This is a genomic window from Stenotrophomonas sp. RS-48 (genome assembly GCF_030053245.1).
GTDB classification, from domain to species: Bacteria; Pseudomonadota; Gammaproteobacteria; order Xanthomonadales; family Xanthomonadaceae; genus Stenotrophomonas; species Stenotrophomonas maltophilia_P.
In genome coordinates this window covers 1-57,671 of the sequence record NZ_JASGBV010000048.1, presented here as the reverse complement: position 1 = coordinate 57,671, position 57,671 = coordinate 1, and the positions used below count along the sequence as shown (strand labels likewise).

At 68.9% G+C, this 57,671-nt stretch carries 47 protein-coding genes (1 of these 47 running past the window's edge); 38 read left to right on the top strand and 9 right to left on the bottom strand.

The window, feature by feature from the left end; translation table 11 throughout:
* The 7 genes in view from QMZ25_RS10155 to QMZ25_RS10125 are tightly spaced (at most 55 nt apart) and all read left to right on the top strand, a layout consistent with a single transcriptional unit that may run on beyond the window.
* Positions 1-475, top strand: the 3' portion of a protein-coding gene (locus QMZ25_RS10155) for a molybdenum cofactor biosynthesis protein MoaE (RefSeq protein ID WP_065183010.1). It extends 20 nt beyond the left edge of the window; 475 of the gene's 495 nt are visible here — the last part of the coding sequence; the start codon falls outside the window, past its left edge; its stop codon occupies positions 473-475.
* Entirely contained in the window at positions 453-1,004 is a 552-nt protein-coding gene (locus QMZ25_RS10150) for a molybdenum cofactor guanylyltransferase (protein ID WP_229765869.1), read from the top strand. The genes QMZ25_RS10155 and QMZ25_RS10150 overlap by 23 nt, the downstream gene beginning before the upstream one ends.
* Positions 1,001-1,366 (top strand): hypothetical protein, encoded by a 366-nt coding sequence (locus tag QMZ25_RS10145; protein WP_053519762.1) that lies wholly within the window; start codon positions 1,001-1,003, stop codon positions 1,364-1,366. Before QMZ25_RS10150 ends, QMZ25_RS10145 begins: the two co-directional genes overlap by 4 nt.
* 55 nt (positions 1,367-1,421) lie before the next feature.
* Entirely contained in the window at positions 1,422-2,198 is a 777-nt protein-coding gene (locus QMZ25_RS10140; protein ID WP_053519761.1) for a helix-turn-helix domain-containing protein, read from the top strand.
* 19 nt (positions 2,199-2,217) lie between these two features.
* Positions 2,218-2,961: a molybdate ABC transporter substrate-binding protein gene (modA, locus tag QMZ25_RS10135; protein WP_065183006.1), complete on the top strand. Its 744-nt coding sequence runs from the start codon at positions 2,218-2,220 to the stop codon at positions 2,959-2,961.
* A gap of 3 nt (positions 2,962-2,964) precedes the next feature.
* Complete coding sequence (gene modB / locus QMZ25_RS10130; protein WP_065176130.1) at positions 2,965-3,648, top strand: molybdate ABC transporter permease subunit; 684 nt, start codon at positions 2,965-2,967, stop codon at positions 3,646-3,648.
* Positions 3,638-4,306, top strand: a complete 669-nt coding sequence (locus tag QMZ25_RS10125; protein ID WP_283219563.1) for an ATP-binding cassette domain-containing protein — start codon at positions 3,638-3,640, stop codon at positions 4,304-4,306. The genes modB and QMZ25_RS10125 overlap by 11 nt, the downstream gene beginning before the upstream one ends.
* 45 nt (positions 4,307-4,351) lie before the next feature.
* Here QMZ25_RS10125 and QMZ25_RS10120 read toward each other — a convergent pair whose 3' ends face one another.
* Together QMZ25_RS10120 and QMZ25_RS10115 are read right to left on the bottom strand one after the other, a co-directional pair.
* Positions 4,352-5,884, bottom strand: a complete 1,533-nt coding sequence (locus QMZ25_RS10120; RefSeq protein WP_283219562.1) for a sulfite reductase flavoprotein subunit alpha — start codon at positions 5,882-5,884, stop codon at positions 4,352-4,354.
* Complete coding sequence (locus tag QMZ25_RS10115; protein ID WP_065176127.1) at positions 5,881-6,309, bottom strand: PAS domain-containing protein; 429 nt, start codon at positions 6,307-6,309, stop codon at positions 5,881-5,883. Before QMZ25_RS10115 ends, QMZ25_RS10120 begins: the two co-directional genes overlap by 4 nt.
* A gap of 432 nt (positions 6,310-6,741) precedes the next feature.
* On the opposite strand from QMZ25_RS10115, the gene glgA reads away from it, so the two are divergent.
* From glgA to glgX, 7 genes are read left to right on the top strand one after another with little or no spacing between them, the layout of a single operon-like run.
* Positions 6,742-8,268, top strand: a complete 1,527-nt coding sequence (gene glgA / locus QMZ25_RS10110; protein ID WP_164152872.1) for a glycogen synthase GlgA — start codon at positions 6,742-6,744, stop codon at positions 8,266-8,268.
* A complete protein-coding gene (locus tag QMZ25_RS10105) occupies positions 8,265-10,499 on the top strand; it encodes a 1,4-alpha-glucan branching enzyme (RefSeq protein WP_279941570.1) in 2,235 nt (744 codons plus the stop codon). The genes glgA and QMZ25_RS10105 overlap by 4 nt, the downstream gene beginning before the upstream one ends.
* On the top strand, positions 10,496-12,214 hold the full coding sequence (gene treZ, locus QMZ25_RS10100) for a malto-oligosyltrehalose trehalohydrolase (protein ID WP_065176125.1): 1,719 nt from the start codon (positions 10,496-10,498) through the stop codon (positions 12,212-12,214). Before QMZ25_RS10105 ends, treZ begins: the two co-directional genes overlap by 4 nt.
* On the top strand, positions 12,211-14,055 hold the full coding sequence (locus tag QMZ25_RS10095) for a 4-alpha-glucanotransferase (RefSeq protein ID WP_283219561.1): 1,845 nt from the start codon (positions 12,211-12,213) through the stop codon (positions 14,053-14,055). Before treZ ends, QMZ25_RS10095 begins: the two co-directional genes overlap by 4 nt.
* Positions 14,052-16,625 carry a malto-oligosyltrehalose synthase gene (treY, locus tag QMZ25_RS10090; RefSeq protein ID WP_283219560.1) on the top strand — a complete coding sequence of 858 codons (2,574 nt, stop codon included), beginning with the start codon at positions 14,052-14,054 and terminating at the stop codon, positions 16,623-16,625. The genes QMZ25_RS10095 and treY overlap by 4 nt, the downstream gene beginning before the upstream one ends.
* Positions 16,594-16,764: a DUF2934 domain-containing protein gene (locus QMZ25_RS10085; protein WP_080375226.1), complete on the top strand. Its 171-nt coding sequence runs from the start codon at positions 16,594-16,596 to the stop codon at positions 16,762-16,764. The genes treY and QMZ25_RS10085 overlap by 32 nt, the downstream gene beginning before the upstream one ends.
* On the top strand, positions 16,751-18,868 hold the full coding sequence (gene glgX / locus QMZ25_RS10080) for a glycogen debranching protein GlgX (RefSeq protein ID WP_065183001.1): 2,118 nt from the start codon (positions 16,751-16,753) through the stop codon (positions 18,866-18,868). Before QMZ25_RS10085 ends, glgX begins: the two co-directional genes overlap by 14 nt.
* A gap of 66 nt (positions 18,869-18,934) precedes the next feature.
* Here glgX and QMZ25_RS10075 read toward each other — a convergent pair whose 3' ends face one another.
* Positions 18,935-19,234 carry an AzlD family protein gene (locus QMZ25_RS10075; protein ID WP_053516356.1) on the bottom strand — a complete coding sequence of 100 codons (300 nt, stop codon included), beginning with the start codon at positions 19,232-19,234 and terminating at the stop codon, positions 18,935-18,937.
* Positions 19,231-19,965: an AzlC family ABC transporter permease gene (locus QMZ25_RS10070; protein WP_283219559.1), complete on the bottom strand. Its 735-nt coding sequence runs from the start codon at positions 19,963-19,965 to the stop codon at positions 19,231-19,233. The genes QMZ25_RS10075 and QMZ25_RS10070 overlap by 4 nt, the downstream gene beginning before the upstream one ends.
* Positions 19,966-20,090: 125 nt before the next feature.
* Here QMZ25_RS10070 and QMZ25_RS10065 point away from each other — a divergent pair, with 125 nt between their 5' ends.
* From QMZ25_RS10065 to QMZ25_RS09995, 15 genes are all read left to right on the top strand, one after another.
* Positions 20,091-20,555: an Lrp/AsnC family transcriptional regulator gene (locus QMZ25_RS10065; protein ID WP_128988259.1), complete on the top strand. Its 465-nt coding sequence runs from the start codon at positions 20,091-20,093 to the stop codon at positions 20,553-20,555.
* Positions 20,556-20,703: 148 nt separating this feature from the next.
* Positions 20,704-21,384, top strand: coding sequence for a TonB-dependent receptor (locus tag QMZ25_RS10060; RefSeq protein ID WP_345782733.1), 681 nt, complete (start codon positions 20,704-20,706; stop codon positions 21,382-21,384).
* 16 nt (positions 21,385-21,400) lie between these two features.
* Positions 21,401-21,931 carry a sigma-70 family RNA polymerase sigma factor gene (locus QMZ25_RS10055; RefSeq protein ID WP_053516348.1) on the top strand — a complete coding sequence of 177 codons (531 nt, stop codon included), beginning with the start codon at positions 21,401-21,403 and terminating at the stop codon, positions 21,929-21,931.
* A gap of 69 nt (positions 21,932-22,000) precedes the next feature.
* Positions 22,001-22,981, top strand: a complete 981-nt coding sequence (locus QMZ25_RS10050; protein WP_345782732.1) for a DUF4880 domain-containing protein — start codon at positions 22,001-22,003, stop codon at positions 22,979-22,981.
* 53 nt (positions 22,982-23,034) lie between these two features.
* Complete coding sequence (locus QMZ25_RS10045; protein ID WP_065182997.1) at positions 23,035-23,583, top strand: hypothetical protein; 549 nt, start codon at positions 23,035-23,037, stop codon at positions 23,581-23,583.
* 119 nt (positions 23,584-23,702) lie between these two features.
* Positions 23,703-24,287, top strand: a complete 585-nt coding sequence (locus QMZ25_RS10040) for a hypothetical protein (RefSeq protein WP_283219556.1) — start codon at positions 23,703-23,705, stop codon at positions 24,285-24,287.
* A 57-nt stretch (positions 24,288-24,344) separates the two neighbouring features.
* Complete coding sequence (gene gspG, locus QMZ25_RS10035) at positions 24,345-24,782, top strand: type II secretion system major pseudopilin GspG (RefSeq protein ID WP_111186858.1); 438 nt, start codon at positions 24,345-24,347, stop codon at positions 24,780-24,782.
* Between the two features lie 54 nt (positions 24,783-24,836).
* Positions 24,837-25,697, top strand: coding sequence for a type II secretion system minor pseudopilin GspK (gene gspK, locus QMZ25_RS10030; protein WP_154582314.1), 861 nt, complete (start codon positions 24,837-24,839; stop codon positions 25,695-25,697).
* Positions 25,694-26,860, top strand: coding sequence for a type II secretion system protein GspL (gene gspL / locus QMZ25_RS10025; protein ID WP_164152856.1), 1,167 nt, complete (start codon positions 25,694-25,696; stop codon positions 26,858-26,860). The genes gspK and gspL overlap by 4 nt, the downstream gene beginning before the upstream one ends.
* Entirely contained in the window at positions 26,857-27,384 is a 528-nt protein-coding gene (gspM, locus tag QMZ25_RS10020) for a type II secretion system protein GspM (protein WP_283219555.1), read from the top strand. The genes gspL and gspM overlap by 4 nt, the downstream gene beginning before the upstream one ends.
* Complete coding sequence (gene gspD / locus QMZ25_RS10015) at positions 27,381-29,756, top strand: type II secretion system secretin GspD (RefSeq protein ID WP_283219554.1); 2,376 nt, start codon at positions 27,381-27,383, stop codon at positions 29,754-29,756. Before gspM ends, gspD begins: the two co-directional genes overlap by 4 nt.
* Positions 29,757-29,758: 2 nt before the next feature.
* A complete protein-coding gene (gene gspE / locus QMZ25_RS10010; RefSeq protein WP_283219585.1) occupies positions 29,759-31,195 on the top strand; it encodes a type II secretion system ATPase GspE in 1,437 nt (478 codons plus the stop codon).
* Between the two features lie 7 nt (positions 31,196-31,202).
* Positions 31,203-32,402 carry a type II secretion system inner membrane protein GspF gene (gene gspF, locus QMZ25_RS10005; protein ID WP_283219553.1) on the top strand — a complete coding sequence of 400 codons (1,200 nt, stop codon included), beginning with the start codon at positions 31,203-31,205 and terminating at the stop codon, positions 32,400-32,402.
* 212 nt (positions 32,403-32,614) lie between these two features.
* Positions 32,615-33,790 carry a substrate-binding domain-containing protein gene (locus QMZ25_RS10000; protein ID WP_053516316.1) on the top strand — a complete coding sequence of 392 codons (1,176 nt, stop codon included), beginning with the start codon at positions 32,615-32,617 and terminating at the stop codon, positions 33,788-33,790.
* 205 nt (positions 33,791-33,995) lie between these two features.
* The gene (locus QMZ25_RS09995; protein WP_283219552.1) at positions 33,996-46,394 is read left to right on the top strand and encodes a filamentous haemagglutinin family protein; all 12,399 of its coding nucleotides are present in this window, start codon (positions 33,996-33,998) and stop codon (positions 46,392-46,394) included.
* 222 nt (positions 46,395-46,616) lie between these two features.
* On the opposite strand, the gene QMZ25_RS09990 is transcribed toward QMZ25_RS09995, so the two are convergent.
* The 3 genes from QMZ25_RS09990 to gspH are packed head-to-tail and all read right to left on the bottom strand — an operon-like array spanning position 46,617 to position 48,033.
* The gene (locus QMZ25_RS09990) at positions 46,617-47,231 is read right to left on the bottom strand and encodes a prepilin-type N-terminal cleavage/methylation domain-containing protein (protein WP_345782731.1); all 615 of its coding nucleotides are present in this window, start codon (positions 47,229-47,231) and stop codon (positions 46,617-46,619) included.
* A complete protein-coding gene (gene gspI, locus QMZ25_RS09985; protein WP_065176109.1) occupies positions 47,228-47,590 on the bottom strand; it encodes a type II secretion system minor pseudopilin GspI in 363 nt (120 codons plus the stop codon). Before gspI ends, QMZ25_RS09990 begins: the two co-directional genes overlap by 4 nt.
* The gene (gene gspH / locus QMZ25_RS09980) at positions 47,587-48,033 is read right to left on the bottom strand and encodes a type II secretion system minor pseudopilin GspH (protein WP_053516372.1); all 447 of its coding nucleotides are present in this window, start codon (positions 48,031-48,033) and stop codon (positions 47,587-47,589) included. The genes gspI and gspH overlap by 4 nt, the downstream gene beginning before the upstream one ends.
* A gap of 115 nt (positions 48,034-48,148) precedes the next feature.
* Here gspH and QMZ25_RS09975 point away from each other — a divergent pair, with 115 nt between their 5' ends.
* Complete coding sequence (locus QMZ25_RS09975; RefSeq protein WP_053516310.1) at positions 48,149-48,607, top strand: general secretion pathway protein; 459 nt, start codon at positions 48,149-48,151, stop codon at positions 48,605-48,607.
* A 7-nt stretch (positions 48,608-48,614) separates the two neighbouring features.
* Here the strand turns inward: QMZ25_RS09975 and QMZ25_RS09970 are convergent, their stop codons facing one another.
* Positions 48,615-48,890, bottom strand: a complete 276-nt coding sequence (locus tag QMZ25_RS09970; RefSeq protein ID WP_229765786.1) for a hypothetical protein — start codon at positions 48,888-48,890, stop codon at positions 48,615-48,617.
* A gap of 261 nt (positions 48,891-49,151) precedes the next feature.
* Here QMZ25_RS09970 and QMZ25_RS09965 point away from each other — a divergent pair, with 261 nt between their 5' ends.
* The 6 genes from QMZ25_RS09965 (at position 49,152) to QMZ25_RS09940 (ending at position 55,942) form a co-directional block, all read left to right on the top strand.
* Positions 49,152-50,774 (top strand): ShlB/FhaC/HecB family hemolysin secretion/activation protein, encoded by a 1,623-nt coding sequence (locus QMZ25_RS09965; RefSeq protein WP_111186880.1) that lies wholly within the window; start codon positions 49,152-49,154, stop codon positions 50,772-50,774.
* Positions 50,775-50,812: 38 nt separating this feature from the next.
* On the top strand, positions 50,813-52,597 hold the full coding sequence (locus QMZ25_RS09960; protein WP_283219550.1) for a MotA/TolQ/ExbB proton channel family protein: 1,785 nt from the start codon (positions 50,813-50,815) through the stop codon (positions 52,595-52,597).
* Between the two features lie 10 nt (positions 52,598-52,607).
* On the top strand, positions 52,608-53,021 hold the full coding sequence (locus QMZ25_RS09955) for a biopolymer transporter ExbD (protein WP_053516303.1): 414 nt from the start codon (positions 52,608-52,610) through the stop codon (positions 53,019-53,021).
* A 39-nt stretch (positions 53,022-53,060) separates the two neighbouring features.
* Positions 53,061-53,726, top strand: coding sequence for a cell envelope integrity protein TolA (locus QMZ25_RS09950; protein WP_283219549.1), 666 nt, complete (start codon positions 53,061-53,063; stop codon positions 53,724-53,726).
* A gap of 42 nt (positions 53,727-53,768) precedes the next feature.
* A complete protein-coding gene (locus QMZ25_RS09945) occupies positions 53,769-55,514 on the top strand; it encodes a putative porin (protein WP_283219548.1) in 1,746 nt (581 codons plus the stop codon).
* A gap of 98 nt (positions 55,515-55,612) precedes the next feature.
* On the top strand, positions 55,613-55,942 hold the full coding sequence (locus QMZ25_RS09940) for a hypothetical protein (protein WP_065182343.1): 330 nt from the start codon (positions 55,613-55,615) through the stop codon (positions 55,940-55,942).
* Here QMZ25_RS09940 and QMZ25_RS09935 read toward each other — a convergent pair.
* Positions 55,939-56,352, bottom strand: a complete 414-nt coding sequence (locus tag QMZ25_RS09935; RefSeq protein ID WP_283219547.1) for an OsmC family protein — start codon at positions 56,350-56,352, stop codon at positions 55,939-55,941. The two genes, QMZ25_RS09940 and QMZ25_RS09935, sit on opposite strands and share 4 nt — an antisense overlap.
* 222 nt (positions 56,353-56,574) lie before the next feature.
* Here QMZ25_RS09935 and QMZ25_RS09930 point away from each other — a divergent pair, with 222 nt between their 5' ends.
* A complete protein-coding gene (locus QMZ25_RS09930) occupies positions 56,575-57,075 on the top strand; it encodes a sigma-70 family RNA polymerase sigma factor (protein WP_053516292.1) in 501 nt (166 codons plus the stop codon).
* A gap of 82 nt (positions 57,076-57,157) precedes the next feature.
* On the top strand, positions 57,158-57,671 hold a 514-nt coding region (locus QMZ25_RS09925), incomplete at its 3' end, for a DUF4880 domain-containing protein (protein ID WP_283219546.1).

Sequence of the window (57,671 nt, the reverse complement as noted above, 5' to 3'; positions counted from 1 at the left end):
GAAGGTGGTGGACCGGGCGCACGGGGCGATCGACCCGGCAGAAGGGATCGCCGCGGTGTCCGACCCGGGTTTCGGCGGTATCGACGTGTTCATCGGCAAGGTACGTGACGTGAACGTCGGTCGGGTGGTCACGGGCATCACCTACGATCTGTTCGAGCCGCTGGTGCTGAACGAAATCCAGCGCCTGGCGGCCGAGGTGGAGGCGGCGTTCGGGCCGCGCCTGAAGCTGTATGTGGCGCATGCCAGGGGGCGGCTGGGCATCGGCGATGTGGCCGTGGTGGTGGCCGCCGGCAGCCCGCACCGGGACGAAGCATTCCGCGCGTGCCGGCAGCTGATCGAGGCAGTGAAGCACCAGTGCCCGATCTGGAAGCAGGAACACTACGAGGATGGCGACAGCGCCTGGAGCGAGGGCTGCAGCCTGTGCCATGCGGACAGCACGCCCGCACATGGCCATGACCACGAGCACGGCCATTGACGGCATCGTGCTGGCTGGAGGCCTGTCCAGCCGCATGGGCCGCGACAAGGCGCTGCTGCCCTGGCGCGGGCGCACCCTGCTTGAGCACATGCGTGACGTGTTGATCGCGGCCGGTGCGCAGCGGGTGTGGGTGAGCGGTGACTATCCGGCCTTCGATGGCATTCCCGACCAGGTCGCGCGCTGCGGCCCGCTGGGCGGGCTTTACAGCGTGTCCCTGGCCATGCCCGATACCGTTGCGTGGGTGGTGCCGGTGGACATGCCCAGCTTGACCGGCGCCCTGCTGCATCGGCTGCACGGGGTGCCTTCCGCCTGCAGCGTGTTCTCCGGCGAGCCATTGCCGATGTGTCTGCAGATCAATGATCATTGCCGGCGGGCCCTGCGGACCTTGATCGAAGATCCACAGGCGCGGCGTTCGCTGCGTGCCCTGCAGGAGCGGCTGGCGGCGACGGCGTTGCCGCTGCCTGAGAATGAGCGTGCCTTGCTGTTCAACTGCAATACCGGGGCCGACTGGGAGTCCATCGCAACATGAAAGTCCAGCTGCAGCGGCAATCCATGCGCCTGCGTGTCGATGAAGAGGAACTGGCAGCACTGCTGGCCGGTGACTCGCTGGAGAACCTGACCCGGTTTGGTGGCACGGGCGGGTGGGGAACCGCGTTGTCGCTGCATGGGGGCGACCAGGCGGTGCTGCTGGACGGTGGCACGGTCTGCCGGCTGGTGCTGCCGCGCGATGCAGTGCAGGGGCTGGCAGCACGACTGCCGTCGCGTGATGGTCTGGAATTTTCCATCGCGCTGGATGATGACAGTTCGTTGCAGCTTCAGTTCGACGTGGATGTGCGCGACAGCATGCGCCAGCGCGGCCATCAGCGGCGGGGGCAGCGTCCGCCGCCGTGAGACCGGCCGCGGCACGCCTGCCGTATGATGAAGGCCTTAATCCAGGCATTCCGTGATGTTCTCCACTCCGTACCCCCAGGTTCGCCAGGGCGCGGCGACGCCGAACCCCGCCGCTGCCGATGACGGCGACGCGCTGCACTTCTGCAGTACCTGTGCATTCTCCGATGCCTGCATGTCGCAGGGGTATGACAAGGCCGCGCTGGGCGAACTGCATGTGCTGGTCGACCATGTCGGCCCGTTCCACGCGGGCGACTACATCTTCCGCGCCGGCGAGCCGTTCGATTCGATCGCGGCGGTGCGTGCCGGCATGGTCAAGACGTTTGTCGATGACAGCCAGGGCAACGAGCAGGTGCTCGGTTTCAGTCTGCCCGGTGAGGTGATCGGCCTGAACGCGATCCACGAGGCACGCTTTCCCTGCAATGCCGTGGCGCTGGATACCGTGTACCTGTGCCGGATCTCATTCCCCAGGCTGAGCCTGCTGGCCACCCGCATGCCGGGCCTGCAGGCGCGGCTGTTCAGCCTGCTCAGTGCGGAGATCGGCAAGGTCGCCCTGCTGGCGGCCAACCATCGCACCGAAGAGCGGATGGCCGCGTTCCTGCTGGACATGTCCGAGCGCTACGCACGCCGCGGGTTCTCCGCCACCCGGTTCAACCTGACGATGGCACGCACCGAGATCGCCAATTACCTGCGGATGGCACCGGAAACCGCCAGCCGCGTGCTGCGCCGGCTGAGCGATGATGGGATCATCGCGGTCAGGCAGCGGGAAATCCTGTTGTTGCAGCCCGAGCGCCTGGCATTGCTGGCATCGGCCGATGAATCCGATCCGAACTGAATCTGGCCGGGAGCCGACGATGACGCGAGCGGGACTGGTAGTGCTGGGGGTGCTGGCGTCGCTGCCGGCGTACGCGGCCGAGCTGACGGTATCGGCGGCGTCGAGCCTGACCGAGAGCTTCCGTGAACTCGGTGCCGCCTATGAGAAGGCCCATCCCGGCGCCCGGGTCGATTTCAACTTCGCCGCCTCCGGCGTGCTGCTGCAGCAGATCAGCCGGGGCGCACCGGTCGATGTGTTTGCTTCGGCGGACGAAGTCACCATGGATCAGGCACAGCGGCAGGGCCTGCTGGCTGCCGGTACCCGCGAGGTGTTCGCGGTGAACGCGCTGTGGGTGGTGGTGCCGCCGCAGACCAGGGGCGGGCCGCGTAGCCTGAAGGATCTCGCGGGTGCCGACGTGCGGCGCCTCGCGCTGGGCAACCCGGACAGCGTGCCGGTCGGCCGCTATGCCAAGGGTGCGCTGGAAGCGGCGGGCCTGTGGCCGTCGGTGCAGGGCAGGATCGTCACCACGCAGAACGTGCGCCAGTCGTTGGATTACGTGGCTCGGGGCGAAGTGGACGCCGGTTTCGTCTACGCCACCGACGCACAGGCCATGGCCGGCCGCGTGCGTCGTGCCTTCGCAGTGCCGGTTTCCGGACGCATCGCCTATCCGCTGGCGGTGACCCGGGCCAGCACGCAGCCAGCCGAAGCCAGGCGCTTCGCCACCTTCGTGCGGTCGGCACAAGGTCAGGCGATCCTGGCCAGGCACGGGTTCGGCAAGCCCTGACGGATGGACCTGGACTGGAGCGCGCTGGGGTTGTCGCTGAAGGTCGCCGGCTGGGCCACGGCGATCAATCTGGTGCTGGGCGTTGGATTGGGGGCGTTGCTGGCGCGTCGGCGCTTCCCCGGCCGCGAACTGCTGGATTCGCTGCTGACCCTGCCGATGGTGCTGCCGCCGACGGTGCTCGGTTATTACCTGCTGGTGCTGATAGGGCGCAACGGCCCCATCGGCGCGTGGTTGCAGTCGTGGTTCGGCATCAACCTGATCTTTACCTGGCAGGCGGCGGTGGTCGCCGCGGCAGTGGCTTCGCTGCCGCTGGTGTTCAAGCCGGCACGCGCGGCGTTCGAGGATGTGGACGGGCAGCTGGAGCAGGCCGCGCGCACGCTCGGCGTGTCGGAGGCGGCGGTGTTCTTCCGCATCACGCTGCCGCTGGCCTGGCGCGGCATTCTCGCCGGCCTCCTGCTGGCGTTTGCCCGGGCGATGGGTGAGTTCGGCGCGACGCTGATGGTGGCCGGCAGCATCCCGGGTCGTACGCAGACGCTGTCGATCGCCATCTACGAGGCGGTGCAGGCAGGGCAGGACGGCAGGGCCAATGCGCTGGTGATCCTGACGTCGGTAGTGTGCATCGTCATCCTGCTGCTGGCGGCACGCCTGGTGGGCGGGCATCGCAGGGAGCTGCGCGATGTGGCTTGACCTGAAGGTGCAGCGCCGGATGCAGGCAGCGGGCCAGGTCTTCGAACTGGACGTCACGCTGCAGTGCACGCAGCGCCAGGTGGTGGTGTTCGGCCCGTCCGGGGCAGGCAAAAGCCTGACGCTCAAGGCCGTGGCCGGACTGCTGCGTCCCGGACAGGGCCATGTAACGCTGCAGGGGCAGGTGCTGTTCGATTCCCACGCGCGGGTCGACCTGCCACCGCAGCGGCGTCGCCTGGGGTACGTGTTCCAGGACTACGCGCTGTTTCCCCACCTGAGCGTGCGCCAGAACGTGGCGTTCGGGCTGCAGCGGAGCTGGTTCAATCCACGCCGTGGCCAGCGCTTCGACGTCGTCGAGCAGTGGCTGCAGGCGTTCCGTATCGACCACGTGGGGGATCTTCTGCCGTCGCAGATCTCCGGCGGCCAGCGTCAGCGTACGGCCCTGGCGCGGGTCATGGTGACCCAACCGCAGGCATTGCTGCTGGACGAGCCGTTCGCCGCACTGGACCACGACCTGCGCCAGCACCTGCGCGAGGAGCTGGCGGTGGTGCTGGACAGTACCGGCATTCCGCTGCTGCTGATCAGCCACGATCCTCAGGATGCCGTCGTCTTCGGCCAGCAGGTCGCGCACATGGCGGACGGCCGGGTCGTCGGCGATTGATGCATGCGCTCGTGCCGGGCCACGGCCGGCCGAATCGATCCAGGGTCAGTACAGCTCGCAGTGAATGCGGCCCTCCCCGCGCAGCAGGTCCCAATGCCCCTGGCCGCCAATGGCATCGATGGCCTCGCGCACCGCGTCTTCCAGGTGGCGCTTGTTGCCGCACAGGTACAGGTGCCCGCCGCGGGACAACACCTGCCTTACTTCGCGGGCGCGCTGCCGCAGCACATGCTGCACATACATCTTTTCGGCTCCGTCACGCGAGAAGGCAGGATGCAGGCCGGCGAGCACGCCGCGCGCATGCCAGTCCTGCAGCTGCTCGCGATACAGGTAATCGTGTTCGCAATGCTTCTCGCCGAACACAAGATGCAGTTCGCGTCCGCAGCCATTGGCCTGCACCTGCTGCACCAGGCCGATCAGCGGCGCGATGCCGGTGCCGGTGCCGATCAGCAGCAGGGGCGCGCTGCCGGTGTCGGCCAGATGGAAGCCGGGATTGGAGCGGCAGTACACGCGGGCGTGGCTGCCCCCCCGCAGCAGGCTGCCGGTGGCGGTACCGGAACGCTCGCGGCCGCGCAGGGTGTAGCGCACTTCGCGTATGCACAGGCTCAGCTGGCCGTTGCCGGGATGCGAGGCGATAGAGTAGGCCCGTGGCAGGCGCGCTGACAGGATGTCGCGCAGCCTGGCCAGCGGCACGCGGTCCGGGCTGGCGTGGTCCTGCAGGATATCCAGCACGTCCAGACCGTGCAGGTAGGCATCCAGCTCGCGCTTCTGGCTGACCTTCAGCAGCGACTTCAACCGCTCGCTGCCGCCCAGCCTGGCCAGCTCGCGCAGCACGCCCCTGCCCAGCAGCCGCAGTTCGCGGTCCTGCAGCATGGCGATGGCCGCATTGTCGCCGTACCAGGTGGCAAGGGCCTGCAGCAGTGCAGGGTCGTGGTCCGGCAGCACGTGCACCGTGTCGCCGGCGCGGTAGGCCATGCCACTGCCGGCAATATCCAGCTGCAGGTGCCACGCGGCCGGATCACTGCTGTTGACGCGGTGGCGCTCGACGATGGGCGCGGCGAAGGCATTGTCGTCACCGTAGGCGGTAACCTGCAGATGCAGGTCCTGGCCGGCGGCGGCATCGCCCTCGAGCACTTGGCGGAGCACCGGCTGCCACTGCTGGAAAAACCGTTCATAGCCGAGGTCGGCGTCGACCCGCCGCAGCAGCGGCTGGGCTTGGCGTTCGCTCAGCGCCGCGTCCAGCGCTCGGGTGAAGCCGCAGAATCGAGGGTAGCCGGTGTCGCCCAGGCCGAACACCGCGTAGCGCAGGCCGGGCAGCGACCCGGTCTGGCACACGCTCTGGAAGAAGCGTTCGCCGTTGGCGGGCGGCTCGCCGTCGCCGAACGAACTGGAGATCGCCAGCAGCACATCGCCCTGGCCCAGGCTGGCAACGTCAATGTCGTTGAACGGCAGCACCTGCGGCGCGAGCGCTTGCAGGCCAGGGTCCGCGCCCAGGCGCTGGGCCAGGGCGCGGGCATTGCCCGATTCGGAGGCGAAACCCACCAGCAGGCGGCGAACCGGTGTGGCAGCGATGGTGTTCACGCGGCCTCGTAGAAGTCGTCGAATTTCTCCTTGCTGAACTCGACCTGCTCGAAGTCCTGCATCAGGTCGTTCACCACGCGGCGGATGCTGATGTACGCGGTGATGTTGCCTTCGGCGTCGAACAGCGGCTGGACGGTGGTGTCGACCACATAGAGCACGCCACCCTTGCCCAGGTTCGGCACGATGCCGGTCCAGATGCCGCCGGCCTTGATCGTGTCCCACATGTCCTTGTAGACGGCCTTGGGCACATCCGGATGGCGCACGATGCTGTGCGGCTGGCCGATCAGTTCTTCACGTGCGAAGCCGGTGAGCGTGCAGAACAGATCATTGGCGTAGGTGATGTTGCCCTGCAGGTCAGTGGTGGAGATCACCATGACCTTCTGCAGGGCGTTCAGGAGCTGGCTGTTGTCGGGGGTGTCGTGCATTGCAGGGTCCTTGTGGCTGCCGGAAACGCCGGCATGTTCGGGTCCTGCATAGAGATACCCCCGCGTGCCGGCGGCCGGTTTGACATTGGTCAAGGGGGAGGCAGGGATCGCCTGCGACGGGATGTCGCATATGGCACCCAGCCGACCGCCACCACCCAGGCCACGGGCAGCGCGCGCACGGCATCCAGGTGGATGTCCCGTCCGGGAGGCATCGATGGGCGTGATGAACGCGGCATGCGTACTCAGCTCATGACGCGTTGTCACAAAGAAATCGCCAGGGCTTCACGGCCGATTGATCGCATGCGGGGCTATTGTCCTTTCTGAGCCTCTCGCTGACGTCCCCCACGTTCTGCGTCGACTTCCCTCTCCGCTTCAGCGCCCGCCCGGGCGCCGTTGGCGTCCGTCTGCCTGAACACTACCGAGATCATCGCCATGGCCCGCGTCGTCCAGTCCGCTTCACCCGTTGCGACGCCTCCCGGTGCACCTGTACCCATCGGGACCCGCCGGGGCCACTCACAGCCGTTGAAGTTGCCGGAACTGGTACAGCGCGTGCTGTTTGTCGCGACCGAAATGGCCGACTTCGTCAAGGCGGGAGGCCTGGGCGATGTGGCCGCGGCCCTGCCACGCGCGGTGCGCGGCGCGTGTGATTCGCGCGTGCTGCTTCCCGGCTACCCGGAGGTGCTGCAGCGCCTGCCGCAGCTGCGGGCGGTGGGGCAGGTCAGCCAAAGAGCCGGCCTGCCTGCGTGCACCATCGGCATGGCGGTGCAGGCCGACGGCCTGCCGATCTACGTGCTGCTCTCGCCTGAGCTGTATGAGCGGGAAGGCTCGCCCTACGTGGATGGGCAGGGACAGGAGTGGAAGGACAACGCGGTTCGCTTCGCCACGCTGTCACACGCGGCTGCGGAGATTGCGGCCGGGCGTGCCGGGCTGGACTGGTCACCGCAGCTGCTGCACCTGAATGACTGGCCGGTGGCCATGGCCGCCGCTTACGTGCGCTGGGACCGGACGGCCGTGCCGACGCTGCTGACGATCCACAACCTGGCTTACCAGGGCCTGTTCCCGTATGCGCTTGCGCCGGTGCTGGGCGTACCGGCCGCGCACCTGGATGAACTGCACTTCCACGGACAGATGTCATTCCTGCAGGGCGGCATCACCAATGCCACGCGGCTGAACACAGTCAGCCTGCGCTATGCACAGCAGATCACCGCCCCGGATGATGGATGCGGACTGCATGACCTGCTGGCCCGGCGTGCCGCCGGCGGTCACCTGAGCGGCATCGTCAACGGCATCGACGCCAGCTGGGATCCGCGACGCGACATCCACCTCAAGGCGCACTTCGGCATCGGCGAATGGACCGGACGCGCGACCAACGCACATGCGGTGCGCAGGGCGTTCGGCCTGGCGCCCTCGACCGGCCCGCTGTTCGCGGTGGTTTCCCGCCTGGTGCACCAGAAGGGGCTGGACATCACCTGTGACGTGGCGCCACAGATCGTCGCAGCCGGGGGGCAGCTGGTCGTCATCGGCGGCGGCGAGCCGCAGGTGGAAGCACAGGTGCAGGCGCTGGCCCGGCGCTACCCGGGCCGGGTGGGCGCATTCATCGGGTTCGAGGAAGCGCTGGCGCGCCAGATGTTCGCCGGCGCCGACTTCCTGCTGATGCCTTCGCGTTTTGAACCCTGCGGGCTCAGCCAGATGTACGCGCAGCGCTTCGGCTGCCTGCCGGTCGCGCATGCGACGGGCGGGCTGGTGGACACCGTCGAAGATGGCGTGACCGGTTTCCTGTTCCACGGTGCCAATGCCGATGGCCTGCGCCGCTGCGTGGAGCGGGCGATGCGCACCTTCCGTCTGCCAGGCCTGCTGCAGGCCATGCGCCGCGCCGCCATGCTGCGGCCGGGCGGCTGGGATGCGGCCGGGCGAGCCTATCTGGCGCTGTACCAGCAGACCTGCCAGGTGGCCGCATGAGCCACGACAGCGCGCATCTGGCCGCCCTCGAGGACGACACTACCGCTGACACAGCACTGGATCACCGCATCGCGCCGGCGCTGGAGGACCTCGTCCATGCCCGCCCGGCAGATGCATTTGCCTGGCTGGGCCCGCACCGCCAGCGCGAGGGTGAACGGCGGTTGCGCGTGCTGGTGCCGCACGCGCAGCGCGTCGAGGTGATCGGAGAAGACGGGCGACGCTGGGATCTGCACCCGGGCCCCTTGCCCGGCCTGTTCGAGGGCGCCGCCGGTGAAGCGGCGGTGCCGCTGCTTGCCCTGCATTTCGAGCAGGGTGTGGAGCAGGTGCACGATGCCTATGCCTTCGGCCCGCTGCTGGACGAGGCGCTGCTGCAACGCTTCCATGCCGGTGATGCCGATGCGGCGCGCCAGCTGGGCGCGGTCCCGATGCAGGTGCAGGGGATCGCCGGCGTGCGCTTCGCGGTGTGGGCGCCCAATGCGCGGCGGGTCGCCGTGGTCGGCGATTTCAACGGATGGGATGGCCGACGCCATCCGATGCGGCTGCGCCATGCGGCTGGCGTGTGGGAACTGTTCCTGCCCGGCGTGCAGGCCGGTGCCCGCTACAAGTTCCGCATTGTCGGGGCTGATGGCCAGGTGATGCCCGACAAGTTCGACCCGATGGCGCGCTGGGCCGAACTGCCACCGGCCACCGCCTCACGCGTGCCTTCGGCGGCGCCGATGCAGTGGCATGACGAGGGTTGGAGGGCGGCCCGGCGCCAGGCGGGCGCCGGCGCGCCGCTGTCCATCTACGAGGTACATGCGGGCTCCTGGCAGCGCGGCGATGATGGCGCACCGCTGGACTGGGATGCGCTGGCCGACCGGCTGATTCCGTACGTGGCCGGACTCGGCTTCACCCACATCGAACTGCTGCCGGTCAGCGAGCATCCCTTCGGCGGTTCCTGGGGCTATCAGCCGCTGGGGATCTACGCACCGACGGCGCGCCATGGGACCCCGCACGCCTTCGCGCGCTTCGTGGATCGCTGTCACCAGGCCGGAGTGGGGGTGATCGTGGACTGGGTGAGCGCACACTTCCCCAACGACGCGCATGGCCTGGCCGGTTTCGACGGAACCGCGTTGTACGAGCATGCCGACCCGCGCGAAGGGGTGCACGCCGACTGGGACACGCTGATCTACAACTATGGCCGCAACGAAGTGGCCGCTTACCTGATCGGTAGTGCCTTGGAGTGGGTGGAGCGGTTCCACATTGACGGACTGCGCGTGGACGCAGTGGCGTCCATGCTGTACCGGGATTACAGCCGTGCTGACGGTGAGTGGATACCCAACGAGCAGGGCGGGCGAGAGAACCTGCAGGCGGTCGCCTTCCTGAGGCGGATGAACCAGACCCTGCGTGAGCGCTTCCCGGACGTGTTGGTGATTGCCGAGGAATCCACCGCGTGGCCGGGGGTGACCGCGCCGGTGGAGGAGGGCGGGCTTGGCTTCACCCACAAATGGAACATGGGCTGGATGCACGACACCCTGCAGTACCTGGGGCGCGATCCTGTCCATCGCCAGCATCACCACAGCGAGATCAGCTTCGGCCTGGTCTACGCCTTCTCAGAACGCTTCGTGCTTCCGCTGTCGCATGACGAGGTGGTGCATGGCAAGGGCGCGCTGCTGGCCAAGATGGCAGGCGAACCGGCGCAGCGGCTGGCCCAGCTTCGTGCGTATTACGGCTTCATGTGGGCGCACCCGGGCAGCAAACTGCTGTTCATGGGCGGCGAGTTCGGCCAGGGACATGAGTGGTCGCACGATGCAGCACTGGACTGGGAACAGGCGACCAGCAGTGAGGGCCGGGGCCTGTCGCGTCTGGTGGGCGACCTCAATGCCGTCCTCCGCTCCGAACCCGCGCTGCATCGTGACGAGCGCGATGAACGCGGTTTCGACTGGAGCGTGGCCGATGACAGCCGCAACAGCGTGTATGCCTTCATCCGCCGGGATCCTGCCGGCAGCGGCCGCACCCTGCTGGTGGTGAGCAACTTCACCCCGGTGCTGCGCGAGGGTTACCGGGTCGGTGTGCCGCAACCGGGGCGCTGGACGGAACGCCTCAACACCGACAGCGCGCATTACAACGGCGGCAATGCGGGCAACCTCGGAGCGGTGCAGACCGAGCCAAGGCCGATGCATGGCCACGCCCAGTCGCTGCGGCTGACCCTGCCGCCGCTGTCCACGCTGTACCTGCAGGTTGATGCATGACCACAGCGTCCCCGCGTCTGGGCGCTTGGCGTGCGGCCGGTGAGGGGGTGGAGTTCCGTGTGTGGGCGCCGGACGCAGACACGATGACGCTGTGCCTGCAGGGTGCGCTGCGGCCGATGCAACGCGAGCCGGACGGTTGCCACTGGCTGCGGACACAGGCATCGCATGGCGACCGGTACCGGTTCCGCCTCCCTTCAGGCCAGGACGTGCCAGATCCGGCCTCGCGCTGGCAGCCGGACGGCATCGATGGCGACAGCGCCGTGGTGCTGGACACCGGCAGGGCGCAGGCCACGTGGCAGGGGCCTGCCTGGCAGGACCTGGTCATCTGTGAAGTGCACATCGAGGCAGGCGGCGGCCTCGCTGCACTGACCGCGCAGCTGCCGATGCTGGCCGCAACGGGCATCACCGCCATCGAGCTGATGCCGGTTGCGCAGTTTCCCGGCCGGCGCAACTGGGGCTACGACGGTGTGTTCCCCTACGCACCGGCCCATGTCTACGGCGGGCCGGCAGCGCTGAAGGCTTTCATCGACGCGGCGCATGATGCCGGACTGTCGGTGCTGCTGGATGTGGTCTACAACCACTTCGGACCGCAGGGCAACCCTCTGCGTGACTACGCGCGGGCGTTCTTCCGTGACGATCGCAGCACCCCCTGGGGTGAGGCGATCGACTTCCGCCAGCCCTGGGTGCGGCGCTTCTTCATCGACAATGCGCTGATGTGGTTGCGCGACTATGGCTTCGATGGGCTGCGCCTGGACGCGGTACACGCCATCGACGATGACCGCTTCCTGCAGCAGCTGGCCGATGAGGTGCGCGCGGAGGTGCCGCACGCGCACCTGGTGCTGGAGAACGAACGCAACCAGGCGCGGTGGCTGCGCGGTGCCTATCAGGGGCAATGGAACGACGACTTCCACAACGCGCTGCACGTGATGCTGACCGGCGAGCAGGAAGGCTATTACGCGGCCTACGCCGGTCGCGCCGACGCGCTGCTGGCCCGCTGCCTGGCAGAAGGATTCGCCTGGCAGGGTGAACCTGATCTGGGCGGCCATCCCCGCGGCGAACCCAGCAGCGACCTGTCGCCCGCGCGCTTCGTTGTATTCGCGCAGAACCACGACCAGGTCGGCAACCGTGCCTTCGGCGAGCGCCTGTCGATGCTGGTGGATCCGGCGCGGCTGCGCGCGGCGCTGGCGCTGACCCTGCTGACGCCGATGATCCCACTGCTGTTCATGGGTGAACCGTGGCAGGCGCGGTCGCCGTTCCTGTTCTTCACCGACTATGCGCCGCCGCTGGACGAGGCGGTGCGCGAGGGGCGTCGCCGCGAGTTTTCCGGCTTCAGTGCCTTCGCCGATGCCGCCTCGCGTGCGCGTATTCCGGACCCGAACGATCCGGCCACCCTGCAGGTCTCGTACACGCCGCCGCCCGGCGATGATCCCTGGTCGCAGCAATGGCTGCGTTGCACAGGCGGGTTTTTGGCCCTGCGCAGACGCTATCTGCAGCCCGGCCTGCTGCAGGCCCGGTCGCTGGGTGCGCGGGTGCTTGGCGAGGGGGCGGTGCAGGCGGGTTGGCAGCTGCCATCGGGCCAATGGTGGATCGCGATCAATGTGGGCCCACGGCCCGTGGCGCATGCGGTGCCGGCCGGCGAGCGCGTTGTGGGTCCCGACGTTGCCGGTGTGCTGCCGGCAGGCGGCAGTGTTGTTGCGTGCTGGGTGGCGGCATGAGGACGGATACATCGGTTCGGGACGCCGCACGCCGGGCAGGTCTCCTGGAGCGCTGGACCGACGTGGCCGGCGTCGAGCGCGAAGTCGCGCCGGACGTGCTTCGCGCGGTGCTGGAAGGGCTGCACTGCGATGGTGCGCCGGTGCGCGCCCGCTTGCTCACCGCCTGCTATGGCCAGGTACTGGTGATGCCGGAGGCGACGGGGGCGGCGTGCTGGGTGGATGAACAGGGGCGCGAGCTGCCAGCACGGCCTGATGCGCAGGGGCGCTGGCGAGTTCCGGATCAACCGGGCTATTGGCAGTGGCGCCAGGGCGGGCGGCAACAGGCGGTCGCGGTGGCGCCGCCGCGAGCCTGGTGGCCACCGCGCATGCTGCGCGGTTGGGGTCTGTCGGCGCAGGTCTACAGTCTGCGCGCCCGTGGCGATGCAGGCATCGGTGACAGCGCCGGCTGCACACGGTGGCGTGAGCTGCTGCATCGGCATGGAGGCGATGCACTGGCATTGAGTCCGCTGCACGCCGGCTTGCCACCCGGCCCGGGCTACAGCCCCTATTCGCCCAGTGACCGGCGCTGGCTCGATCCGCTGCAGGTAGCTCTTCCGCAGGTGCTGCCGGAGGCTGCCGACAGCGTGCTGCGCCAGGACGAGGCACTGGCGATGGCAATTGATGCCGCCACCGCTGCACGCCGCATCGACTGGCCGCACTCGGCGGCATTGAAGTGGCGCTGGCTGCGACAGGTGCGCCACTGGCTGCGGCAGCAGGCACCGGCACAGTGCGAGCAGATCGAGACCTGGTGCGATGCGCAGGGCGAACCGCTGCTGCACTATTGCCAGCACGCCGCCGACGGGATCACCGGGAGCGCCGACGACCATGCATTTGCGCAGTGGCTGGCGCAGCAGGGCTGGGTGCAGGTGCACGCGGCGCTGCGCAGTGATGGCGCGTCGATCGGATTGATTGCCGATCTGGCCGTGGGCTGTGCACCGCAGGGCGTCGAGGCACGCACCGGTGGCGCCGATCTGCTGCAGGGGCTTGAACTGGGTGCGCCGCCGGATGCGTTCAATCCGCTCGGCCAGGCCTGGGGCATCACCAGCTGGTCACCGTTGGCGTTGCACCGCGAGGGCTTTGCACCGTTCATCCGCGTACTGCGCGCCGTGATGGCCGGCCGCGGCGGCCTGCGCATCGACCACATCCTCGGCCTGCAGCGGCTGTGGGTGTTGCCTCACGGCGCTGGCGCCGGGCAGGGCGTGTACCTGCGCTATCCATTCGATGACCTGATCAATCTGCTGGTGCTGGAATCGTGGCGGCATCGCTGCGTGCTGATCGGTGAAGACCTGGGGGTGGTGCCGCCGGGCATCCGCCAGCGGCTGGCAGCCCGGGGCATCCTGGGCATCGAAGTGCTGCCGTTCGCCCGCAACGGCGAGCGCTTCCTGCCGGCGCCGCGGTGGCGCCGCGATGCGGCGGCCATGCCGTCCACCCACGACCTGCCACCACTGGCCGGCTGGCTGCGCGGGCGCGACCTGCGCTGGCGTGCCCGCCTGGGTGAGCTGGAGGACCTGCCGGCAGCACTGCGCGTGCGTGCGCGAGACGTGCAGGCGCTGGCCGCGGTCTGCGGTGGTGACGGCGCGGCCGTGGAGGACGGAGCGCTGTCACTGGTTGCCCATGCAGCGTCGCGGCTGGCGCTGCTGCCATTGGAAGATGTGCTGGGCAGCCGTGCGCAGGTGAACCTGCCAGGCACCGTCAGCGGCCATCCGAACTGGCGACGGCGGTTGCCGCTGGCGTGGGACGGTGCCGCCGCCGATGCGCGCCTGGCGCGCCTGAGCAACACGCGCCGCAGGGCAGGGCGATGACGAGGTTGCGTGCCACCGCGCGCCTGCAGGTGCATGCAGGCTTCGACCTTGAGGCGGCCGCAGCACAGGTGTCGTATTACGCCGCACTGGGCGTCAGTCACCTTTACCTGTCGCCGATCGCGACTGCGGTGCCGGGGTCCACACATGGCTACGATGGCATCGACCCGGCCAGCATCAATCCGCAGCTGGGCGGCGAAGCGGCCTTCCGCCAGCTGGCCACCGCGGCGCGCTCACACGGCCTGGGTCTGATCCTGGACATCGTGCCCAACCATCTGGCGGCATCCCCGCACAGCCACTGGTGGAGCGATGTGCTGATGCACGGGCGTCGAAGCCGCCACGCGGGTTGGTTCGATATCGACTGGGAGGCGCCGGGCTGCGAAGGCCGGCTATGGTTGCCGGTGCTGGACCGGCCAGTGCACGACGCCGTGCGCGACGGCGTACTGCGGGTCGGGGTGGACGATGAGCGGCCAGGGTTGCGCCATCATGGGCTGGTCCTGCCGTTGTCGCCGCGCAGTCATCCCCTGGACGCCGCGCAGTGGCCGGCGTGGGCCGAACGCTGCAACCGCAGCGTCGAACGGTTGCAGGCACTGCTGCAGCGGCAGCACTACCGGCTGGCGTGGTGGCGCACGGCAGGCGATCAGGTGAACTACCGGCGCTTCTTCGATATCAACGAACTGGCCGCGCTGCGGGTGGAGCGCGAGGACGTGTTCGAAGCGGTGCATGCGCTGCCGTTGCGGCTGGTGCGTGAGGGCTGGGTGGATGGCCTGCGCATCGACCATGTGGATGGCCTGTCGTCGCCCGGCACCTATCTGCAGCGCCTGCGCGAAGCGATCAACGCTGCCTGCGCAGCCGGGAGCCGTGATCCGGAGGCGGTGACCCTGCACGTCGAGAAGATACTGGCCGAGGGCGAGCAGCTGCCAGAGGGATGGGCCTGCGACGGGACCACCGGCTATGACTTCATGGACCAGGTCGGCGCGTGGCTGCACGATCCGGCAGCGGCGCCCGCGCTCGCGCGCGCCTGGCAGGCGGCGAGCGGCGACACGCACGACTTTGAACAGATACAGCAGGACGCGCGCGGGATGCTGCTGCGCCAGTCGCTTCACACCGACTTCCAGCGCCTGCTGCGCAGTGCGCAGCAGGTTCTGCAGCCCCGGCTGGCCGAGGCCGACATCGGTACGGCCGCCCTGGCGCGCGCGCTGGCCGCGCTGCTGCGGCACTACCGCACCTATCGCCCGTATTCGCTGCGTGACGCCGGTGAGCGGAAGGCATTGGTCGCCGCTGCTGCCGCCGCGCGAGCCGCGCTGGACGGTGCCGGACGGGCGGCACTGGACCTGCTGCTGCAGGCACTTCCCGGCCAGGCACCGGCTGAAAGCGAGCTGCGCGTGCGCTTCGGGCAGCTGGCCGCGCCGTTGAACGCCAAGTCGGTGGAGGATACCGGCTTCTATCGTTACTTCAGACTGCTCTCACGCAACGAAGTCGGCAGTGATCCGCAGCGGCTGGGCATGCAGGGACGCGAGCTGCTGCAGCATGCAGCGCGGCGCCTGCGACGCCATCCCGAGGCACTGCTTGCGCTGGCGACCCACGATCACAAGCGGGGCAGCGACAGCCGGGCGCGGCTGGCGGTGCTCAGCACGTGCGCGGCGGAGTGGCGGGATGCTGTACGGCGCTGGAGCCGGATGGCCGCCAAGGCCGGCATGCCGCTGCCGTTGCCGGGCGCCGAGGCGTATGCGCTGTGGCAGGCGCTGGTGGCGGCGTGGCCGATGCAGGGCGCCCCCGGTGCCGACTTCGCATCGAGGATGGCGGACTGGCTGACCAAGGCCCTGCGCGAGGGCAAACGGATCAGCAACTGGTCCGATCCCGATGTGGCAGTGGAGGACGCCGCTGCGCAGTGGCTGCACGCGCTGCTGGAGGGAGCACCCTTGCTGCCGGTGCGCGAGGCGCTGGCGACCTTCGTGGCCCGCATCGCGCCGGCGGGCGCCTGCAATGGATTGGCACAGCTGTGCCTGCAGCACTGCCTGCCCGGTGTGCCTGACCTCTATCAAGGCGGCGAAGGCTGGGACCTGAGCCTGGTGGACCCGGACAACCGCCGGGCCGTGGACTATCCGGCGCGGCAGGCATGGCTGCGGGACACGCGCTCCTGGCCCGCGCTGCTGCAGGACTGGCGGGACGGCGGCATCAAGGCATTCCTGCTGCGGCAGCTGCTGGATTGCCGCCGCAGGCACCCGCACCTTTTCCTGTACGGCGAGCTGCAGCCGCTGTCCGCGCCTGCGCGCTCGCCCTGGCTGGCGTTCGTGCGCAGGCACCAGATGCAGGTACTGCTGGTGATCGTGCAGCGCGGCTCGCCCGTCGCCGTGCCCGGGCCCGGCCTGAACGTTGCGCGTGGCGTCGCCACCGGCCCAACGCTGCGCGGGCTTCCGGCAGGACGCATGCGCAACCTCCTGGACGGACGCATCGAACATTTCAATGAAACCGCGGATGCAGCACGGCTTCTGGCTGGCAGCCCGCTGGCGGTATGGATCAACGAGGAGACGGGTAGGGATGGACAGCAGGGAACGACGGCAGCGGATTGAGGCTTTGGCCCACCAGATATGGGAAGCGGAAGGGCGCCCGGACGACCAGCAGCAGCGGCACTGGCACATGGCCGAGCGGCTGGTGGAGGCCGAGATTGCCGCGGCGCGCGGCGAGGAGGGCAGCGATGGCGAGCCGTAAGTGGGCACAGACCTCGCGCGTGCGCGAAGGCCGGCCCTTCCCGCTGGGTGCAACCTGGGACGGGCTGGGCGTGAACTTCGCGCTGTACTCGCGGCATGCCACCCGGGTCGAACTCTGCCTGTTCGACGCGCGCAACCGCGAGGTGGAGCGCATCGCGCTGCCCGAGTACACCAATGAGATCTGGCACGGCTATCTGCCCGATGTAAGGCCCGGGCAGCGCTACGGTTACCGGGTGCACGGTCCGTATGCGCCGGAGGAAGGGCATCGCTTCAATCCCAACAAGCTGCTGCTGGACCCTTACGCCAAGCAGATCGTCGGCGAGCTGAAGTGGGCGCCCCACCTGTTCGGCTACACCCTGGGCCATCGCGATGGCGATCTCAGTTTCGACCGCCGCGACAGCGCCAGCTACATGCCACGCTGCGCCGTGATCGATCCGGCCTTCAGCTGGGGTGTCGAGCGCGCACCCGAAACGGCCTGGGACAGGACCGTGATCTACGAAGCGCACGTGCGCGGGTTGACCATGCAGCATCCTGATGTCCCGCAGGCCGAGCGGGGCACCTTCTCTGCACTGCGGCATGATGCGGTGGTGGATCACCTGAGCCATCTGGGTGTGACCGCCATCGAGCTGCTGCCCGTGCACGCCTACGTGGACGACCAGCAGCTGCTCGAGCGTGGGCTGCGCAACTACTGGGGGTACAACACCATCGGCTTCTTCGCCCCACAGCCGCGTTACCTGTCGACGGGCACCGTGGCCGAGTTCAAGCAGATGGTCGCGCGGCTGCACAATGCCGGCATCGAAGTGATCCTGGACGTGGTCTACAACCACACCGCCGAGGGCAACGAGCTGGGCCCGACGCTGTCGTTCAAGGGCATCGACAATGCCAGCTACTACCGCCTGGCCGATGATCGCCGCTATTACATCAACGATACCGGCACCGGCAACACGTTCGACCTGACCAATGCCGGCGCGCTGCGCATGGTGATGGACTCGCTGCGCTACTGGGTGACCGAGATGCGGGTGGACGGTTTCCGCTTCGACCTGGCGACCATTCTTGGCCGTGAGCGCCATGGCTTCGACGCCTCGGGCAGCTTCCTCGATGCGGTACGCCAGGACCCGGTCCTGAGCCAGGTGAAGCTGATCGCCGAGCCCTGGGACATCGGCCCGGGCGGCTACCAGCTGGGCCAGTTCCCGCCGGGTTGGGCGGAATGGAACGACCGCTTCCGCGATACAGTGCGCGCGCTGTGGCGTGGCGATGGCGGGCAGCTGCCGGAGTTCGCCACCCGTTTCACCGGCTCGGCCGACCTGTTCGAACACCACGGCAGGCGGCCGTCGGCCAGCATCAACCTGGTAACGGCACACGACGGGTTCACCCTGCACGATCTGGTGAGCTACAACGACCGCCACAACGAGGCCAACGGCGAGGACAACCGCGATGGCCATTCGCACAATCTTTCCAGCAACCACGGTGTGGAGGGCGACACCGATGATCCGGCGATCCTCTCGTTGCGTGCACGGCAGATGCGCAACCTGCTGGCCACGCTGCTGCTGTCGCAGGGCACGCCCATGCTGCTGGCCGGCGACGAGTTCGGCCATTCGCAGCGGGGCAACAACAACGCGTACTGCCAGGACAACCCGCTGAGCTGGATCGACTGGGAGCGTGCCTCGCAGCCGGCGGCGCAGGCGCAGGTGGCATTCGTGCGGCGTGCACTATCGCTGCGCCGGCGCTACGGCCTGCTGCGCAGGAACCGGTTCCTGCGCGGTGAATACGATGAAGCGCTGGGCCTGCGCGATATCGACTGGCGGCATCCGGACGGCCGCAGCATGGAGGAGGCGGACTGGCACGACCCCGAACTGCGCGCGCTGCTGATTGTGCTGGACGGTCGAAGCCCCGACAGCGGCCTGCGTGAGCCCGGGCGGCATGTCAGCCTCGCCCTGCTGTTGAATGCCGGAGACCAGCCGCAGCGGTTCCGCGTATCGGATCAGGCGCTGTCGTTCCGGCGCGTACTGCTGCAGACCGACGAGGCGCCGCTGGAGCAGGACGGCACCGGCGACTGGACCCTGCCGCCGCGCAGCCTGTGCCTGCTCGCGGCCAGCAGCGCCTGATTGCAGCGCGCCCGCTCGGCGCGAAGACCGATCGGCAGCGCCGGGTTCCGCCCGGCCTGCCGTGAATCAGCCCAGCAGATGGCGCAGCAACCCGGCCGAGACCACGCCGATCAGCACGGTCGGCAGCATCGACAGCCGGGTGGCGGCCAGCAGGGTGATGGCCAGCGCAGCCAGATCGGCGGGCTTGTCGGCAACGAAATCCGGGGCGATCACCGAGATCAGCACGCAGCCCGGCGCGGCCTCCATGACCGTCACCGCACGCTTGCCGAGGGTGCGGTTGCGCAGGGCCAGGAAGCCGATGATGCGGGTGAGGTAGGTAACGGCTGCCATCAGCACGATGGTGAGCAGCGAGCTCCACTGGATCATGCCGCGTCCTCCGCCAGCAGCCAGGCGGCCACCAGCCCGGCCAGCGCACCGCTGGCGACGTACCAGGCGCCCGGAACCAGCAGATGGGTGCCTGCGGCCACCAGCAGGCTGACCAGCCAGGGCCGCGCTGCGCGCAGGCCCTGCCACATGCCACGCAGCAGTACCAGGAACACCGCGGGGAAGGCCATGTCGAATCCATAGGCATGGATGTCGCCCAGCAGCGGGCCGGCGATCGCCCCCAGCGTCGTGCAGGTCACCCAGACCCCATACAGGCCGGCCGAGGTGCCCAGGTAGTAGGCGAGGCTGAAACCGTGGATGCGCCGCCGCGCGTCGGCGACACCCAGGGCCCAGCTTTCGTCGCACATGAAGAACAACGCCGGCAGCGTACGACGGCGTGGCAGGTGCTGCAGCAGCGGTGCCAGGCTGGCCCCCATCAACAGATGGCGACTGTTGACCAGCGCGGTGATCGCTACGATGAGCGCGATGTGCGGAGGTGACGTCCACAGCTCGATGGCGGCGAACTCCGAGCCGCCGGCGAAGTTGAGCCCGGTCATGAGCGGTACTTCAAGCGCCGACAGGCCCTTCTGCGCAGCCTGTGCACCGAGCACCAGGGCGAAGGGAACGAAGCCGATCATCACCGGCACGGCAGCGCGCAGGCCGCGCAGGAACTCGGCGCGGGGCGTGACGTGGCAGGGGGCGTCAGGCGGAAGGAGGGAGGGTTGGGCGTCCATGTAGCGGAAGCGAGTGAGGGGGGCTTCATCCTAGCGGCGACGGCACGAAATCGGGTTGCGTTGATGCCATTCAATTGAGAATGTTGCGCATCTGATGCGGCAGATGGCCATGAGGGTGAAATCCAATGCAATCTCAACTCGATAACCTTGATCGCCGGATTCTAGAGGCGCTGCAGGTCGATGGTCGTCTGCAGAACCTGGAGCTGGCCAGGCAGGTCGGTCTTTCGCCGTCGGCCTGCCTGCGCCGGGTCCGGCTGCTGGAGGAGGGCGGCTACATCGACCGCTATGTGGCGCTGCTGAACGAGACCAAGGTCGGACGGGGCTTCACCGTATTCGTGCGGGTCTGGCTGCGTGGGCAGGACGAGGACACCACCAACCACTTCATAAACAGCATCAAGTCCCTGCCGGAAGTGCTTGAATGTCATCTGATGGCAGGCGATTGCGATTTTCTGCTGCGGGTGGCCGTGGCCGACCTGGACGCGTATCGCCAGTTCCAGATCCGGCATCTGAACAGGATCGCCGGGGTGCAGAACACCAAGACCGAGATCCCGATGCAGCGGATCAAGCAGACCACCCGGCTGCCGCTTTGAGGCCACGCCGCGCCGGCCCCCGGTGCGGTGGTCATCGCAATGACATCTGCCCCCGGTAGGGTCTGACCCCGCTTGCCGGTCGCGCGCGGGCGACCTCCCGGTCGTGCCGCCTGCCTCCGTCACAGCTGCTGTCGCTGCCGAGGGTCATGTGTTCAACGTCAGGGGGCTGGATGGACGCCACGCGGTCAGAACATGGAGAGTGGCCATCGCTGCGTGGCTGCTGCTGGCCTTCGTCGCCACGGCCGAGGACGACGTCCGTGCCTACGACATCCCGGCGCAGCCGCTGGAACAGGCAGTGGAGCGCTTCAGTGTCAGCAGCGGGTGGTCGGTGATGTACGCCGGCGAACTCGCTGCCGGTCGGCGCAGTTACCCGCTGCACGCCAGCCTGCCGCCGCTGCAGGCGCTGCAGATCCTGCTGCAGGAGACCGGCGTCGAAGCCGAGGTGATCGGCGCGCAGCGCGTGGTGCTTCGGCTGCGCGCGCAACCCGAACGCGCGGCCGGTACCGTCGGCCTGCTGCCGGAATCCGAGCGCAGCCGTCGTTTTGGCGGGCTGCAGCAGCGGCTGCGCGACGCGTTCTGTGACGACCCCCTGCTCGCACCGGGCCGCTACGCGGCGACGCTGCGTTTCCGCATCACCGCCGAGGGCCATGTCGACGATGCCGAACTGCTCGTCGGCAGCGGCGACGCCCGGCGCGATCGGCGCCTGTTGCTGGCCATCGGCAGGCTGGCGCCGTCCATCGACGCCGCCGCGTTGCCGCAGCCGGTGACGCTGCAGATCCAGCCCTCCCGTGCCGACCACGACTGTGGCCGGCGGCAGCCCCTTCCATGATTTCAAGGATTCGAACATGAGCAACGGAACGGCCGGGGCGGTGGACCTGATGGATCACCTGCTGGGGGCTTACGATGAACTCAAGCGCCGGCTGGTGCGCAAGCTGGGCTCGGAAGAGCTGGCAGGCGATGCGCTGCAGGACACCTGGATGCGCCTGAGCGCACGCCGCGACCGGCTGGACCCGGTGCAGAATCCGGCGGCCTATCTGCTGCGCATGGCGATGAACACCGTGATCGATCGGCAGCGCGCCGACCATCGCCTGCTCAGCCTGGAAGAAGTGGACGCGCTGATGGAGATGGCCGATCCGGGCCCCGGTCCAGCTCAGGCTGCGGAGCTTGATCGTGCCCTCGAAGACATGGTCGGCCTGCTGCACCGCATGCCCGAACGCCGCCGCCGGATCCTGCTGGCGATCCGCGTGGACGGCCTGCAGCAGCGGGACGTGGCCGAGCAGCTGGGCGTGTCGCTGCGGCTGGTGCAGCGCGAACTGAAAGCGGCCCAGGACTATCTGGCCGAGCGCAGCGGGCAGGACCGGCAGGTGCGGTTCTGACCGGCGGCGTCCGTCTACACTTTGACGCCGAGCAGAACCCCGCAGCGTGCGGGCATGGCTGGACTGCGCATGGACCCTGATGATCGCCCGCACCGCACGCTCGACGCCGTGGAGCGCCAGGCCCACGCCTGGGTGGTGCGTCTGACGTCGGGCGAGGCCACGGCAGCCGACGGACGCAGGTTCCGCCAATGGTGCGCGACCGATTCGCGTCACCGCGAAGCGTTTGCCCGTGCGCGGCGGCAATGGGAGCAGGTGCGCGTGGCCGGTGAGCAGGTCCCGGCTGCGGCGCGCCAGCCGCAGGCACCGGGCCTGGCACGGCGATGGAGCCGGCGTGCATTCCTGGGGGCGGCCATCGCCGCCCCCGCCAGCCTCGCCGTGGTGGCAGCGATCCGTCCACCGTTGGGGCTGTGGCCGTCGGTGAGTGCGATGGCGGCCGACTTCCATACCGGCACCGGCGAGCGCCTCCAGCTTGCGCTGACGCCGCAGTTGACGCTGGAGCTGGATACGCAGAGCAGTCTGCGGCGCCGGATGGGTGCGGGTGGCGAGGGTTACGAGCTGGTGCAGGGGCAGGCGGCATTCGAGACCGCTGCGGGTTCACGCCTCCCACTGTACGCGGGGCCGGGCTGTGTGATCGCCGATGAGGGCGCAGCCCGGCTGGACGTGCGCAATACCGGGGGACACGTCCGGGTGACGTGCCTGCGCGGCAGCGCCCGCATCGAGCACCCGCAGGGCCGGCTGCGGCTGCAGGCCGGACAGCAGACCCGCTACGACGAACGCCTGAGCGGCGTGGTGGCCGAGGCCGTGGCCGGCGAGGTCAGCGCCTGGACCGAAGGCATGCTGGTGTTCCGCCGCGCGCCGTTGCGCGAGGTGGTGGACGAGATCAATCGCTATCGCCGCGGCAGGGTCCTGCTCGGTGACGGCGCACAGGCGCGTGCGCCGGTCAGCGGTCGCTTCCGCATCGATGACCCGGACGCGGCGCTGGAACAGCTGCGGTTGACGCTGTCGTTGGAGCTGCGTCGCTTCCCGGGCGGTATCGCCGTCCTGGGGTAGAGCCCCCGGCCACGCGCGTCGCGTGGCTGCCGCATGCAAGGAGAAGCCAAGGAATGCGCAACGAGACCATCGGTGTGCTCGACCTGCGACGCAACCTGTCCGCATTGCTGGAGACCACGCAGCGGCGTCCATTGACGGTGCATCGCTATGGATCGCCTTGGGTCTGCGTGGTGTCCGATCCGCAGTGGCAGGAACAGTCCGTGCTGCTGGATTTCGACCCGCAGGGCCATCCGCTGGCTGCCCTGCTGAGGTTGCAGCAGGCGCTGTCGCTGCCGGAGAAGGGCAGCGTATCACCGGCAATGGCGGCCCGCGGTCTGCTGCTGATGGCGATGCATGGCATACAGGGCCTGCCACAGTTGCACGACCAGGTGATCCATCACCGCTTGTGGCACTGGTTCGTGGCCGGTGCGGTGACTGCGATGGACGGATGGCAGTTGCCGGCACTGCGCCAGGCCACGGCCGCGTTGCTGGCCGACGCGGACGCGGCCGGGTTGCTGTCCGCATTTGCCCGACGTCCCGACGTGATGGTGCTGGCACGACAATGCGGCGGCATCGCTCCGCTGCTGGATGCCGATGCCTGCAGGCGCATGACGTCGCTGTGACAGAGGGGCTGAACCGCAACGCACGGCACATCACGCGCAACGCGCTGTCGCTTCATCGACCCTGCTGACGTCTTCTCCAGAGTACGGCGCATCCGCGTCGTGGAGCGCAGGCAGCGTCGATGGCGGAACGTCGCAGGATCAGCATGCTCGAGCTGGATCGCCACCTGAGCCGGTCGCTGGAACAAGCCCGGCACGCGCCGCTGTGCGTACAGCGCTACGGGCATCCGTGGGTCTGGGTGCTTTCCAGCGACGCCTGGGCAGACGCCGCGCGATGGGCGGCGCTGGACGTCGAGGCGCATCCGCTGCTGGCGCTGCGCCGCGCAACCGATGCGCAACTGCCGGCGTGGCCGGAAGCAGCCATCGCGACGCTGCCCCTGGACATGGACGATGTCCGCATGCTGCAGCGTGCCGCTCTGCTGCTGTGGGTGCAGGCACTGGACAGCGCGCAACGGGTACACGATGACCTGCGCCATCACCAGGTGTACCGCCGCTTCGTCGGCTTCGGCCGTGGCAGCGCCTGGTCGCCGACGCAATGCGTGCGGATCCTGCAGGCCAGTCGCCACCCGCTGCTGCGTCGCTGCGTGGAAGGCGCGTTGGCGGCGGTACCTGCAACGCTGCTGCAGTCGGCTGGCGTGCCGCCGGCGGGCGCCAGCGTAGACAGGGTGGAGCAGCAGCGAATTGCAGGTGGATGTTTATCGTACTGACACATGCGCCGCTGACCATGGTGCAGCGGTCCCTTCCAGGATGACGAGGGCGGAACAATGGCAAGACAGCTTCGTGGTGGCAGGGCCCGGCAGCACGGTTTCAGCCTGATCGAGATCATGGTGGTGGTGGTGATCATCGGCATTCTTGCCGCACTGATCGTGCCGCGCCTGATGGATCGTCCCGATCAGGCGCGGGTGGTGGCGGCACGCCAGGACATCGCCGCACTGATGCAGGCGCTGAAGCTCTATCGCCTGGACAATGGCCGCTACCCCAGCACCGAGCAGGGATTGCAGGCGTTGGTGGCGCCGCCCAAGAGCAGCGGCGCGATGCCGACAACCCCCTATCTGGACCGCCTGCCGAACGACCCCTGGGGGCATCCGTACCAGTACCAGAACCCGGGCGCGCACGGCGACATCGACGTGTTCTCCCTTGGCGCGGACAGCAAGGCCGGAGGTGATGCCGGCAATGCGGACATCGGCTCCTGGCAGCTGTGAGGTCCACCGATGTCGCCTCCGATGGCAGCCTTTCCGTGTCGTCGCCAGCAGGGCATGGCGGTGATCGTCGCGATGCTGGTGGTCGCACTGGTGGCGGTGATCGCGACCGCGCTGCTGACCCGCCAGGCCGCGCAGCTGCGTGCGCTGCGTGGCGACCAGCTGCGGGCGCAGGTACGCATGGCCGTGGATGCCGCGCTGGAGCGCGCGGGGCAGCAGCTTCGTGACGACGCGCGCGAGCAGCTGACCACCGTGCGCGACGGTCGCTGGGCACGGCCGGTGCAACTGGATGCGCCGCTGCCGGTGCGCCTGCAGATGGTGGACGCGCAGTCGCTGTTCAACCTGCGCAACCTGTTGTCGCAGGGCCAACCGGATGCGCAGGCGCGGCAGGCCTTCGTGGCGCTGTGCGTGGAGCAGGGGGTGTCTGCGGCTACATGCAGCGGTGCCGCGGACCACATCCAGGCACGGCTGCGCGACGGTGATCGCGCCGCGCAGGCGCCCCTGCCGCGCGAAGCCCTGATCGGGCAGGCGCTGGCCGGTGCCGAGCCACGCGCCGTCCGGGCGTTGTCCCGGCGCACGGTGGTGTTGCCGGCGCAGACGCTGGTCAACGCCAATACGACTGACCTGGCCGTGCTGCAGGCGGTTGCACCCGGCGCTGATCCGGGCCGGCTGCGGGCGCTGGTGGACGAGCGCGATGGCGGCCGCTGGCTGCTCAACCGCGGTGATATCGCCAACCGCCTGCAGGTGAGCAGCGAGCAGATGTCGGTGATGCCGCTGGGCATCCACAGTGAATGGTTCCTGGCGGTCGGACAGGTCCAGGCAGACGACCGCGATGTCGATTTCCGCGCGTTGATCTGGCGTGAGTACCGCGATGACAGCGTGCGCGTGCAGCGTGTATGGACGAGGATCGGCGCATGAGCGTGCAGCTGCGGGTACGCCTGCCGGCGCTGGATCGACTGCAGGCCGACAGCCGGGTGGAGTGGGCGCAACTGCAACGCGGTGACGTGGCGGCGCATGGCTGCGAGGCGCTATCGGCGCTGGGACAGCGCCATCCGCAGGCACAGGTGCACGCCTGCCTCGATCCGCATGACCTGATCCTGCTGGAACTGCAGCTGCCGCCGCTGTCAGGTCGCCGGCTGCAGGCCGCGCTGCAGGGCGAGGTGGAGGCGATGCTGCTGGACGACCTGCAGGATGTTGCGCTGGCCAATGGGCCGCAGGCGGCTGACGGGACCGTGCCGGTGGCATGGCTGGGCCAGCAGGCCGTGGCCCAGGCGCAGCAGCTGCTGGCGTCGTGCGGCCTGAGCCTGCAGGGGCTGTACCCGACGCCGCTGCTGCTGCCGTGGACGGAGGGGCGGGCCACGCTGGAGGCGAAGGGCGAGCACCTGCTGGTACGCAGCGGGCGCGACCGCGGCTTCGTGCAGTGGAGTGGCGGGCGCGACGTGGCAGGCGTGCTGCAGGCAACCTCCCTGCGCCTGCAGCAGGCCGGCGTGCAGGCCGTGCAATGGGTGCATGCGGTGCCCTCGGGTTGGCCCGGACACCTGCAGACCAGCACAGTGGCCGCGGGCAGCGAGGCCAGCGGCCCGCTGCCGGCATGGGCACTACCGCTGCAGCGCGGCGGACGACGCCTGCCACGAGTGGCGATCGGGCTGGCACTGGCGGCCGGGGTGCTCGCCGCGACGGGCCTGCAGTTGCAGGTCTCGCGCTGGCGCGGCGAAGGTGAGGCGTTGCAGCGGGAAATGACGCGGCAGTTCAGCGCGCAGTATCCGGAAATCACCGAGGTACTGGATCCGGTCCTGCAGGCACGGCGTGCGTTGGCCGCACCGGTGCAGACGGCTCCACTGCCGCGGATACAGCAACAGGTCGCGCTGGCATTGCAGGCGGTTCCGGAGCTGGCCGGCCGCGTTCGCGGCATGGACTACACGCCCGGCGCGCTTGAACTGGAACTGGATGCCGATGCGCAGGCGCTGGCCGATGATGCGCAGCATCTGGAACGATGGCAGCAGGCGGCGCAGGCGCAGGGCCTGCAGCTGGTCCGCCAGGGCGGTGGCCGCCTGCGGCTGAGCACCGGGGGCAGCCGATGAGGGTACGGACTGCGTGGATGGAAGGCGGCATCGCGGCGCTGTCACAGTGCTGGCGGCGCCTGCAGCTACGCGAACGCGTCATGCTGACGACGATGGTGGGTGCACTGCTGGCCGCTGCGCTGTGGGCATTCTGGCTGGAGCCCCTGCTGAAGCAGCGCAGCTACTGGCAGGTTGAGCTGCCGCGCCTGCAGGCACAGATGCGGGCACTGGCGCCCTTGCTGGACGCGCGCGAGCGCCAGCGCCTGGCCCGGGAGCAGCGGCCGACACTGGCCAGCCTGCGTTCGCGGATCGCCGCCGCCGGCCTTGCCGATGGGATGCGGGTCGACGCGCGCGATGGACGCTGGCACCTGCAGGTGCAGTCGGTGCCCGCCGATGTGCTCTGGAACTGGCTCCTGCCGCTGCTGGCCGACCCGACCATCGAACTGCAACGACTGCAACTGCAACGCACAGGGGACGCGGATATGCCGGCGGCACGCATTTCAGGAAGCATCGTGATGAAGGCCGTTGCGGGTGAGCTTCGATGAGGTCGATGCACGGTCTTGCCTGTGGCGCGGTGCTGGCTCTGGTCGTGGGGATGGTCCACCTGCCCGCGCCGGCATGGGCGCAGGATGCCAGCGACGAGCCGGTCCAGTTGAATCTGGTGGATACCGATATCGGTGGCGTGCTGCGGATGGCGGCGCGTTTCACCGGCCGCCAGTTCCTGATCGATCCACGCGTGACCGGCAAGATGACGGTGGTATCGGATGGTCCTGTCAGTCGCGCGCAGGCCTATCAGCTTCTGCTCGGCGCACTGCGCATGCGTGGCTTCGCCGTGGTCGAGAACGGTGGCATCAGCCGGGTCGTGCCACAGGCCGATGCCAAGCTGCTGGGCGGCCGGGTAGGCGGCGGAGCGGCAGGTGGAGAGGTTGCCACACGGACCTTCGCGCTGCGTTACGAGAATGCGGCCGCACTGGTCGCGGTGCTGCGGCCGATGATCAGCCCGGACAACCCGATCACCGCCAACGCGGGCAACAATACTCTGGTCATCACCGACTATGCCGACAATCTGGAACGCATCGCGCGGGTGATCGCCAGCGTGGACACCCCGGCTGGCATGGACACCGACGTGGTCAAGCTGCAGCAGGGGATCGCCGTGGATGTGGCCGCGATGGTCGCACCGTTGCTGGATGCGCAGGGCGCCGAGCCGGGCCAGAAGGTGATGGTGATGGCCGATCCGCGCAGCAACAGCGTGCTGCTGCGCTCCAGCAGCCCGGGGCGCACGCGGTTGGCACGCCAGCTGGTGGAGAAGCTGGACCGGGCACAGGACGAGTCCGGCAACCTGCATGTGGTCTATCTGCGCAATGCACAGGCCACCCAGCTGGCGGGTGTGCTGCGTGGCGTGGTGGCCGGGCAGAGCGACGCGCAGGCGATGGGCAGCAGCGAGGGCATCACGCCGCTGCCTGGCGGGGCCGCTCGCAGCGCGCCGACGCAGCCGCAGCCGCAGCAGGCCGGGGCCACGGGCAATGCGCTGCAGTCGCAGCGGCTCGATCCGGACCGGCGCGACCCCGCTGATGCCGGCAGCAGTGGCTTCAGCCAGAACGGCATCTCCGTACAGGCCGATGTCGCCACCAATACGCTGCTGATCTCGGCGCCGGAGCCGGTGTACCGCAACCTGCGTCGGGTGATCGACCAGCTCGACCAGCGGCGCGCGCAGGTGCTGGTGGAAAGCCTGATCGTGGAAGTCAACCAGACCGATGCCGCTGAACTGGGGGTGCAGTGGATGTTGGGCAATGGCCGCACGTTCGCAGGCACCCACTTCGGTGGTGCGACCGGCGGCAGCGGCCTCAATGGCACGGCGCGCACCACGCTGGACGTGCTGCCGCGCGATGGCCTCAACGTGGGCGTGATCGATGGCACCATCACGCTGCCGGGCGTGGGCCAGATCCTCAACATGAAGGCACTGGCCAACGCGCTGCAGAGCAAGGGCGGTGCCAACATCCTGTCCACGCCGAACCTGATGACGCTGGATAACGAGGCCGCCAGCATCATGGTCGGCCAGACCGTCCCATTCGTCAGCGGCCGCTATGTCACCGACGGCGGAGGTGGCAGCAACAATCCGTTCCAGACCATCGAGCGCGAGGACATCGGCCTGAAGCTGCGGGTGCGCCCGCAGATCTCCGAAGGCGGGACGGTGAAGCTGGACATCTATCAGGAAGTGAGCAGCATCGACGGGCAGAGCTCCGGTAGCGAGGGCATCATCACCAACAAGCGGGCACTGGACACCAGCGTGCTGCTCGACGACGGCCAGATCATGGTGCTGGGCGGCCTGCTCGAGGACAGCGTCAGCCACGGTCGCGACGCGGTGCCGGGCCTGGGTCGGATTCCGGTACTGGGCGCGTTGTTCCGCAGCGACACGCGCAGGCGCGCCAAGACCAACCTGATGGTGTTCCTGCGACCGCACGTGGTGCGTGACCCGGCGGCCGGCCAGCGCCTGACCCGCGATCGCTACGACTACATGCGCAACGCCCAGGCCGGTGCACAGCCGGTGCAGAGCTGGGCATTGCCGGCGCTGTCGGCGCCGCAGCTGCCGCCACAGGACCTGGGTACGCTCGGCCAGGGCAACGCGCGCGACGGCCAGGGGCGACCATTGCAGAACACCAGTCTGGCCGCCCTGTACCCGACCGGCGAGGGCACCGCGCAACATGTGCAGTTCGCGCAGGGCCTGGACCCCGCACGCGCCGCGCAGGCGGTGGCGCAGGTGCGGGCATTGGGGCTGCAGGCGTACGCAGAAGCCACACCCGGCGCAGCGGGTCAGCGCCTGCGGGTGCGACTGCCACGCGATCCGGCACAGCTGGACCCGGCCCTGCAGCAGCTGCGGGGCTTGGGATACACCCCGGAACTGGTGATCGGGCCGTGACCGTGGCCAACGATCTGCGATCACTGCCGTATGCCTGGGTGCGCAGCCACGGGGTGATGCTGGCCGACACGGGTGATGGGCCGGTCCTGCTGGGCACCGCCGAGACCCCGGCCTGGGCTGTCGCCGAGCTTCGCCGCCTGAATGGACCCCTGCCGTTCCAGCAACTGGACAGTGCGGCCTGGCAGCAGCGGCTGGGCGAACAGTATCGTGACGGCGGCGACGCCGCGGCGGTCGTCGGCGCGGCGGAGAGCGAAGTCGACCTTGACCGGCTGATGCAGGACATGCCGGAGATCACCGATCTGCTGGACGCACAGGATGACGCGCCGGTGATCCGCATGATCAATGCGCTGCTGGCACAGGCCGCGCGCGATGGCGCCAGCGACCTGCACATCGAGCCGTTCGAGACCCATTCGGTGGTCCGCTACCGTGTCGATGGCACGCTGCGCGACATGGTGCAGCCGCGGCGCGCCCTGCATGCCGCCCTGGTGTCGCGCATCAAGATCATGGCGCACCTGGATATTGCCGAGAAGCGCCTGCCACAGGACGGGCGCATCGCCCTCCGCGTAGGCGGCCGGCCGCTGGACATCCGCGTGTCCACCGTGCCGACCGGGCACGGCGAGCGCGCGGTGCTGCGCCTGCTGGAGAAGGATGCCGGCCGGCTGCAGCTGCAGCGCCTTGGCATGGCCGACGACACCCTGGCCACGTTCACCGGCCTGATCCGCCAGCCACACGGCATCGTGCTGGTCACCGGCCCGACCGGCAGTGGCAAGACCACCTCGCTGTACGCCGCGCTCGGCCAGCTCGACAGCAGCACCAGCAACATCCTCACCGTGGAGGATCCCGTGGAGTACGACTTCGCGGGCATCGGCCAGATCCAGGTCAATGCGCGTATCGGGATGACCTTCGGCACCGCCCTGCGCGCGATCCTGCGCCAGGACCCGGACACCATCATGATCGGTGAGATCCGCGACCTGGAAACCGCGCAGATCGCCGTGCAGTCGTCACTGACGGGTCATGGCGTGCTGGCCTCGCTGCATACCAACGATGCGATCTCGGCAGTGACCCGGCTGGCAGACATGGGGGTGGAGCCGTTCCTGCTGGCGTCTTCGCTGCGCGGTGTGCTGGCACAGCGGCTGGTAAGGCGCCTGTGCATGCAGTGCCGGCGCGCGGAGGTCGACGCCGACGGTCGCACGGTGTGGCGGGCAGTGGGCTGCGCAGCCTGCGCACACAGCGGCTACCGCGGGCGAACCGGCATCCATGAGCTGTTCGTGGTCGATGATCGGGTGCGCGCGCTGATCCATGAAGGGCAGGGCGAGCCCGCGCTGCGCCAGGCGGCACGGGCCGCCGGCATGCGCAGCCTGCGCGAGGACGGCCAGCGTTGGGTCGACAGCGGCCTGACCACGCTGGAGGAAATCCTGCGCGTCAGCGGCGACGGTTGACGCGACGATGGCGCTGTTCGACTACCAGGCCGCCAACGCGCAGGGACGCATCGAAAAGGGCCAGGTGGATGCCGACAGCCCGCGTGGCGCGCGCCAGCTGCTGCGCGGGCGTGGGCTGACGCCCGTGCAGGTCAGCCCCGCGCGCGGCGCAGGCGGGGGCTGGGGGACACGCCGGCTTTCAGCGAGCGAACTGGCCTGGGCCACCCGCCAGCTGGCCAGCCTGCTCGCCGCCAGCCTGCCGCTGGAGGGCGCATTGAGTGCCGTCATCGAGCAGGCAGAGCGACCGCATGTGGCTCAGGCGCTGACCTCGGTGCGCGCCGATGTGCGTGCGGGTCAGCGCTTGACCATGGCCCTGGCGGCCCGGCCGCGCGACTTCCCGCCGATCTATCGCGCCCTGGTCGGCGCCGGCGAGGACTCGGGCGACCTGGCGCGGGTGATGGAACGCCTGGCCGATTACATCGAGGAGCGCAATGCGCTGCAGGCCAAGGTGCTCACGGCGTTCATCTATCCAGCGGCGATCAGTCTGGTATCGGTGGCTATCGTGATCTTCCTGCTCAGCTATGTGGTGCCGCAGGTGGTGACAGCGTTCGTGCAGGCACGACAGACACTGCCGATGCTGACCCAGGTGATGCTGGCCGCCAGCGCGTTCGTGCGCAGTTGGGGTGCATGGACAGCGCTGGGCATCGGCCTGCTGGTTGCAGCATGGCGGCTGGCGTTGCGCCGCACCGATCTGCGCCTGCGCTGGGATGCGATGCTGCTGCGCGTACCGGTGATGGGGCGCTTCGTGCTTGGCGTGAACAGTGCGCGCTTCGCCTCGACGCTGGCCATCCTGCTCGATGCCGGCGTGCCGTTGCTGCGCGCCTTGGAGGCGGCGCGGCAGACACTGGGAAACACGCTGCTGGCGCGCTGCGCCGAGGATGTCGCCGCGCGCGTGCGTGAAGGCGCGGCACTGGGCGCTGCGTTGAAAGTGCAGAAGGTCTATCCGCCGATCCTGGTGCATCTGGTCACCAGTGGTGAAAAGACCGGCACACTTGCGCCCCTGCTGGATCGCGCCGCGCAGACCCTCTCGCGCGAGATCGAGCGGCGCGCGATGGCACTGACCGCACTGCTCGAGCCGACCATGATCCTGGTGATGGGCGGGGTGGTGCTGACCATCGTGCTGGCGGTGCTGATGCCGATCATGGAAATGAACCAGCTAGTGCAGTGACGGGCGTGCGGCGCACAGGCCACGCTTCTCCACACAATCCTCCATACCTTTTCTCGATCTTCCACAGGTTTCTTAAGCGGCCTGTCATCGGCACGGACGAGCATGAGCCTGTCGTCGCGGAGCGGGCTGGGAGGCCCTCAGCGACAGCAGGCGTGTAGTGACCGTTCCTCCCTTGGCGTTTCCCTTCGCAGCAAACCCTTCAGGAGAAGATCATGTACAAGTACAAGACTCTGGCCGCGCTGGTTGCCACCGCGCTGCTCGCCACTGCCGGCGCCGCGTCGGCGCAGACCGTTACCGGCGGTGGTGCATCGCTGCCGGCCGACCTCTACAAGGGCCAGGCTGACAGCATCCTGCCGGCCAACTTCAGCTACGCCGTGACCGGTTCGGGCACCGGCAAGAAGGCGTTCCTGGAGAACAATTCGGCGCTGTTCTCGACCACCGGCACCGTGCATTTCGCTGGCAGCGACTCGGTGCTGAGCGCGACCGAACTGAGCACCTACACCACCAACTACAACCAGTCGACCAATGCGAACCGCTACGGCGCCCTGATCCAGGTGCCGTCGGTGGCCACCTCGGTGACCATCCCGTTCAACAAGCCGGGTTCGGCCGTCAACCTGAGCGTGGCGCAGATCTGCGGCGTGTTCTCCGGCGCGATCAGCGACTGGTCGACCATCGACGCCAACCGCAGCGGTCCGATCCGCGTGGTCTACCGCACCGAAAGCAGCGGCACCAGCGAAATGTTCACCCGCTTCCTGGCTGCGGCCTGTGCCGCTGAGCCGGCTGCGACCTCGAACCTGGTCGGTGGCACGTTCGCCGTGAAGTCGACCTTCGCCGACCTGTACAAGCGCGATGCCAACAACAACCTGCCGGCGTTCCTGGTCGCCGCGCCGGCCACGGGCGGCACCTCGCTGTACAACGCTGTCTATGCGGCGGATGGCCGCATCGGCTACGTCGGCCCGGACGTGATCCCGAGCCTGACCGATGCGACCAAGGTTGCCAAGGTCAAGGGCTTCTCGCCGGACCAGGTGAGCGTGCAGGCCACCCTGGATACCGTCGCTCCGCCGACCGGCACCGCTGCCGAGAACCCCGCCAACTGGGTGCCGGTGTTCGGCAACCCGTCGGCCGGCTATCCGATTGCCGGCTACACCAACCTGGTGATCGGCCAGTGCTACAAGGATTCGGCGGTTGCCACCAGTCTGCGCGGCTTCCTGGCGCGTCACTATCCGGCGACCTACCCGGCGGCCTACGAGGCGTCGATCACCGGCCATGGTTTCATCCCGCTGACCAAGGCTTGGCGCGATGCGATCCGCAACCGCTTCGTGCTGGCCAGCAGCGCAGCCGGCCTGAACAATCCCAGCACCTGTGCGGGCATCGGCCGTCCGCTGTAATCCGCAGCACCGCGTGAACCCTGTTTGACCCGGCGCCGGCCTCTGTGGCCGGCGTCGCCATTTCCGCCGTGCGGCGTGCAGCGCCATCGCCCCCTGCACGTTGTCGGCTTCATGTCACGCGAACCGTCTATCAGTGGCAGGGCATGCGTTGCGCGTGTCTGCGATCACCGCCGCCAGTGCGGTCCACCAGGTTGATGAGGTTACGATGTCGCACCCGCTCCCGTCCGCTGTTCATCCGGCCGCGCCGATGCGCCGCAATCATCCGATGGCGTGGGCCATCGCGGTCGCACTGGGAAGCGTGGTCGCTCCGGCCAGCCAGGCCCAGCAGGCGTTCAGCCCGGCCTGGTTCGCCGAGCGCGGCGCAGCGCAGGGCGCGGCCAGCCAGAGCGGGCGCATGCCCAACGGCGTGCCCATCCAGTTCCAGTTGCCGGCGCAGCAGCAGGATGCTGCGCGGCAGAAACTGCAGCAGTCGATCGACAATCTCGGCACTGCCGCGCAGGCCATCGCCCTGCAGCAGCGCCTGCAGGAACAGGCGCGGCAGTCGCGGCGGGAGGCCGGGTTCATCGTTGCCGACGGATTGGGCAGGGACGGGTTGAAGGTCGATGAGAATCCGTTGACCCGGGGCTGGATCAACGCCCGCGAGGCAATCCAGTCGCAGGGCAGCGACGGACGGGTCCAGGTCAGCATCGAGCAGACCGCGGACAAGGCGATCCTGAACTGGGAGACCTTCAATATCGGCGGCAACACCACGCTGAACTTCCTGCAGAACCCGGACTGGGCCGTGCTCAATCGGGTGAACGATCCGAATGCGCGGCCCAGCCAGATTCTCGGCCAGCTCACCGCGGGCGGCACCGTGTTCGTGGCCAACCGCAACGGCGTGGTGTTCGGCAACAACAGCCAGGTCAACGTCCGCAACCTGGTCGCGGCGGCGGCGCGCATCAGCGACGGCCAGTTCCGCGACACCGGGTTGTACAGCGCGGATACGAATACGGCGGCCCTGAGCGATGCCGTTGGCAAGGTGATGGTGGAGCGGGGCGCACGTATCGCGACCCACGAGCCGACCAGCGCCACGCGTGGCGGCGGTTACGTGCTGCTGGCGGGACACAGCGTGGAGAACGCCGGCCAGATCGAGGCACGAAAGGGCCAGGTGCAGCTGGCGGCCGGCGACAGTTTCGTGATCCGGCGCGGCGTCGGCACCGCAGCCAATACCAGCTCCACCACGCGTGGCAATGAAATCGCGCCGCGCTTCATCGCTGACAGTACCGCGGGCAGCGTGCGCAATACCGGCCTGCTGCGTGCCCGCGAGGGTGACGTGACCCTGGCCGGACGCAACGTCGAGCAGGCCGGCGTTGCCGTGGCCAGCACGACGCTCGCACAGCGCGGCACCGTGCATCTTCTGACCTCGGCCAGTGATACCGGCAGCACCGTCACGCTCGCCGATGGATCGACCACGGCGGTGCTGATCGAGGACGATGGCAAGGCCACGGCACTGGACACCCAGCGGGACAGCCTCATCAGGGAATCGGCAGAGCAGGATGCGATCCGCGCGGGCGCGCGCTCGGCAACCTTCGACAATCTCTCCCAGCACAACGACCGACGCGACCAGTCGCGGGTGGAGATCGTGTCCGGTGGCACCATCCATTTCCGTCCGGACTCGCTCACGGTTGCCACGGGCGGCCAGGTCATCGCCGACGCGGCGGCCCGCAGCTACGTCGACGATGCAGCACGCGTGGACGTGTCGGGTGCCGTGGGCGTGCAGGTCTCGATGGAAAGCAACAATGTCCAGATCAAGGTGCAGGGCAACGAACTGCGCGATGCGCTGGACAACCGCGACAGCGGCAAGCTGACCAGCAGCGAGGTCTGGGTCGACCGCCGCAGGCTCATCCACGTGCCAGCCGGAACCGGGGGCTACGACGGTGAGCGCTGGTATGCCGCAGGCGGCCTGCTGGAAGTGGGCGGCTACCTCGACAACCAGGGGCATTCGATCGGCGAATGGGCCGCGCAGGGAGGCACCGTCCTGCTGGGTGGCAGTGAAGTGATCACGCATGGTGGGTCACGCATCAACCTTGCGGGTGGCAGCCTGGATGTGCAGAGCGGCGTGATCCGGCAGAGCTGGGTGCGCGGCGTGGATGGCCAGGTGTACCGCCTTGATGACGCACCGGCGGAGATGCTGTTCGACGGGGTGTACAACGGCCATGAGGTGAAACAGGAGCGCTGGGGCGTCACCGAGACGTTCCGCGATCCGGTCGTGTTCGCGGCGCAGCGTGTCGACAACGGGTATACGGTCGGCCGCGATGCAGGACGCCTGATCGTCTCCGCCCCGACGGCGGTGCTGGAGGGCCGTGTGGAGACCGCCACCTTCCAGGGCGCGCAGCAGAACCGCCGGCCTGATGCCGCACTGGACGGCTATGCACAGGCGCAGACGGCGGCAGCACGCAATGCGCAGCTCTACCTCGGGCGTTATGACGGCCAGGGCCGCAGCGGGGTGTTCGGTTCGGACGTGCGCGTGGATGACAATGCGCCGAAGACGGCGGCGTGGTCACTGCTGGCACCGGTCGGGGAGGAGCGGCGCGACACGGTGTGGCTGGACATCGCAGAATTGAGTGCCCAGCAGTGGGGGCGGATCGATCTGGCGAGCGCCGATCGCATCAGCATTGACGGCCGTCTTCGGTTGCAGGCGGGCGGACAGCTGAATCTGACCGGCAGCGAGGTGGAACTGGCGGGCGACATCGGCATTGCCGGCGGCCAGCTGTCGGCGGGCAACCTGCTGGAGGTGCAGGGCAGGCCGACGGCACTGCTGAACGATGGCCGCGCACGCACCGTTATTGCCGACGGTACCCGCATCGTTCTTGCCGGTGAATGGAGCAACGCAGCGTTGGGAGAGCCGCTGGATGCGGGTGGTGCCTGGACGGATGGCGGCCGCCTGAGCTTGGGCAACAGCCATGACGTGAGCGTGGGCGCGGGGGCGACGGTCGACGTCGAGGCCGGCGCCGCGCTGGACCTGCGCGGCAAGGGGCATGTCGGCAAAGGGGGCAGCATCAGTCTGCAGGCGAACAGCAGCACGGTTGCAACGGACGGCAGCGGCCGGGTGCAGCTGGGCGAGGGCAGCCGGTTCAGCGGCCGTGGCCAGGGCAGCGGCACGTTCTCGCTGGGCACCGGTGGCCGGGTGCGGGTGGGCGATGCGGATCCGGCGGACGCAGCAGCGCTGCAGGTGGATGCCGGCCTGTTCGGCAGTGGCTTTGCCCAATACGACATCAATGGCCATCAAGGGCTGGAGGTTGCCGATGGCACGCAGCTGGCAGCGCGCATGCCGGGCCTTCGGATGACCGCGGACGCGCGCACCGCGACGGATCGGAAAGAGGCACTGGAGAGCTGGCTGGCACCGCTCTACAGTGCCGATCCACTGAGCGGGCTGGTCCGCCAGCGCAGCGGTGCCAGCGTGAGCCTGCGCTCGGATCGCAACAGCGTCGGCGGCGACCTGCGGGTGGGCAAGGCCGCGCTGATCGAGGTCGACCCGGGGCAGGCGATCTCCCTGCTCGGCGCCGGCAACATCGATGTGGAAGGTACGCTGCGTGCGCAGGGAGGACGCATCAGCATCGACGATGTGCGCCTGCCGACCACGCTGTATGCCGGGCAGCGGAGCGAGCGGACCTGGCAGTTCGCTGACGGTGCGCTGCTGGATGTCAGTGCGGACGCGGTGTCACTGGCCGATGCCGGTGGCCGCCTGCAGGGACTGGTGCGGGCCGGGGGGCGCATCGAGATCGGCGGCGCGCTCGACTGGGAGACCTCTGCGTCGGTGGACAACCGTCCGCCTGAAGCCTTCGTCGTGCTCGAGCGCGGTGCGCAGCTGCGGGCAGCGGGCGCCTCGGCGCCGCTGGATGTCGACGGGAAGGGGCGGACCCGCGTGGACAGCGATGGCGGGCAGATCGTGCTGCGTTCGGCCAACGCTCTGTACCTGGACGGCGCAATGGACGCCTCCGCCGGCGGCAGTGGCGCGCGTGGCGGCACCTTGGGCGTGGCCTTTGGTGGCAGCGTCCATGCGCGGGGCGCGAGCGAGGAAGTGCTGCGTGCGCGCGGCATCACGCTCAGCCAGCGCGGCGAGGCCGACGCGGTGCTGCCAGACCGGCTGGAGTACGGGCACGCGACGCTGTCGGTGGAGCAGATCCAGGCCGGCGGCTTCGACAGCCTGTCCGTGTTCGGTGACGTCCGCGCGGAGGGCGATGTCGACCTGCGCATGGGCCAGAGCCTGCGCATCTACGGACAGGGGCAGTCAAGCCTCGGCATGGCCGTGGCAGCACCGCAGTCCAGCAGGATTTCGCTGAGTGCTCCGCACCTGCTGCTGGCACAGTCGCACTGGCAGTCGCTGCCGGGTGAGAACCTGGTGGTCACCGATACCGTGGCGTCGGCCGCGGAAGGCGACCACGTGCTGTCGGCGCGGGCCGATCTGATCGACATCCGCGATGTCACCTGGCTGCCCGGCTTCAACCAGGTCGTGCTGGACAGCCGCAGCGACGTACGGCTGCTCAACGCGGTGTCCAACGGCGGATCGATCAGTGCGTTGATGGCGAGCGGGTCGATGGACGTGAGTGCCGCCCGCCTGTACCCCACCTCCGGTGCGACGGGCTACCTCGTCGCGGGTGCGTCTGCGGCGACCGTGGCGACGCCTGGATACTGGTCGGATCCGGATGCGGTTCTGCGCATCCGGGGTACGGGCACGGCGGCGACCACCCCGCCGGAGTCAGCGCTGGGCGCGTTGCAGCTGGTGGCAGCGACCGTGCAGCAGGGCGGAAACGTGCAGGCGCCGATGGGAGCGCTGCAACTGGGCGGCCTGATCCTGGGCGGCACACGTGCCAGCCGGGTGGAGCTGTTGCCGGGCAGCATCACCTCCACCAGTGGCGCAGGTCTGGCGCTGCCCTATGGCGGTACCGTGGACGGCGTGTCGTGGAGAAGGGGCAGCAGCAGCCTGGAATCACTGACGCCGGGTGGAGTTGCATCCAAAGGCGTGACCCTTACCGCCAACGATGTGGATGTGCATGCCGGTGCGCTGCTGGACGTGTCAGGTGGCGGCGAACTGACGGGCGCGGCGTTTGTCTCAGGCCGCGGTGGCTCCGTCGACGTGCTGCGCACCGCGCTGGCCGATGCCAACCCGCGCTATGCGTTCAGTGCGTCCGGCAACCCGGTGTACGCGATTGTGCCGGGACGTGCCGGCAGCTTCGCACCCAGCAGTGATGATGGGTTTGCTGCGCCGGCGGTGGGCCAGCAGATCACCGTACCGGCCGGCGTTCCCGGCCTGCCTGCGGGGACCTACACATTGCTGCCGGCCAGCTTCGCGCTGCAGCCGGGTGCATTCCGCGTCGAACTGGGCGCGACGGGAACCTCCGGCGTACCGCAGCCGATCCAGACCGGCACCGGGACCTGGCGCGTGTCCGGCCAGCAGGGATTGGCACTGGGTGGGGTGGCGTCGCCGCTGCTCACCGACATCCTGCTGACGCCGGCGGCGGTGGTGCGCCGGCATTCCGGCTACAACGAAACCAGCTACAACAGCTTCGTGCAGGCCACCGCCGACCGTCGTGGCGAGGCGCGCGGCTGGCAGACCATCGATGCGCTGGGGCTGACCCTGGCACTGGGTGAAGGCGCTGGCCGCGAGGGAACCGCGGCCGTCGACTTCGCCGGCACGGCGCGCTTCTCCGCGGCCAATGAAAAGGGACGCGGTGGCACCCTGGTGGCCACGCTCGCCAGCCCGGCCGTGGGTTCGCTGGAGATCGCTGCTGCCGGCAGTCCGTCGCAGGCGCACGATCGTGGCGCGACCTTCACCGACGACGCACTCAATGCGCTGCGGCCGGAACGCTTGGTGATCGGCGGACAGTTCAATGAGACGGCATCGCTGGTGGCGGTGTCCGGCGCGGTGCGCGATGTGGCGATCCGCTCCGGTGCGAGCCTGCAGGCACCGGAGATACTGGTGGCTGCGGCGTCCGGTGGCAGCGGCATCCTGGTCGAAGCCGGGGCGACACTCGATACCCTGCCTTTCGCACGCGACACCGCGTCCGCGCCGACCGTACCCTATCAGGTCAATGGCGGCCTGCTGGCCGTCTCGAACCAGCGCCTGAACCTGATCACCGGTACGACCGGCGTGGCGGCCGGGCCGGTCGCGATCGACATCGGCGGCTGCCAGACGGACTGCGAAGGCGAGGCACGGCTGGTATCCGATGGCAGCATCGGGGTGGCCACCGATGGCGTGCTGCAGATGCGCGATTCCGCCCGTTATGGCACGCGCCAGCTTGGCGTGAGCATGGCGGCGCTCAACCTCGGCAGCGCCGAGGCGATCGCGCAGGCAGCGGCCGCAGGGGCGTTGCCAAATGGCATGACCATGAACCAGTCCGTGCTGCAGCAGCTGCTGCGCGACAATGATGCCACCGGCGCACCGGCGCTGGATACGCTGAGCCTGGTCGCACGCGATTCGGTCAACGTGTTCGGCAGCGTCGACCTGGATGCGCGCGACAGTGCCACCGGCCGCGGCGGCCTGCAGACGCTGGTACTGGGCGCGCAGGCCATCCATGGCTATGGTGCGGCGAGCGACCGTGCGCGCATCCTGGTGGACACACTGGTCTGGGACGGTTCGCTGGCGGCGACGCAGGCGGCGGGCAGCGATGCATCGGTGCCGCCGGCCGATCCCATGGTGGACCGGCTTGGCGCGGGGCAGCTGGACATCGTCACCCGCAACCTGCAGCTGGCGCGCGCCCCGTTCAGCCGTCCCAGCTCCGAGGTGCCCGCGAACCGCCAGGTGCTCGGCTTCAGCGCGCTCAACCTCAGCGCGTCCGGGCAGCTGCTGTTTTCCGCGCAGGGTACGCTGGACGTGTACCAGCAGCGCGGCGACTATCTCGCGGACAAGGGCTGGCAGTACAGCGGTGGCAGTATCGGCATCGACACGCCGCTGCTGACGGCCGATCCGGGTGCGCAGCTGCAGGTACGGACCGGCGGCGACTTCCGCCTGCAGGGCGGCAGCGGAAGGGCCGGCGGCGACGCACTGGGCAGTGAACTGAGCATCGATGCCGAGCGGATCGCGCTGGACAGCACGATCGCACTGGCCTCCGGCCGCCTGTCAGCGAGCGCACGCGAAGGCATCGCGCTCGGCAGCCAGGCGGCGCTGGACCTGGCAGGGCGCAGGGTTACGCTGTACGACGTGGACCGGTACAGCTGGGGCGGCGACGTGCTGCTGTCCAGCGATGCGGGTGACGTCAGCACTGACGCCGCCTCACGCATCGATCTCTCGGCGCGCAACAACCGCGGCGGACGGCTGACGGTGAACGCCCTGGCCGGGAGTGCCGATCTGGCCGGCGGCATCGAGGGGGCTGCCAGTGGCCGTTACGACGCAGGTGGCACCGTGGTGCCTTACGACGGCGCAGACCTCGTGGTTCGCGCCGGCACGTTGCAGGACTTCGCAGGCCTGAACCAGCGCTTGAACGCAGGCGGTGTCACCGGCGGGCGCACGTTCCGGATCGGTGAGGGTGATCTTCTGATCGGTGATGAGGTGAAGGCGCGCAGGGTCGACATCAGCCTCGACGCAGGCAGCCTGCGCGTGGCGGGGCGCATCGACGCCAGTGGCGAGCAGGTCGGCGCGATCCGCCTGTACGCACGTGACGGTCTGCAGGTGGAGGGAACGCTGGATACGCATGGCACCGGCCTGCGCGTGGACAGCCAGGGCAAGATCATCGACAGCCCGAACCGGGCCACGATCGAACTGGGCAGCGCCGCCGGCGGGATCGACATCGGCGCCGGCGCCCATCTCGACCTGCGCGCGGGCACGGCGGTGGCGGTGGGCGGCGGCCTCGGGCAGAACGACGGCGTGGCCCGCGGCACCCTGAAGATCGATGCGCCCCGCATCGGCGGCAACGATGCGGCGATAACGGTCGCCAACGGTCTGCGCGTCGAAGGTGCGGCCGGTATCCAGGTCAATGCGGTGCGACGCTATGAGGACGCGCCCTTGGCGGACACTGTCGACGTCAACGGCAACCGCGCGCAGCGCGTCACCCAGCAGTGGCTGGACCAGATCGTCGATCCGGACAACCGCGCGTGGATGGACGGCGCGCTGGCCAATGCGGATCTCCGACAACGCACGGCTGCGCTGGGCACGCATCGCCTGCGCCCCGGCGTGCAGGTCCTCGCCCGCCGCAGCGAGGCCAATCCCGGAGGTGACCTGACCGTATCCGGTGACATCGACCTGTCCGGCTACCGCTATGGGCCTGAGGCCGATCGCAATGATCCGGCGCGGCGCGGCTTCGGCGAGTCGGCGTCGCTGGTGCTGCGCGCGGAGGGCAACATCAACGTGCACGGCAGCATCAACGATGGCTTCGCGCCGCCACCGGCCAATCCGGACGAGGCAGGATGGCAGTTGCATGAGAGCCGCAACGGCACCGCCGGTCACACCCCGTTCGGCGGCGACCTGGTGGTGCCGGTGGAGGGCGTGAGGCTGCAGCCCGGTACGGAGTTCCGAGCCGGTACCCGCCTGAACTATGACGTGCCGGTCGAATCGGTAGCGCTTCCGGTCGGTACCGTGCTGCCCGCGCCGATGGTGATCTCGCAGAACCTGCGCCTGCCCGCGGGCACGGTGCTGGGTGCGGCGGTGACCACCGACTCCGGGCAGACGCTGGCGGCGGGCACCGTGCTGCAGGAGCCGCTGGTGCTGGCGGCCGGTGCGCGACTGGGGGCTGGCTTCCGCCTGCGCAGCGATGTGCAGATGGCCGCCCAGGACTGGCCGGCCGGCGCGATGCTGCCGGTGACCCTGCGCCTGGCACGGGAAGTCGAGCTCAAGGTAGGCGCGTACATTCCATCGCTGACCAAGGTGGAGCTGCCCGGCGACGCATCGGTGAACCTGCGTCCTGCCGACGCCAACGGCAACCAGGGACGCAACTGGGCGCTTGCCCCGATGCTGGCCGAAGGTACGACATCGTGGGACATGACACTGGTGGCGGGGGCTGACAGCGACGCCGCGGATCCGCGTTCGCGACGCTGGGGAAGCGACGGCAGCGTGGTGCGTGCCGATACCCATCAGGGCTCGGTCGGCACCGTGACGACCGAGATCATCTGGGTGGGCGACCGGGTCCTGACCGAACAGGCGTCACTGGACTGGATGGGCGACACCTCCTATGCCGGCCGTCCGATTTCCGAGCTGGCAGACATGTTCGGCTTCAGCGAGGATGAGTTCTGCGCGCTTTCCGATGGCTATTGCGGCCCCGCGCCGCGACAGGTCGCCGCGCAGGGTTCGCTGGATTTCTGGGGCGATGAATCCTACGTCGGCACGCCGGCAAAGGACTTCGCCGAGGTGTTGGGCATGACCGAGGACGAATTCTGCGGAATGGCACCGGGCTACTGTGCCGGCGGTGGCACCCAGACCGAGGTCACCACCTACGGCAAGCGCGCCGGTACACCGGCCTGGAGTGTCCTGCGCACCGGCAAGGGCGACCTGGAACTGCTCGCGGCGGGCGACGTTGCGATGAAGTCCGGGTTCGGCGTCTATACCGCCGGTACGCCCAGCTCACTCGGCGAGGGCCGTGACGCCGCGTTTGATTCACCGCGCGCGGCGGCGCCCTGGAACACCACGCTGCTGGGTGAGAACCTGGTGCCGGGCAGCTATGACGCCGCAATCGCGGGATACCAGGCCTGGTATCCCGATCATGGCGGCAACCTCCGCGTCGAAGCCGGGCGCGATATCGTCGGTGACGTCTGGACCGGGCGCGCAGAGTCCGGCACCAGCGAGCGCGACTGGGCGCTGTACTCCAGTGCCGCGGTCGGCAATTGGCTGTGGCGGCAGGGAACCGGCAGCACCACCGGCGTGGAGCCGGTGCCGACCAGCTGGTGGGTGAACTTTGGCGCCTACACCAACGTGTCCGCTGCTGCTGGCGCCTCTCCGCGGATGGTCGGCTTCACCGGCTTCGGCACATTGGGCGGCGGCAACTTGACGCTGGAGGCCGGGCGTGACGCCGGCGTGCGCGATGCGATAGGTGACGCGCTGGATTCGACGATCGCACCGCGCTCGGGTGCGATCATCGCGGCGGTGGGATCGACCGGCCGGGTCAGCGATGGCCAGCTGCACCTGACCGGCGGCGGTGACCTGCAGCTGCGTATAGGTGGCGCACTGAATCCGAATCTGCGGGCGACGTTCTCCAGCCTCAATGCCTCCAGGGCGGGACAGAATCTCGACCTCAACGGTACCTTCAGCAACCTGCGTGGCAGCCTGCTGCTCGATGCGGGCCGCATCGGTGCAATGGGTGTCACCCTGGACAGCTACGGGACGCTGGGCCAGCTGCGTGCGGCCGATCTGTTCGCCGCCGACGCCGCCCGCCCGATGGGCGGGCCGGTGCTGGTGCTGGGCGATGCGGTCGCACAGCTGCAGGCGCGGGGCGATGTCGTGCTCGGCGGCGTCGCCGATGCCGGCCGGGTTCCACTGGCCAACTACAGCACGGTGGTGCAGGACAACGGCAGCCGCGCTGCGGGCAGCACCTGGTTCTCCCTATGGACCGACGCGACCGCCGTGGATCTGTTCAGCGCCGGTGGCGACCTGGCGCCGGGCCTCGCCGGGCCGGAGAATGTGACCGGCAGCAATCTGTGGCCCGAGCAGGTTGCCCTGGCACCGGGCAGCCGGGAGGAGCTGCTGAACTACTGGCTCTATCCATCGCGCTTCAGCGCCGTTGCCGCCCAGGGTGACATCAAGCTGGACCGGATCAGTGCCGTGACGGGGACGCAGGATGTGATCCTGCTGGCGCCCTCGGCTACCGGGCGGCTGGACGTCCTGGCGGGCGGCAGCATCTTCGCCCGCAGCGGCGCGACCCAGATCACGCGCTCCGGCGCGGATGCGCGCCTGCCGGGGCCGTTCGACCCCGCATTCGTTGCCGAGCAACGCGATGCCAGCGGTAATGTGACGCGCCCGCGGCACAACCTGTCGGTCGATGGCAACATCGCCTCGCCGGAGGCATCGCTTCCGCTGTTCGCGTTCGGCCCCGGTACGCCGTTGTCCACGGTCTCCGCGGCACTGGCACCAAGCCGCTTCTACGCCGTGCAGGGCGACATCATCGGCCTGGCGACAGGCGCCCAACGCACGCTCGACGGCACCGCCTGGCAGCGCACGCAGCTGAACTGGTTCGAGGCAGCAGGCGCGGTGCAGCTGCGGGCAGGGCGGGACATCCTCGGCGTGTCGATGACCGCGTTGAACAGCGCGCCCACCGATATCACGGTGGCGGCGGCGGGACGTGACATCGTGCATCTGGACGCGACGATCGCCGGCCCCGGCAACGTCGAGATCAGTGCCGGCCGTCAGCTGCGCCAGGAGGAGGCGGGCAGCATCGTCAGCCTCGGTGGCATCGTGCAGGGTGACACCCGTCCGGGTGCCAGCATCGCGCTGACGGCCGGCAACCAGCAGATCGATTTCGCCGCCCTGCGTGCCCGCTATCTGGATCCCGCAAACCTGGCCGATCCCGCGCAATCGCTTGCGTCGCAGCCGGGCAGGGCAGTCAAGGTCTACGACCAGGAACTGAAGCAGTGGCTGCAACAACGCTTCGGCATGGCCGCCGATGGCGAGGCAGCGCTGGCTGCGTTCGATGCGTTGCCGCAGGAACAGCAGCGCATCTTCCTGCGCCAGATCTACTACACCGAGCTGCGCGAAGGCGGACGCGAGTACACCGATGCGGAAGGGCCGCGCTTCGGCTCCTATCTGCGCGGGCGCGAGGCCATCGCCACGCTGATGCCGGACAGGAATGCGGCCGGTGCGACGATCGACCGAACCGGCGATATCGTGATGTACGGTGGCTCCGGTGTGCGCACCGAGGCGGGCGGCAACATCGAACTGATGGCACCGGGAGGCCAGATCGTGGTGGGTGTACAGGGGGTGGTGCCGCCTGCCAGTGCCGGCCTCGTCACCCAGGGGCAGGGCGATATCCGCCTGTTCAGCCAGGACAGCGTGCTGCTGGGCCTGTCGCGGGTGATGACCACCTTCGGTGGCGACATCCTGGCGTGGTCGGAACAGGGCGACATCAATGCCGGTCGCGGCTCGCGCACCACGCTGTTGTACACACCGCCACGGCGCGTCTATGACACCTGGGGCAATGTGATCCTGTCGCCCCAGGCGCCGGCCAGTGGTGCGGGCATTGCCACCCTCAATCCGATCGCGGAAGTCGCGCCGGGCGATGTGGATCTGATCGCGCCGCTGGGCACCATCGATGCGGGCGAGGCGGGCATCCGTGTCTCGGGGAACATCAATCTGGCCGCGCTGCAGGTACTCAACGCGGCCAACATCCAGGTGCAGGGAGACAGCAAGGGCCTGCCGGTGCTGGCGTCGGTGAACGTCAACGCGCTGGCTTCGGCCAGCGCCGCCGCCAGCAGTGCCAGCCAGGCGGCACAGGATGTGATCCGCAAGAGCCAGGAGGATGCCCGGCGCAACCAGCCTTCGGTGATCAGCGTGCAGATCCTGGGCTTCGGCAACGCCAGCAGCAGCATCAACCCGCCGGCACGCGGCACGACCGCGGCCAGCGGCTACGACGTAGACAGTGCTTTCCAGTTTCCGCAGGCCCGCGAACCGCAGGCGCGTGGAGAGGGTGGCACACAGCGGCGATAATTGCCGGGGATGATCCACGCGGTGCGTGGAGATCCGCAATCGGGCCCGCTGCCACGGAGCGGTGGCGGCCCCCCGCCAGGACGGCACGGAGGGCAGGGAGCAGCCATCGGCGGTGAGGAGCACCCACAGGCGCCACCGGGCGCGGGACAGCGCCCGGTGGCCGGGATGGCGGACGCTGCGCCCCGGATGACGTGGGTCGACGGCGTGCAGCTGCGTTTGCGGCTAGAGTTCAAGGACGCGACGGTAGCTCAACGGACCGCGGCCATCACGCAGCCGCAGCCTCAGTTCCAGCCCGGTGGCCGGCAGCAGCACGCCCTGGCTGGGCAGCGTCGTCCAGCCGGCGCCCGGCTGCCAGGCGCGCACATCGAAGAACTGGACATCGTGCGCCACGGCCAGCCCGCGTGACTGCTCTGGTGGCGGCAACGGATAGCGATCCGATGACGGCCCGCTGGCCCGCCACAGGGTATTGCCCTGGCGCCACCAGCGCACCCGCTGCCAGCGCAGCCCGTCGTTGCCGACGCTGCGGGTGATCTCCAGCGCGAAACTGCCGTCGGCCTGCCGTTCGCTGACCAGCGCCGGCGGCAGCAGGCGCTGTGGCTGGTCAGCGGGGCGTACCGCACCATTCATCAGGGCATCGTCCGCGCGCATCTCGATGTCGCGCTGGAACTGCTGCAGCACCCGCAATGCGGCATTGGTTCCTGCATCGGCGTGGCGCAGTCGCTGGTCACTGCTGGACACGCTGTCCAGCGCACGCCAGCAGATCACGGCCAGCACGCCCATGAGGGTGATCGCGATCATCACTTCGATCAGGGTGAAGCCCTGCACGCGCCGTTTCACGGTGCAGCGGTCCATGGCAGCAGCATGCGTGCCAGCGACTGCGTTGGTGCATCCTCCGCCACCACGATGAGCTCCAGCAGCGGCTGCCCGTCGCTGCCGCTGCCCAGATGCTGCCGCACCAGGAAGCGGCTGCGACCCTGCACGCAGCGCTGCTGCACATCCGCGGGCGGTTGCGCGGCCAGCCGCAGTTCCTGCCAGCGGTCCTGTGCGCACAGCAGTGCCAGACGTCGGTCGCGCAGCCGCGACTGGTCATCGGTTGCCACTGCCACCGAGCGCATCACCGCCGCCAGCGCGACTGCCACGATGGCCAGTGCGATCAGTACCTCGATCAAGGTGAACCCCCGCCGCGGCCGCATCACTGCACGACCTGCAGCTGTCCACTGCCGTCGTCGCGAAGGCGCAGCTGTCGCCCCTGCAGCGACAGCGCCAGCTCCCACGGCACGCCGATCCATTCCGGACTCAGTTCGATGGCTGCCGCCGGCTGTACGGCGATGCCCGGGCTCTGCCACCGCTGGGGGCGCAGCAGGTCGTCGCGCTGCACGTCGGTCCAGCGGTCGCCCTCGCGTCGGCTGAAGCGGTAGCCCTCGGCATCCGCCTGCCAGCGGAGGCTGCGGCCATCGATGCGGGCCTCATCGCGTGCCACCTGCAGGCGTTGCGCCAATCGCTCGCCTTCCTGACGGAGCTGGCGCGCAGGATCCAGCAGTGTGCCCAGGCCCAGGCCGATGGCCGTTGTACAGATGCCGATGATGACCAGCACCACCATCAGTTCCAGCAGGGTGAAGCCGCGCGGGATGCGCCGCATCGACATCGCCTCCTGTGCTTGCCGATCGCGGACAGGGTAGCGGCGGATGATGAAACAAAAGCGTCAGCGGCGACTGCTAGCGTGGTGGCCGTCAATGTCGACGAAGGTGCGGAACATGGACGGCAGGCGCTGGGATCGCAATCACCTGCTGACACTGCTGGCGGCGACGCTGCTGTTGGCCGTGATGGCCTACTGGGGCATTGCCCTGTTCGCTGCAGGACCACCCGCGGCGGCCAGCGCGGTAAGGCCGTCGACACCGGCCCGGCCACCGTTCGACGCTGCGGCCAGCGCTCCGCTGGTGCGGCTGCTGTCACCGGGTGCGATCCACACCGAGGTAGTGGTACTGGGTGTGATGGCCAGCGCGCACGCACCGCTGGCACTGCTGTCGGTCGATGGTGGCGCTGTCGATGCCTATGTGCCGGGGCAGCGCCTGGGACCGTCCACGGTACTGGCCGGCATCGGCGCAGAGACCATCGAACTGCAGCAGGCGGGGCGGTCGCGCAGCCTGCCGGTGCCCGCGCTGCCGCCCGTTCCTGCCGACGGCATCGTGCCTGCCGCTGCGGGGCGGCACTGAGGCGCGATCAGCGAGAGGGGCGCTGCGGTGTCACCGAGCGGCCAAAGGCGTCGCCCATCCGTTGCCGGGTGCCTTCCAGGTTGTACTGCATGAGCTGGTTGCCGGGCTGCCGCATCAGCCGCTCCGACTCGGACAGGCGCGGTGATCGTGCACGCGGCGGTGCCGGTGCGAGCCTGCGCTGCAGACATTCCCAGGCCGGAATGCGCTCTCCGTTGACCTGCACGTCGATGCAGGGCGGTGTGTCCGCGCGCGTTGCGCGGTCATCGGCGTGCGCAATCGGCATCGCGATGGACGCGAGCAACGCCACGGCAGGCCAGCGCCATGCAGTCAGAATCATGTTCATCTCCTATCTCCCGCCACCCCATGTCGGCTGCTTCATGGACGGGTGGCGGGCGCAGTGTCCGCCTGCGCGCATTCCGCCGCCGTCAACAGATGACAGTGCTGTCACAAAACTGTTGGCGGCTTTGACGCGCCCTGCACGTCCTGTGGGTAGACCCACGCGCCGCTCCCTGGCCACTTCCTTCGATACGACGCGATGCCTTCAATGACGCCTGTTCCGTGCCGAGCTGTCCGACTCCCGCTGCGCCTGCGTCCGCGGGCACTCGCGCTGGCCGTGGCGTCCCTGCCATTGCCGCTGCTCGCGCAGGATGCCACGCCGGCGGCCAGGGTGAACATCAACGAGTACATCGTGCGCGGCAACACCGTACTTGATCCGCGTCTGATCGAGCGCGCCGTTGAGCCCTATCTCGGCCCGGGCAGGACGTTGGCCGACGTCGAGCAGGCGCGCGATGCAGTCAGCGCGCTGTACCAGCAGGCGGGATACCAGTCGGTGTACGTGGAACTGCCCGAGCAGCAGGTCAGTGCCGGCGTGGTGCTGCTGAAGGTGCAGCAGACGCCGATCGGCGAACTGCGCGTGGTCGGTGCGGCGCCTGCTGCGGCGGCGCGGATCCGCGCACGGGTACCGGCGCTGGCCGAGGGCCAGGTGCCGGATTTCGACCGGGCGCAGAAGGAACTGACCGCGCTCAACGAAGGCGGTCGCCGCCAGGTGATGCCGCTGGTCCGTGAGGGAAAGACGCCCGGCACGATGGACGTGGACCTGCAGGTGGAAGAAAAGTCGCCCTGGCGAGCGAGCGCCGCACTCAACAATGACCGCAGTGCCGACACCGAGAAACTGCGCCTGAGTGCCTCGCTGGCGCATGACAACCTGTGGGGACGCGGGCACAGCGCCAGTCTCGGCGTGTTCCTCGCTCCGCAAGATACCGATCAGGCCAAGGTGTTCTCGGCGTCGTACACGCTGCCGTTTGAAGGCAGCCCCTGGAGCCTGGAGGCATCGGGCTATACCTCCGACAGCCGCGTGCTCAATGCCGGCGGCCAGGGGGGCGCGGGAACCGGCACCAACGTGATCGGCAATGGTCATTCGATCGGCCTCAAGCTCAATTACCGCCTGCCCGGCAGCACTGCATGGTGGCGGCAGCTCAGCCTCGGCGTCGACTTCAAGGACACCGAGGAGGACACCTGGATGGGCAGCGACAACCTGAAGACTCCCCTGAAGTACGCACCGCTCACGCTGGCATTCGTGGGTGTGCGCCAGGGCGAACAGGACCAGCTGAGCATCAGCACGCAGCTGGTGGCCGGAACCCGCCGCCTGTTCGGCTATGGCAGCAATGGGTACGACTTCAGCCAGAAGCGGGCGTGGGCCGATCCCAGCTTCGTCGCACTCAAGGCCGATGTGTCGAATACGCATACCTTCGGCAGCGATTGGCAATGGTATGCACGCGGGGCCCTGCAGGTGACCGATGCGCCACTGGTCTCGGCCGAGCAGTTCGCCGCCGGTGGCATGTACACCGTGCGCGGCTACCTGTCGGCCGAGGCGATCGGTGACTACGGCGGTGTGGCGAACCTGGAATGGCGCACCCCGGCATGGCCGCTGTGGAGCGGCAGCCAGCTTCGCGTGTACAGCTTTGCCGACGCGGCCTACCTGCGCCTGCGGCGGCCGCTGCCTGAACAGCGCGACCAGTACAACCTGGCCTCGGTCGGGCTCGGCGCGCAGCTGCGCCTGGGAGATCACCTGCAGTTGCGCCTGGACTATGCGTGGCCCTATGCCGATGGGCCGGTGACCCGCAAGGACGACCCGCGGCTGCATTTCAACATCAGCACCAGTTACTGACCCTTCCCTTGAACATGCGTTCTCCGGAGACCCCTCGCATGGACCGTTTGCTTTCCCGGATGTTGCTGCTGCTGGCCGCGCTGATCGCGCTGCCCGCCGCTGCGGCCGATGCCAGCTGGTGGCAGGCCGAATGGAAATACCGCAAGCCGATCACGATCGACGCAGGCCCGCAGGGTGCCGGTCTGGCAGGCGACCCCGGTCGAACCCCGCTGCTGCTGCGCCTGCATACGGGCAACTTCGGTTTCGACGGCACCCAGGATGCCGGCAGCGATCTGCGTTTCGTGTCGGCGGACGGGCGCACCGTGCTGGCGCACCAGATCGAACAGTTCGACCCGGCGCTGGGGCTGGCCCTGGTGTGGGTGGATGTGCCGGCCGTCAGCGCCGCCGCACCTCAGACGATCTGGATGTACTACGGTAACGACAAGGCGCCGGCCAGTGGGAATGGACAGCAGGTATTCGATCCGGACTACACGCTGGTCTACCACTTCGCCGACGCCAATGCCCCGGCGCGTGACACCACGGCCTACGGCAACAACGCGGGCGCAGTGGTGCCGGCCGCCGAAGGCGCGGTGATCGGTCGCGGCGTGCAGTTCGCCGGCACTGCGCTGCCGCTGCCAGCCAGTGCTTCGCTGGCGCAGGAGGCCGGCGCGCCATTGACCGTGTCCGCGTGGATCAAGCCGGGCGCACAGAATGCCGCGCAGGCCATCTATGCCCGTCGCGATGGCAGCGCCGAACTGCTGCTGGGCATCGACAACCGGGTGCCGTTCGTGCAGCTCAATGGCCAGCGCAGCACGCCTGCGCAGCCGATTCCGGAGGGACAGTGGGCGCATCTGGCGCTGACGGCGGAGAAGGGGTCGCTGCAGCTGTATCTCAATGGCCACGTGGTGGCGCAGCTCAGCGGCGAACTTCCGGCCATGTCCACCGCAGCGGTGGTGGGTGCTGACGCGCCGGGTGCCGAGCAGCCGCTGGCCAGCTTCGACGGTGCGCTGGATGAACTGCGGATTTCTCGCGTTGCGCGTCCGGCGGCACTGCTGCTGGCCGATGCCACCGCGCAGGGCGCTGACTCACGCCTGATCAGCTATGGCGCCGATGAGCAGTCCACGGGCCAGAGTCACTTCGGCTTCATCCTGAAGGCGATGCCGTTCGACGCCTGGGTGGTGGTGGCCATCCTCGGCCTGATGATGCTGATGTCGTGGGCCATCATGATCGCCAAGAGCCGTCACTTCGGCCGCACCGGCAAGGCCAATGCGGTGTTCACTGATGCTTTCGGCAAGCTGGCCGGCGTGCCGCTGCGCACGCTCTCGGACATGGACCGGCAGGGCCAGGCACCGGCGGCCATGCGCGACGGTTCGCTGTGGCGCATCTATCAGGTGGCCATCGATGAGATGCAGCAACGCCACCAGCGCGACGGCAACGGCGGCTATCTGAGCGCGGCGACCATCGCGGCGATCCGCGCATCGATGGATGCGGTGATGGTGCGCGAGCAGGAGGCGATGTCGCGTCGCATGAACTGGCTGTCCACCACCATCGAAGGCGCGCCCTATGTGGGCCTGTTCGGTACGGTGATCGGCATCATGCTGGTGTTCGTGGTCGCGGCGATGGCCGGTGCGGTGGACATCAACTCGGTCGCGCCGGGCATGGCGGCGGCCTTGCTGTGTACGGCCGCCGGCCTCGGCGTCGCGATCCCGGCACTGTTCGGCTACAACTGGCTGGGCGCACGCGCCGAGGCCATCGGTGCCGACATGGCCGTGTTCATCGACGAATTCGCCGCCCGCCTGGCTGAAGAGCAGGACGGGCGCGGCCCGGCCCCGGTGCAGGGCTGAGGAGCGCGTCATGGCCCAGAAGGCGAAGTTCGGCATCAAGAAGCGCGAGAAGGGCATCAACGTGACGCCCTTCGTCGATGTGCTGCTGGTGGTGCTGGTGATCTTCATCCTCACCAGCAACGCCTCCATTCCCGGCATCGAGGTCAACCTGCCGAAGGCCAGCAACAGTGTGGCGCTGGAGAAGCCCAAGACCAAGGCGATCACCATCGATCCCAGCGGCCAGGTGTTCCTTGACGCCTACCCGGTGACGATGGCCGAGCTGGAGGACCGCCTGAGGACAGAGCGCGCGACCTCGCCGGACTTCCCGGTAATCGTGCGTGGCGACGCCCAGGTGCAGTACGCGCGCGTGGTCGAGGTGCTGGATCTGCTGCGGCGGCTGGAACTGGCCCAGGTTGGCCTGGTCACCGGCAAGGCACAGGGCTGAGGCATGACCGGCCCTCATTCCCCACGGCCGGAGCCCGGCATGCGTGACCGCCCGCTGCTGGTGACCGTCGCACTGGTGCTGGCGGTGCTGCTGGTAGTGGGCGCCGTGCTGTGGTGGCTGCTGTTCAAGGACACGGCCAGCACCCGCCGCCCCGTGGTGCAGCCGCCGATGCTGGCGTTGCCACCCCCGCCGCCACCCCCACCGCCGCCGCCTGAGAAGCCCCCCGAATCGGAGACCCCGCCGGAGGAGACCCTGCCCGAGCCCGAGCCGCTGGATCAGCCGACCCCGGCCGAGGAGCCGACGCCGACGCCGGACAACGCCGACCCGGTGACCATGAACGCCGACGCGCAGGCGGGCGGTGACAACTTCGGCATCCAGGCGGGCAGTGGCGGCGGCGCGTCCGGTACCGGTCGCGGTGGTGCCGGCAATGCCACCTATGGCCGCTATCTGGGTTACCTGATGCAGCAGGCGATTGCGCGCGATGCGCGGGTCAAGCGCCTGGCCTTCCAGTTGCAGGTGAACGTGTGGCTGGCGCCGGATGGGCGCCTGGAGAAAGTCGAGCTGGTGCGCGGCAGCGGCAATGAAGAGGCCGACGCCGCCGTGCTCGACGCGCTGCGCCAGATCGGCCGGGTGGACCAGCCGCCGCCACCTTCACTGGACTTCCCCGCGCGCGTGCTTGTGCAGGGCCGCAGGCCGGGGGCGTGAACCGTGATTTCCCCGATTTCCCTTCTTCCGATGAGAACCGTGATGAACAACCACGACCGCGCTCGAACCGACTCCCGCCCGTCGCGGCCGGCCCGACGGGCGCTGCTGTGCTGCGCTGTGCTGCTCAGCCTGGCGGCGCCGGCCGGTGCAATGGCTGCTGAGACCACCATGATCAAGCTGATCAAAGGCCTGATGGCCAGTGGCGCGCTCAAGCCCGAGGACGGCCAGGCGCTGCTGGTGCAGGCCGAAGCCGAGGCAGCAGCAGCCCAGCGCGGTGCTGCCGGTGCTGCATCGGCCAGCAGTGGAGGCATCGCGCTTGAGGCGGGCGATGTGCGTGTGCCCTATGTGCCGCAGAGTGTCCGTGATGGCATCCGCGACGAAGTGCGCCAGGACGTAATGGCGCAGGCGAAGGCGGAGGGCTGGGCGGCGCCGAATGAGGTCGCCGAATGGACACAGCGCATCAAGGTGACCGGGGACGTGCGTGTGCGCAGCGAGTCGCGCTTCTATGGCGATGACAACAGCGGCATCGTCAGCAACTGGGCCGCGGTCAATGCGGGCAGTGGATTCGACACCAACACCAATACCAACCTGCAGCTGCCGCCCTTGCTCAACACCCGACAGGACCGCCGTAACCTGTGGCGCATCCGCGCCCGCCTGGGGGTCGAGGCCATGATCGGCGATCACACCACCGCTGGCATCCGCCTGGCCAGCGGCAGCAGCAATGGCCCGGTGTCCACCACCGAGCAGCTGGGGGGCGGCCTGAGCAAGAAGGACGTGTGGCTCGACCAGGCATGGCTGGCCTACAGTCCGGCTGACTGGGTGACCGTGCGTGGTGGCCGTTTCGGCAATCCGTTCTGGAGCAGCGACACCCTGTTCTCCAACGATCTGAATTTCGATGGACTTGCCGCCAACCTGAAGTACGGGTTCGGCGACGGCGATCTGGACCTGTTCGGCACCCTTGCCGTGGCGCCGCTGGAGTACACCTCGGACAGCCTGCAGAGCCGCAGCGGAGAGAAGTCGCCGAACGAGAACAAATGGCTGTCCGGCGCGCAGGCTGGCGTGAACTGGCGCTTCAACGACGACAACGCACTGCGGGCCGCACTGGGCTACTACGACTTCAAGAACATCAGCGGTCGGCTGTCCTCGCCCTGTGCCCTGTACTCCGGCGCCGTCGGCTGCGACACCGACTGGTCGCGCCCGGCGTTCATGCAGAAGGGCAACACCCTGATGCTGATCCGCGACATCGCGCTCAATCCGATGGATCCGGCCGGCACGCCGACGCCGCAGTATGTCGGCCTGGCGTCCGCCTTCCGCCTGGCCACGCTGAACCTGCGTTGGGATACCCGGCTGGCGCAGGACATCGGACTGCGCCTGGAAGGCGACTTCATCCGCAACCTGGCGTACGACACGCAGGCGATGTTCCGCCGCGCCAACAACGGCATCGTCAACAATTTCGGTGCGGGTGACGCTCCCGGCATCGATACGTTCCGCAGCGGCGACACCGCGTGGATGCTGCAGGCAACGTTCGGCGCCACCGACCTGAAGGAGAAGGGGCAGTGGCAGGCACTGCTGGGCTACAAGCGGATCGAGGCCGATGCGCTGCCGGATGCCTACAACGATCCGAACTTCCATCTGGGTGGCACCAACGCGCGCGGCTATTACGTGGGTGGTGCCTATGCGTTGGACGCGCGCAGCTGGATCAGCGGCAAGTGGATGGCTGCCAAGGCGGTGTCGGGCCCGCCGCTGGCGATCGATGTGTTCCAGCTGGAGTTCAACACCGGCTTCTGAGCCGCCAGCGATGACGGGCCGGCACGAAACGTGGCGGGGGTGCAGCGATGCGCCCGTCTAGGGAAAGGAGACCACGCGTGGCAACAAGGAGGAGTGTGATGAGCCGTCGCAAGCTGTTCGAAAATCCCGGGACGTCCAGCCAGATGCTGGGCATCGGTCCGGCCTATGTCTCGGTGGAGGGCCTGCGCCAGCACCTGGCCGAGTTCCTGCTGTACGCCGGCCGCCCGGTGGTGATCATGCGCGGGCGCAGCGAGGTGGGCTATTTCCTGCCGTCCCGCTGCTGGCGCCAGCGTGACGACGATCCGCTGGCGGCCGCCGCGGCCAACCAGATGCTGGATGCCGCGGGTTTCCAGGCCGAGGACATCCAGCAGGTGGAGCGGGAGTTCAACGCGATGCGCCGGCGCACCGTGCTGCACCCGCGCCGTTAGCGCCTTCCGGGAGCGGCGTTCTGGCCGCGTTCGCTGGTGATGCGCGCCCCTTCGCGCATAACCAGGGTGACCGGGGTCTTCTCGACCACCTCCAGCAGGCGCTGCCACTGGGCATCGTCCAGCGCGGCGCTGGCATGCAGTATGCGGTGCACATGGAAACGACCATCAGGATCGCGCTCCGAACGCAGTTCGGCGTGGAACTCGCCCAGCTCCCAGCCCTTGCGCTGGGCGTACATGCGCAGGGTGATGGCGGTGCAGGCGGCCAGTGAGGCCAGGTACAGATCGAACGGGGCGAATCCCTTGCCCTGGCCGCCCAGCGAGGCCGGCTCGTCGGCGTTGACATCGAAGGTGCCGTTGCTGATGTGGTGCAGGTAGTTGTCAGCCATCGAGACAATGCGTGCGTAGGCCATGGGCTTCTCCTGTGCGGGGGATGTGGGGCCGGATCAGGCGCGGTGCCGCGCGGCCATCACCGGTGATGATCGGGTGGCAGGGCTATCGTGACAATGGGACTGACGATCCCGGGAGTGGCGGGTGCCGTGGTGCGGGCTGGGCGTGATGGGGTGCCGCGCCCTACAATCACGTCCCGGACCGTCGCCATCACGCCCATCATTCCCCGGTCCGGCCTGGCACCTATGTCTCCCAATGCCCTGGCGCTGGTCGAGCTGTTGATCCGCGAGCGCCGTGCGTTGTCACGCTTCATCGCGCGCTACCTGGACCCGGCCAGCACCGAGGACACCCTGCAGAACCTGTACCTGAAGGCCAGCAGCGTGCCCGGCGATCCGCCGATCCTTGAACCGCGCGGTTACCTGTACCGCATGGCGTACCATCACGCCCTCAACCGCAGCCAGGCCGACGCACGCGAACGGCGGGCGATGGCCGAGTACGCGTGCGAGGTCGGCGATGCCGTTGGTGGTGAGCAACAGGCGCTGGACCAGGCGCAGCTGCGCGAGATCACCCGGACCATCCTTGCGCTGCCGCCGCAGGTGCGGGAGTGTTTCGTGCTCAACCGCTACCTGGGCCTGAGCGAGCGTGAGATCGCCGCCCGTCTGGGCATTTCCAAGAGCCTGGTCGGCAAGCATGTGCTGCGCGCGGCAATGCTGATCCAGCAGCACCAGCAGGGCGCACGCCGATGACCCGCAATTACCGTGGGCAGAGGCCGCCCGCCCTTGTCACAACAGTCACGCGCACCAGTTCGTGGTGCGACAGGCTACGACCATGACCACGTCCGAACCCTCGCCGCGACAGGCCAGGCATGCGTTGCGCTGGGTGATCCGGTGCAGTGCAGGCCCGTTGCCGGACCGGCAGCAGCGGGCCCTGCAGCGATGGCTGCAGGCCGATCCGCGCCATGCCTTGGCCTGGCGCCGTCAGCAGGCATTCTGGGACGGCCTGGACGAGGCTGGGCCGGAGGTGCTGGCCGCACTGCCGGCACTGACCTCCGATCGCCAGGGCCTGCGCCCGATCGCCCCGCGCAGGCGCCTGTCCTGGTGGTGGGCCAGCGTGGCCGCGGTGGTGCTGGCGGTCCCAGCCCTCCCCGGGGTCGCATTGTGGGCGCGCAGCGATCTGCGTAGCGGCGATGCACCCCGTGTGGTGCAACTGGAGGATGGCAGCACGATCGTGCTGGATGCCCGCACCGCGCTGGCCGTCGCATTCGATGGGGATCAGCGGCAACTGCGGCTGCTGCGCGGCCAGGCGTGGTTCCGGGTCGCGCATGAAGCGCGGCCGTTCCGGG

Bases quoted from the DNA above. Each gene is read 5' to 3' on its own strand.
- QMZ25_RS10150 (WP_229765869.1), top strand. From the start codon at position 453: ATGACCACGAGCACGGCCATTGACGGCATCGTGCTGGCTGGAGGCCTG.
- QMZ25_RS10145 (WP_053519762.1), top strand. From the start codon at position 1,001: ATGAAAGTCCAGCTGCAGCGGCAATCCATGCGCCTGCGTGTCGATGAA.
- QMZ25_RS10140 (WP_053519761.1), top strand. From the start codon at position 1,422: ATGTTCTCCACTCCGTACCCCCAGGTTCGCCAGGGCGCGGCGACGCCG.
- modA (WP_065183006.1), top strand. From the start codon at position 2,218: ATGACGCGAGCGGGACTGGTAGTGCTGGGGGTGCTGGCGTCGCTGCCG.
- modB (WP_065176130.1), top strand. From the start codon at position 2,965: ATGGACCTGGACTGGAGCGCGCTGGGGTTGTCGCTGAAGGTCGCCGGC.
- QMZ25_RS10125 (WP_283219563.1), top strand. From the start codon at position 3,638: ATGTGGCTTGACCTGAAGGTGCAGCGCCGGATGCAGGCAGCGGGCCAG.
- QMZ25_RS10115 (WP_065176127.1), bottom strand. From the start codon at position 6,309: ATGCACGACACCCCCGACAACAGCCAGCTCCTGAACGCCCTGCAGAAG.
- glgA (WP_164152872.1), top strand. From the start codon at position 6,742: ATGGCCCGCGTCGTCCAGTCCGCTTCACCCGTTGCGACGCCTCCCGGT.
- QMZ25_RS10105 (WP_279941570.1), top strand. From the start codon at position 8,265: ATGAGCCACGACAGCGCGCATCTGGCCGCCCTCGAGGACGACACTACC.
- treZ (WP_065176125.1), top strand. From the start codon at position 10,496: ATGACCACAGCGTCCCCGCGTCTGGGCGCTTGGCGTGCGGCCGGTGAG.
- QMZ25_RS10095 (WP_283219561.1), top strand. From the start codon at position 12,211: ATGAGGACGGATACATCGGTTCGGGACGCCGCACGCCGGGCAGGTCTC.
- treY (WP_283219560.1), top strand. From the start codon at position 14,052: ATGACGAGGTTGCGTGCCACCGCGCGCCTGCAGGTGCATGCAGGCTTC.
- QMZ25_RS10085 (WP_080375226.1), top strand. From the start codon at position 16,594: ATGGACAGCAGGGAACGACGGCAGCGGATTGAGGCTTTGGCCCACCAG.
- glgX (WP_065183001.1), top strand. From the start codon at position 16,751: ATGGCGAGCCGTAAGTGGGCACAGACCTCGCGCGTGCGCGAAGGCCGG.
- QMZ25_RS10075 (WP_053516356.1), bottom strand. From the start codon at position 19,234: ATGATCCAGTGGAGCTCGCTGCTCACCATCGTGCTGATGGCAGCCGTT.
- QMZ25_RS10070 (WP_283219559.1), bottom strand. From the start codon at position 19,965: ATGGACGCCCAACCCTCCCTCCTTCCGCCTGACGCCCCCTGCCACGTC.
- QMZ25_RS10065 (WP_128988259.1), top strand. From the start codon at position 20,091: ATGCAATCTCAACTCGATAACCTTGATCGCCGGATTCTAGAGGCGCTG.
- QMZ25_RS10055 (WP_053516348.1), top strand. From the start codon at position 21,401: ATGAGCAACGGAACGGCCGGGGCGGTGGACCTGATGGATCACCTGCTG.
- QMZ25_RS10050 (WP_345782732.1), top strand. From the start codon at position 22,001: ATGGACCCTGATGATCGCCCGCACCGCACGCTCGACGCCGTGGAGCGC.
- QMZ25_RS10045 (WP_065182997.1), top strand. From the start codon at position 23,035: ATGCGCAACGAGACCATCGGTGTGCTCGACCTGCGACGCAACCTGTCC.
- QMZ25_RS10040 (WP_283219556.1), top strand. From the start codon at position 23,703: ATGGCGGAACGTCGCAGGATCAGCATGCTCGAGCTGGATCGCCACCTG.
- gspG (WP_111186858.1), top strand. From the start codon at position 24,345: ATGGCAAGACAGCTTCGTGGTGGCAGGGCCCGGCAGCACGGTTTCAGC.
- gspK (WP_154582314.1), top strand. From the start codon at position 24,837: ATGGCGGTGATCGTCGCGATGCTGGTGGTCGCACTGGTGGCGGTGATC.
- gspL (WP_164152856.1), top strand. From the start codon at position 25,694: ATGAGCGTGCAGCTGCGGGTACGCCTGCCGGCGCTGGATCGACTGCAG.
- gspM (WP_283219555.1), top strand. From the start codon at position 26,857: ATGAGGGTACGGACTGCGTGGATGGAAGGCGGCATCGCGGCGCTGTCA.
- gspD (WP_283219554.1), top strand. From the start codon at position 27,381: ATGAGGTCGATGCACGGTCTTGCCTGTGGCGCGGTGCTGGCTCTGGTC.
- gspF (WP_283219553.1), top strand. From the start codon at position 31,203: ATGGCGCTGTTCGACTACCAGGCCGCCAACGCGCAGGGACGCATCGAA.
- QMZ25_RS10000 (WP_053516316.1), top strand. From the start codon at position 32,615: ATGTACAAGTACAAGACTCTGGCCGCGCTGGTTGCCACCGCGCTGCTC.
- QMZ25_RS09995 (WP_283219552.1), top strand. From the start codon at position 33,996: ATGTCGCACCCGCTCCCGTCCGCTGTTCATCCGGCCGCGCCGATGCGC.
- gspH (WP_053516372.1), bottom strand. From the start codon at position 48,033: ATGCGGCGCATCCCGCGCGGCTTCACCCTGCTGGAACTGATGGTGGTG.
- QMZ25_RS09975 (WP_053516310.1), top strand. From the start codon at position 48,149: ATGGACGGCAGGCGCTGGGATCGCAATCACCTGCTGACACTGCTGGCG.
- QMZ25_RS09970 (WP_229765786.1), bottom strand. From the start codon at position 48,890: ATGCCGATTGCGCACGCCGATGACCGCGCAACGCGCGCGGACACACCG.
- QMZ25_RS09965 (WP_111186880.1), top strand. From the start codon at position 49,152: ATGACGCCTGTTCCGTGCCGAGCTGTCCGACTCCCGCTGCGCCTGCGT.
- QMZ25_RS09960 (WP_283219550.1), top strand. From the start codon at position 50,813: ATGGACCGTTTGCTTTCCCGGATGTTGCTGCTGCTGGCCGCGCTGATC.
- QMZ25_RS09955 (WP_053516303.1), top strand. From the start codon at position 52,608: ATGGCCCAGAAGGCGAAGTTCGGCATCAAGAAGCGCGAGAAGGGCATC.
- QMZ25_RS09950 (WP_283219549.1), top strand. From the start codon at position 53,061: ATGCGTGACCGCCCGCTGCTGGTGACCGTCGCACTGGTGCTGGCGGTG.
- QMZ25_RS09945 (WP_283219548.1), top strand. From the start codon at position 53,769: ATGAACAACCACGACCGCGCTCGAACCGACTCCCGCCCGTCGCGGCCG.
- QMZ25_RS09940 (WP_065182343.1), top strand. From the start codon at position 55,613: ATGAGCCGTCGCAAGCTGTTCGAAAATCCCGGGACGTCCAGCCAGATG.
- QMZ25_RS09935 (WP_283219547.1), bottom strand. From the start codon at position 56,352: ATGGCCTACGCACGCATTGTCTCGATGGCTGACAACTACCTGCACCAC.
- QMZ25_RS09930 (WP_053516292.1), top strand. From the start codon at position 56,575: ATGTCTCCCAATGCCCTGGCGCTGGTCGAGCTGTTGATCCGCGAGCGC.